We start from the raw sequence: 56919 nt of genomic DNA, 5'->3' as shown, positions 1-56919 counted from the left end.
CCGTTCGGCTGGTCGACGTCGGTCGCCACGGGGCGCAGGTCCTGGCCCTCCGGTCCGCAGCGGAAGAGCCAGTGGTCGCCGTACTCGCGTTCGCCCGGGTGCCCCTCGCGCGGCTGCGTGATGCCGTACGCCGGGTCCGTGAACCACACGCTGCCGTCGCGCGCCACGACGACGTCGTTCGGCGAGTTCAGCCGGACACCGGCCCAGGCGTCGACGATCGACGTCACGACCCCGTCGCGGTCGCGCTCGACGCGTCGACGGCCGTGCGAGCACTGCACGACGCTGCCGTCCCGGTCGGCGGTGCGGCCGTTGGTGAACTCGACGTGCTCGGCGTACACCGAGGTCTCCCCCGAGTCCGCGTGCCACTGCAGGATGCGGTCGCCGGGGATGTCCGACCACCGCAGGGTGCGGCTCGCGGGGATCCAGCAGGGCCCCTCGGCCCAGGTGCTGCCGGTGGCGATGCGCTCGAGCGCGTCGGGGTCGGGCACGAGGTCGTCCAGCAGCACGGGTTCTCCTTCGAACGGGCTGCCCAGCCTACGGTCGTCAGGCCGCGGCCGCCGCCTCGCTGCGCCGTCGCACGGCCTTCTCGATCGCGGAGATCCCGAACCCGAGCAGGATCGACGCCACGACCGCCAGGACCGTCACCAGGAAGGGTTCGTCGCGGCTCCAGCGTCCGGTGGCCGCGGCGATGCCGACGCAGTACGCCGCCCACACGACGTCGGCGAGCACGCAGCTCACCAGGAAGCGTCGGACGTCGAGCCCGCTGTCCGCGCCGACCAGGTTCGTCGTGAGCCGCCCCATCGGGATGAACCGTCCGAGGACCGCGATGCGCCCGGGAGCGGCGCGGTACCGGCCGTCGATGGCGTCGCGGGCCTTCCGGACCTTCGGCCGCGAGAACCACGACCGCGAGCCGAGGTCGACCGTGCGTGCCAGGTGGAACAGGCCGAGGTCGCCGAGCACCATGCCGATCGAGGCCGCGACGACGAGGAAGAGGACCGCCAGGATCCCGCCGTCACCGCCCACCAGGAGCGTCCCGATCGCGACGACCAGTGCCTGGCTGGGCAGGAAGACCGCGACGCTGCCGACGGCGAGCACGAGACCGACGACGAGGAACGCCCACGGGGTGCCGACGAGCTGGACCACCAGGTCCTGTGCTGCGTCCACGACTCCGCCTCTCACGGGCGTCGGGAGGACGCGCCGGCCTCCATCCTCGCAGGTCGGCGGCGCTCCGCTCGCGGGCGGTCGACGATGGCCCGCATCGTCGAGGCTGCCTCGCATCAAGCGCTCCGACGGCTGCCCACCGCGACGGCGCCGGCGACGACCGCGGCACCCACCTGGCCGAGGGCCCGGTCGGCGGTGCTCGTCACCGCTGCGAGACGGGCGACAGCACGAGCTCGTCGATGCGCACGTGCGCCGGCACCCCGAGCACGAAGGCGACCGTCCGCCCGACGTCCTCCGGCTGGAGCATGCGCTGCCGGGCAGCCGCGTCGGGGACCTCGGGCCGCTGGTCGAGGAAGTCCGTCGCCACGTCGCCCGGGCACAGGTGCGTGGCACGCACGCCGTGCTCGGCCTCCTGCTGGTTCAGCGTGCGGACGACCGACGCGAGCGCGGACTTGCTCGCCGAGTACGCGACACCCGCCCCCGGCTGGAAGGACCACCCGGCGTACGACGACACGACCACGACCACGCCGCCGGCCGCGCGGAGTGCCGGCAGCGCGGCGTCCACCACCGTGACGACGGCGGTGAGGTTCGTGTCCACGATCGCGCGGAAGTCGGTCATCGACTGGTCGTCCCAGCGGCGTCGCGGGGCGTTGCTCCCGGCCGCCAGCACGAGCCCGTCGAGCCGACCGTGCCGCTCGAGCACGGTGTCCCGCGCAGCTGCGACGGCGTCGGGGTCGTCCGCGTCGAGGGGCAGGACGTCCGCGGTCCCCCCGGCGTCCCGGACGGTGCGCGCGACCTGCTCGAGCCGGTCGGCACGGCGCCCGCTCAGCACCACGGTCCAGCCGTCCCGCGCCGCCGCCTCGGCACTCGCAGCCCCCATGCCGCTGCCACCGCCGGTGACCCAGAGCACCCGCTGATCCGTCATGCCGGAATGGTATGCCTGTTGCAGGCACCGACGACGGGAGCAACGATGCACCTCGACCTGACCGACCGCGTGGTGGTCGTGACCGGAGCAGCACGCGGGATCGGCCGTACCCTGGCCGACCGGTTCGTCGCCGAGGGGTGCCGTGTCGTCGCCCTCGACCTGGCGTTCGAACCCGACTTCCCGCTCGACCACGTGGCGTGCGACGTCGCCGACCCGCAGTCGGTCCACGACGCCGTGGACGAGGTCGTCCGGCGGCACGGCACGATCGACGTGCTCGTGAACAACGCCGGCATCAACGTCGAGGGCACCGTCGCCGAGCTGCAGTGGGACGCCTGGCGCCGCTGCATGGACGTCAACCTCGGCGGCACCTTCCTGATGAGCCAGGCCGTGGCGCCGGTGATGCAGGCGGCCGGCCGCGGTCGAATCATCAACGCCGCCTCGTTCGCCGCCGTCGTGCCGAGCGTCGGCAGCGCTGCGTACGCGGCGTCGAAGGCAGCGGTCGTCTCGTTCACCAGGGTGCTCGCGTCGGAGCTCGGCCCGTGGGGGATCACCGTGAACGCCTACGCCCCGGGCATGGTGCCGACGGCGATGAACGGCTTCGCGACGATGCCGACCGAGGCGCAGGACCGCCTGCTCGACACGTTGTCGCTGCGCCGGTGGGAGACCGCCGACGACGTCGCCGACCTGCTCGTCTTCGTGGCGAGCGACGCCTCCGGCTACATCACCGGCACCCTGCTCGACGTCTCCGGCGGCAAGCTGGCGACGCAGATCCCGTCGCGCGCGCACGGCCGCTGAGGGCTCGGGTCGTCGCGTCGACCGGGCGCGGCCCACCTGTCCGGTCGCACAGGTTCTCCACATGGCGCTCTTCGTAAGCTGTGAGGGCCCAGTGAGCCGGACTCCAGCCCGACCCGAGGAGGTGCCCGATGGTCCCCATCCTCATCGTGTTCGCGATCGTCGCCCTGATCGTCCCCGCCCTGACCCCCGTCCTCGGCCGCCGCGTGTTCTACGTCGCCGCCGTCGCGCCCGCCGCGGCCGCGGTGCTCACGATCGCGCAGACCGACGCGGCCCTGCACGACGGCGTCGTCGAACGCCACCGGTGGGTGCCGCAACTCGACCTCGAGATCGCCCTGCGGATGGACGCCCTGTCGTGGGTGCTCGCGCTCGTGGTGTCGGTCGTCGGGGCCCTCGTGCTCGTCTACTGTGCGTCGTACTTCGGTCGCGACGAGCCCGGGACCGGCCGGTTCGCCGGGGTCCTCACCGCGTTCGCCGGATCGATGTACGGCCTGGTCGTCGCCGACGACGTCATCGTCCTGTTCGTCCTGTGGGAGGCCACGACGGTCTTCTCGTACCTGCTCATCGGGCACGACGCCGACAAGCGGGCGAGCCGCGCGGCCGCGATGCAGGCGCTCGTGGTCACGACGGCCGGCGGTCTGGCGATGCTCGCCGGCCTCGTCATGCTCTCGGTCGCGGCGGGCACGACGTCCCTGTCCGGCATCATCGCCGCGCCCCCGACCGGCGCGATGGTGTCGGTGTCGGTGGTCCTCGTGCTGCTCGGCGCGCTCACGAAGTCGGCGATCGTGCCCTTCCACTTCTGGCTCCCGGCCGCGATGGCCGCGCCGACCCCGGTCAGCGCGTACCTGCACGCCGCCGCGATGGTGAAGGCCGGCATCTACCTGGTGGCCCGGCTCGCCCCGGCGTTCGCGCTGCTCGGCGGCTGGCGCGAGACCATCACCGTGCTCGGGGTGCTCGGCATGCTCGTCGGCGGCTACCGCGCACTCCGGCAGACCGACCTCAAGCTCCTGCTCGCCTACGGCACCGTGGCCCAGCTCGGCTTCCTCGTGCTCGCCGCCGGGTGGGGCGCCCCCGCGGTCGCGCTCGGCGGCGTCGCGCTGCTCGTGGCGCACGCGGCGTTCAAGTCGACGCTCTTCCTGGTCGTCGGCGCGATCGACCACACCACCGGCACCCGTGACCTCGCGCGCCTGAGCGGGCTCGGCCGGAAGCGGCCGTGGCTCGCCGTCGTCGCCGTGCTCGCCCTGGTCTCGATGGCCGGGATCCCGCCGACGATCGGCTTCGTCGCGAAGGAGGCCGTGCTCACCGGCTTCGTCGAGTCCCTGCACGGCCCCGACGCCGGGTGGGCGTGGTTCGCGCTCGTCGGCGTCACCGTCGGCTCGGTGCTCACCGTGGCGTACTCGCTCCGTTTCTTCTGGGGCGCGTTCGCCCGCAAGGACGGCGTCGCCGAGACCGAGCCGCACGCCCTGCACGGCCTCGGGATCGTGCCGTCGGTCCTTGCCCTCACCGGGCTCGCACTCGGCCTGCTCACCCCGGTGGTCGCGCACGGCATCGAGCCCGCCGCGACCGCCGCCGCGCTGCCCGGTGAGGCCGTCCCCCACCTGGCGCTCTGGCACGGTCTCGAACCGGCATTCGGCCTGTCCGCCGTGACACTGGTCGGCGGCACCGCCCTGTTCCTGCTGCGCCGTCGGGTCGAGGCGCTCCAGCACCGGCTGGCGGGCTCGCCGAGCGCGGCCGGCACCTACCGGCGGCTCATGCGCGGACTCGACCGGGTCGCGACGGGCATCACCGCCGGGCTGCAGCGGGGGTCCCTGCCGTACTACCTCACCGTGATCCTGTCGGTGTTCGTCGCCGGGGCGCTCGTCAACCTGGTGGTCGGCGGCCCGTGGGCGTTCCACGTGCGGTTCGCCGACTCGTGGGGCCAGGTCCCCGTCGTGCTCGTGATGGCCTTCGCCGCGATCGCCGTCCTCACCGCGAAGACCCGGTTCGCGGCCGCCGTCCTGGTCGGCGTGACCGGCTACGGCATGTCCGTGCTCTTCGTCCTGCACGGCGCGGTCGACCTCGCGCTCACGCAGCTCGTCGTCGAGACCGTCACGCTCATCGCCTTCGTCCTGGTGCTCCGGCGCCTGCCCCCGCGGATCGCGACGACCAACCCGTCGCGCTTCCGCGTCGCCCGGGCGCTGTTCGCCGGGCTCGCCGGGCTGACCCTGGCGGTCGTCGTCGTCGTCGCGGCCTCGGCCCGCACGGCCGACCCGATCTGGCCCGACCTGCCGGCGCTCACGAGCTCGTTCGGCCACGGCCTGAACGTCGTCAACGTCGCCCTGGTCGACCTGCGCGGCTGGGACACCCTCGGCGAGCTGACCGTCGTGGTCGCCGCGGCCACCGGCGTCGCGAGCCTGATCTTCGTGAACTCGCGCGAAGACACCCTGCCCCGGCTGCGCGACCTGCCCGAGAAGCTGACCGCCGACGGCCGCCGCGCCGACGGCGAGCCCCGGGCCTGGCTGCCGACGAGCGCCGCGATCCCGACCGGCCGCTCCGCCCTGCTCGACGTGGTGGTCCGCCTGCTGTTCCACGGCCTCATCGTGCTGTCGGTGTACCTGCTGTTCGCCGGGCACAACGCGGCCGGCGGCGGCTTCGCCGGCGGTCTCGTCGCGGGCATCGCCCTGGCGGCCCGCTACCTGGCCGGCGGCCCCGCCGAGCTCGGTGCCGCGGCCCCGGTGCGCGCCGGTCGCCTCCTCGGCCTCGGGGTCGCGACGGCCGCCGTCACCGCGATCGTGCCGCTGTTCTTCGGTCGAGAAGCCCTGTACTCCGAGTTCTTCGAGGCCACCGTCCCCGTGCTCGGCCACGTCGAGTTCGTCACCGCGACGTTCTTCGACATCGGCGTCTACCTGGTCGTCGTCGGCCTGGTCCTCGACGTGCTGCGCAGCCTCGGCGCCGAGGTCGACCGGCAACGCCTCGAGGACGCCTCGACGTCGGTCCGCGACACCACCGAGGAGTCCCCGCAGGACAACCTGCAGGCCCCCACCCCCGAAGGGAGCGCGACGTGACCGTCACCCTCGTCCTCGTCATCGCGATGGCCGTGCTCTTCTCGTGCGGCGTGTACCTGCTGCTCGAACGGTCGCTGACCCGGATGCTGCTCGGCTTCCTGCTGCTCGGCAACGCGCTCAACCTGCTGCTGCTCGTGATGTCCGGCGCCGCGGGCGACCCGCCGGTGGGCAAGTCCGCCGACGGCATCACCGACCCGCTCCCCCAGGCGTTCGCGCTGACGGCGATCGTGATCACCTTCGCCGTGAGCGCGTTCCTGCTGGCCCTGATCCACCGGTCGTGGCAGCTGTCGCGCGCCGACGAGGTCGAGGTCGACGAGGCCGACGTCGCGATCGGCCGTGACCGCGACGAACCGGCCGACGAGGACCCGGAGACCACCACCGACGCCGAACAGGAGACGACCCGATGACCTGGCTCGCCCCGCTCCTCGTCCTCGTCCCGTTGCTCGGCGCCGCGGTCGCACTCGGACTCCTGCGCCACCAGAAGCTGCAGCGCGCGATCACCGTCGTGGTGCTCGTCGTCGCCCTGGCCGTCGCCGCGACGCTCATGGTGCTCGTCGACCGGCACGGCACCATCGTCGTGCAGGTCGGCGGCTGGGACGCCCCGTACGGCATCTCGCTCGTGGTCGACCGGCTGAGCGCCCTGCTGCTGACGGTCAGCGCGAGCGTGCTGCTGCTCGTCCTGCTGTTCTCGATCGGGCAGGGCCTGGCCGCGGACGACGAGGACGCCCCGGTCACGATCTTCTACCCGACGTACCTCGTGCTCGCCGCGGGCGTGCTCGACTCGTTCATCGCCGGCGACCTGTTCAACCTCTACGTCGCGTTCGAGATGCTGCTCGTGGCGAGCTACGTGCTCATCACCCTCGGTGGCAGCGAGCAGCGCGTCCGGGCCGGCACGACGTACATCGTGACGAGCCTCATCGCGTCGGCGATCTTCCTGGCCGCCATCGGCCTGGTCTACGGGGCGACCGGCACCGTCAACATCGCGCAGATCAGCGAGCGGGTCGCCGACCTGCCCGAGCACGTGCAGTTGCTCCTGCACACGATGCTGCTCATCGGGTTCGGGATCAAGGCGGCGGTGTTCCCGCTCGCCTTCTGGCTGCCCGACTCGTACCCGACGGCACCGGCGCCGGTCACCGCGGTCTTCGCGGGCCTGCTCACGAAGGTCGGCATCTACGCGATCATCCGCCTCGAGACGGTGATCTTCCCCGGCCCGCAGCTCAACGACGTGCTGCTCGTGGTGGCGGTGCTCACGATGGTGGTCGGGGTGCTCGGCGCCGTGTCGCAGACCGACGTGAAACGGCTGCTGTCGTTCACCCTGATCAGCCACATCGGCTTCATGGTGATGGGCGTCGGCCTCGGCACCGTGGCGGGCACCGCCGCCGCCGTGTTCTACACCGTGCACCACATCGTCGTGCAGACCACGCTGTTCCTGGTCTCCGGGCTGATGGAACGCGTCGGCGGGACCACCTCGACCCGGTCGCTCGGCGGGTTGCTGAAGGCGGCGCCCCTGCTCGCGGCGCTCTACCTCGTCCCGGCGTTCAACCTCGGCGGCATCCCGCCGTTCTCCGGGTTCATCGGCAAACTCGGGCTGTTCCGCGCGGCCGCTCAGGACGGCTCGCCGATGGCGTACGTCACGATCGCGGCGGGCGTGCTGACGTCCCTGCTCACCCTGTACGCGCTGATGCGCGTGTGGGACGCCGCCTTCTGGCGGCCGAAGCCCGCGGCCGAGGCCGCGGCCCCACACGTCACCACCGCCGAACCGCACGCCGCCCTGCGGTCGCCGGAACCCGCCCCCCTGACCGTCTCCGAGGAGACGGGCGAGGCCTTCCACCCGGGAGGCTCGGTGACGGTCACCGACGCACCCCACGCGAGCAGCGCCTCCAGTCCGACCACCGGGTCGACCGAGACGGTCGGCGAGGCGCCGACGAAGGTCCGACTGCCCCGCATGCTCGTCGGCGTGACGACCGTCGCCGTGCTCGGGTCCGTCGCCCTGACCGTCGTCGCGGGCCCGCTCTACGGCTACGCGACCCGCGCAGCGGAGTCGCTCGAGTCGCCGGACCGCTACGTGCAGGCCGTGCTCGGAGGTGACCGATGACCGACGTCCGTCGCATCTCGAACGCCCGCCGCATCGCGGTGGCGTGGCGCTACGACGTGCCGCTCGTGGCCGGGCTCACCGTGCTGTGGGCGCTGCTGTGGGGGTCGTGGACGCCGCTCACGCTGCTCTGCGGTCTGGTCGTGGCGCTCCTCGCCACACAGGCGCTGCCGCTGCCGCCGGTGCCGCTGTCGACGCGGTTCTCGATCGTGCACGCGCTGCGGTTCCTCGTGGTGTGGACCGGGCTCGTCGTCGTCGCGTCGTTCCGGGTGGCCTGGGTGGCCGTCCGACCGCGCGGGGTCCGTCGCAGCTCCATCGTGCTCGTGCAGCTGCACACCACCGCGGAGATGACGTTCACGCTGGCGACCCTCGCGATCGCCCTGGTGCCGGGCTCGTACGTCGCCGACGTCGACCTGCGCCGTCGGCGCCTGCTGCTGCACGTCATCGACACCGACCGCGACGAGCAGGTCGAGGCCGCCCGCGCGGAGGCGCTCGGCATCGAGACGCTCGTCATCCGCGCGCTCGGGTCGAAGCAGGACGTGTCCGAACTGTCCGGGCCCCGACCGGAGGTCACCCGATGAGCGCCGCCGTCGTCGTCATGGGGATCGGCATCGCGCTCGTCCTCGCCCTGCTCGGAGCGGCACTCGCCCTCGCCGTGTACCGGATCGTGCGCGGGCCGACGATCCTGGACCGGATGATCGGCTCGGACATGGTCCTGACGACCGTGCTCGTGGTGATCGCGGCCGCGATGGTGGTCCGCCGTGACCTGACCGGCATCCCGGTGCTCGTCGTCATCGCGGCGACGAGCGTCTTCGCGACCATCGCCGTCGCCCGGGCCGTCACCCCGTCGTCCGACCCGTCCGACGAAGGGCGCACCGTCACCACCCCCGAGCGCGCCGAGGAACCCGCGGCGGAACAGGAGCAGTCGTGACCGAGATCATCGAGGCGTACCTCGACGGTGCCGGCGTGCGGGCGTGGATCGCCCTCGGGCTGCTGCTCGTCGGCGCGGTGCTGTCGCTCGGCGCCGGGATCGGCATCGTGCGCTTCCCCGACCCGCTCGTCCGGCTGCACGCGATGGCGAAGCCGCAGGTGCTCGGCCTGGCGCTGTCGCTCGCGGCGATCGTGGTCGCGGTCGGGACCTGGACGGCGTTCTGGCTCGTGCTGCCGATCATGGTGTTCCAGCTGTTCCTGGTGCCGGTGTCGACGCACATGATCGCCCGCGCCGGGCTCCGGTCGAACGACTACCGGCACGAGGACCTGCTGGTCGACGACACCGAGTGACAGCTCAGGCCGCGCTGCGCCGCGGCAGGAGCAGGTTCGCCACCGCCGCCAGCACGACGACCGCCGCAGCGATCGCCGGCACGGCCATCGCCGTCGTGGCGCCGTGCTGCTCGGCGAGGTCGCCGGTCACGGCCGAGGCGATCGACTGCCCGACGATGACGGCCGACCCGAGGATCGTCATGGTCGTCGCCGAGCGGCCGACCGGGGAGCGGTCCGAGCCGAGACTGTACTGCGCGACGAGCGTCGGGCCGATGCCGACGCCCATGACCGCGAGCACGATGCCGGCGGCGACGACCGAGTCGGCCTGCGAGAACGCGAGCGCGCCGCCGAGCAGCACGACGCCGAACACGAGCCAGCGCCAGCCGAGGCCGAACGCCTGCGGGAACGCCGCCGAACCGAGCGCGAGCCCCGCCGAGCCGATGCCCATCAGGCCGTAGAGGAGCCCGGCCTGCGAGGCCTGCCCGTGGACCTCCATGAAGGCGGTCAAGGCGGTCAGCGTCGACCCGAAGAACAGCCCGACGCCGAGGATCCCGACGACGACCACGACGAGCCGGGGCCGCAGGAGCTGGCGTGCCGGTGCCTGGGCCGTCTGCTGCTCGCGCCCGAGCACCAGGCGCCCGGTCGGGTGCAGCGCGAAGGCCGTCACGAACACGAAGGTCAGGACCGACGCCCCGGCGACCGCGACCCAGGGGGCGATCGCACTGGCGAGGATGCCGACCAGGAACGGGCCGATGATGAAGACGGTCTCGTCGGCGGCCGACTCGTACGCCATCGTGCCGCTGAGGGTCTTCTCGTGCCGCTCGGGCCGCATGCGCTGCCGGATGATCGCGACGAGCCGGGTGCGGGACATCGGCGCGACCTGCGGCGCGGATGCGCCGATGCAGAACGCCGTCGCGAGCACGGCGAGGTCCGGCGCGCTGCCGCTGACGACGAAGGGGAACGCCCCGAGGAGCGCCGCGTTCACCAGGCCGACGGGGACGAGCACCGCCCGCTGGCCGAACCGGTCGGCCGCGGCGCCGACCAGCGGCCCGAAGACCGCGGCACCGATGCCGACGGAGGCGGAGTTCACCCCGCCGAGCGCCACCGAGTCACGGGCGGCGACGACGAGCGTCAGGACGCCGACGACCATCATGGCGAACGGCAGCCGGGCGATGAACGCCACCGGGAAGTACCACCGGCCGGCGAGGGAGACGAGTGAGGGGGCGGCGGCGGGGGCCGCGTCGGGGCGTGTCTGGAGCATCGGGTCGTGCCTTCTCGGCCCGTCCCGGTTCGGCGGAGGCGGACCCATCGGGTGCCGCCGTTGTCCGCCGGGGTGCCGGCGTCCGGTAGGTACACACTGCGTGTTCTGAACTGCGCCCATCGTACCAACCGGACCGGTCACGGCCCGTCCGCTGCGCCACCGGTCAGGAGACCTCGCCGGCGCGCGCGCCCGCCCACAGGTCGACGTCGGCGATGCCGACGGTGTGCTCGTCGATGGTGCGGCGCTCCTCGTCGGTGAAGGTGGTGTTCGACAGCGCGGCGACGTTGTCCTCGAGCTGGGACACCTTCGACGCCCCGATCACGAGCGAGGTCACGCGCTCGTCGCGGAGCGCCCAGGCCAGGGCGAGCTGCGCGAGGGACTGCCCGCGGGCGGCCGCGACGTCGTTCAGGGCACGGAGGTGCTCGACGACCTCGGGCGTGATGCTCGACGCGTCGAGGGACTTGCCCGCTGCCGCGCGGGAGTCGTCGGGTACGCCGTCCAGGTACTTGCCGGTGAGCAGCCCCTGCGCCAGCGCGGTGAAGCCGATGACGCCGAAGCCGAGCTCGCCGGCGGCGTCGAGCAGCCCCTCGGTCTCGATCCAGCGGTTGAGCATCGAGTACGAGGGCTGGTGGATGAGCAGCGGCGTGCCGAGGTCGCGCAGGATCTCGACGGCCTGGCGGCTGCGCTCGGCGTCGTACGACGAGATCCCGACGTACAGCGCCTTGCCCTGCTGCACGGCGGTGTGCAGGGCGCCCATGGTCTCCTCGAGCGGGGTCGACGCGTCGAGTCGGTGCGAGTAGAAGACGTCGACGTAGTCCAGGCCGGTGCGCTGCAGCGACTGGTCGAGCGAGGCGAGCACGTACTTGCGCGACCCACCGCCCTGGCCGTACGGGCCGGGCCACATGTCCCAGCCGGCCTTCGTCGAGACGATCATCTCGTCGCGGTAGGGCCGGAAGTCCTCACGCATCAGTCGGCCGAAGTTGACCTCGGCGGCGCCGTAGGGCGGGCCGTAGTTGTTCGCGAGGTCGTGGTGGGTGATGCCGAGGTCGAACGCCCGGCGGCTGATGGCGCGCTGGGTCTCGAAGGGCACGTCGTCCCCGAAGTTGTGCCAGTACCCGAGGGAGAGCAGCGGCAGGTCGAGGCCCGAGCGGCCGGTGCGGCGGTACGTCATCGAGTCGTAGCGGTCGTCGCTGGCGATGTAGGTCATGGTCCGAGCCTGCCACCAGCGCGCCCGACGAACGCCGTGGCCGGACACGGGTGCATCATCGAGGCACCGGTACGCGAGGGAGCAGACCATGGCAGGGACGACGATCGACCCGACGTTCTCGGACGACGAGCGGGCGGCGATGCGGGAGCACGCCGCCGAGGTGAAGCGTTCCAGGAGCACGAAGGGCACCAGGGCCGAGAAGGCCGCGGCGGCGGCGCAGGCCGTGCGGGACGCCATCGCCGGGATGCCCGAGCCGGACCGCGCGTTGGCCGAGCGGATCAGCCGCATCGCGCTCGAGACCGCTCCCGGACTCACGTCGAAGCTCTGGTACGGGATGCCGGCGTGGGCGGAGGACGGCAAGGTGGTGTTCTTCTTCCAGGGTGCCGCGAAGTTCGGCGCCCGGTACGCGACGCTTGGGTTCCAGGACCCGGCCGCGCTCGACGACGGCTCGATATGGCCGACCGCGTACGCGATCACGCCGGCGTTCTCCGACGACGACGCGACGAGGGTCGCGGCCCTGATCCGGCGCGCGGTCGGCTGACGGCGGGGAGGGCCGTCACCGGGCGCCGGTACCGTGGCTGCATGACCGACCCTCGTGCGACCGCGTGCTGACGGCGCTCGGCCCGGCGCCGGTCATCGCCGTCGTCTTCCTGCTGCTCTACGTGTCCTGCCGGCGGCACGATCCGCGGATGCTCCGGAACGGGGTGTTCCTGACGGCTGCGGCGTTCTTCGCCCTGGTCACCGTCGTGTCCGCGCTCACGCTCGTGGTGCCCGGCTTCGGGTTCGTCGTCGCGTTCGGGCTGCTGCTCGTGCCCCTGGCCGTCGTGGCCCTCGGCGTCGCACTCATCGCCAACGGCGTCCAGATGCTCCGCGCCGAGGGGCGGAGCCTCGGCAACATGCTCTCGCTCGTCGCCGGGGTGCTCGTCTTCGTGCTGCCCGCGATCGCCGTCGCCCTGTTCGTCAGCACCCGCAGCGGTGCGTCCTCGCCCTGGAACGCGATCGGTGTCGCGCTCGCGGTGCTCATGGTGTTCGTGTGCGGGTACTTCGCGGTCGCCCTGGTGGCGTTCGCGGTCTACTCCGTGGTCTACGGCCGGATGCGGCACGGCCTGACCCCCGACGCGATCGTCGTGCTCGGCTCCGGGCTGGTCCGGGGCGAGGTGCCGCCCCTGCTCCGCAGCCGGCTGGACCGCGGGCTCGGCATCTACCGCGCCGAGCGGGCGGCGGGCCGGCGGCCGGTGCTCATCCCCTCCGGCGGGCAGGGCGACGACGAGCCCCGCCCCGAGGGCGCGGCCATGGCCGAGTACCTGCTCGCGAACGGCGCCGGCGAACAGGACGTGCTGCCCGAGACCGCGTCGCGGAACACCCGCGAGAACCTGGCGTACTCGCGGGCCGTGCAGACCGGGGCGGGCCGTGACGGGCAGGTCGTCGTGGTGACGAACGACTACCACGTGCTCCGCGCCGCGACCCTGGCCCGGCGGCTCGACCTGCCGGCGCAGGTCGTCGGCGCACGCACGGCCGCCTACTACGTGCCGAGTGCGTTCCTGCGCGAGTTCGTCGCCGTGGTCGTCGCGCACCGGTGGCTCAACGTGCTGGCGTGCGCGCCGTTCGTGCTGTTCACGGCGTTCCTACTCTGGGAGTCGTTCCAGCAGCGGTAGCCGGCCGTAGGATCTCGACCATGGTCGAGATCCAGCAGCCGCGTCCGACCGACCTGCTGCCGATCGGCGAGATCGTCCGGCGCACCGGCGTCGCCGCGTCGGCCCTGCACTTCTACGAGCGCAAGGGCCTGATCCGGCCCGAGCGCACGGACGGCGGCACCCGCATGTACCCGCGGCACGTCGAGCGCCGCATCGCGATCATCCAGGTGGCCAAGCGGCTCGGCATCCCGCTCAGCGAGGTCGCGGAGCAGTTCGCGGCCCTGCCCGACGACCGGATGCCCTCGCTGCGGGACTGGAACCGGCTGAACGAGCGGTGGCGCGCACGGCTGCGGGCCCGGCAGCTCGAGCTCGAGCGGTTGCAGCAGGAGATGACGCAGTGCATCGGGTGCGGGTGCGTCTCGCTCGGGGCCTGCTCGGTGGTGAACCCCGGCGACGCGCTCGGTGACGAGGGGCACGGGGCGCGGCGACTGCTGCCGATCGAGGACGACGCGGCCGACGCCGTCGCCTAGCCGGAGCCGTCGCGGAGTCCGTCGTCGATCCGCTGCAGCAGCTCGAGCGCCTCGGCCGCACCCCGCTCGTCACCGCCGAGCGCCGTCCGCAGCTTGCCGGACCAGTGCCGGTAGAGCCGGTCGACGCTCTGCTGGGCCAGGGCCGTCGAGTGCAGCTGCACGGTCCTGGCGTCGGTCGGGTCCTGGCGCCGCTCGACCATGCCCTTCGCCACGAGCGACCGGAGCGCGGCGCTCAGGTTGCTGCGCTGCAGGGCCGTGGCCTCGGCGGTGGCGCTCGGCGAGGTGCCCGGGTTGCGGTTGACCCAGCGCATCACGAGCGCCTCGGTGCCGGTCAGCGGCACGATGTCGAGGGTCTCCGAGCCGTGCGGGTCGATGTCACGCGCGATCCGGAGCAGGACGTCCGCGAACTCGGCGAGGACGTGGTCGGACACGGCGGAGTGCATGTCCGTACTGTACCGATCGCGAGCAATGAGTTATGGTTTCATAACAATGACCACGGACACCGGAACCATCCGCGCGACGATCGCGACACCCACGACCGAGCGGCAGGGCATCACGACCGCGCTGCTCCTGGTGCTCGGCCTGCTCAGTGCCGTCGCCCCCTTCGCCACCGACCTGTACCTGCCCGCGTTCCCGCAGATGACCACCGAGCTCGGGGCGAGCGCCACCGCCGTGCAGCTCACCCTCACCGCGTTCCTGGTGGGCGTGACCGCTGGACAGCTCGTGTTCGGCCCGCTGTCCGACCGGTTCGGCCGCGTGCCGCCGCTCATCGCAGGCGCTGCACTGTGCGTGCTCGCGAGCCTCGCCGCGGTGCTCGCACCGAACATCGGCGTGCTCATCGCCGCCCGCCTGCTGCAGGGCCTCGGCGGTGCGGCCGGCATGGTGATCAGCCGTGCGGTCATCTCCGACCTGGCGACCGGGCGGTCCGCAGCCCGCGCGTTCTCGCTCATGATGATCGTCGGCGGCGTCGCTCCGGTCGTCGCCCCGCTGCTCGGCGGCCTGCTCACCGGTCCGATCGGCTGGCGCGGCCTGCTGTCGATCGTGCTCGGCCTGTCGATCGTCATGCTCGTCGCGGTCCTCGCGGTGGTCCGCGAGACCCACCTGCGGGAACACCGCGACGCCCTGCGCGAGGAACGCCGCGGCTCGGGCTCGGCCCTGCGTGCCCTGCGCTCCCGCACGTTCCTCGGCTACACCGCCGTGTTCGGCTTCGCGTTCGCCGTGATGATGGCCTACATCTCCGCATCGCCGTTCCTGTACCAGGACATGATCGGTTTCGGCACGGTCGGCTACGGCCTGGCCTTCGGGCTGAACGCCCTGGCGCTGATGGGCGTCAGCATCCTGTCCGCCAAGCTCACCGCGACCCGCTCGGTCACCGGCGTGCTGTCGCTCGGCATCGTGCTGGTGCTCGCGTCGACGGTCGCGTTCGCCCTGCTCGTCGCGGCTGGGGCACCGGTCATCTGGCTCGCGCTGCCGCTGTTCACCGCGGTCGGCTCGCTCGGGCTGGTGCTCGGCAACGCCACGGCGCTCGCCCTCGGCGCCGTACCGTCGGCTGCCGGCAGCGCCTCGGCCGTGCTGGGCGCCCTGCAGTTCGGGCTCGCGGCGCTCGTGTCCCCGTTGGTCAGCATCGGCGGCTCGGACACCGCGGCGCCGCTGGCGATCGTGATGTTCGCCGCGGCCGTCGTGGCCGTCGTGGCACTGCTCGCCGCGCGGGGCCGGACCAGCGCGGCCCGCTGATCCGGAACGACGCAGGACGACGTCGGCGGCGGACCCGGAACGACGCAGGACGACGCTGGCGGCGGACCCGGAACGACACTGTCGACGTCGCACGACATCGACAGTGTCGTTCCGCGTCAGCCCGGCCCGCGTCAGCCCGGCCCGCGTCAGCCCGGCCCGCGTCAGCCCGGCCCGCGTCAGCCCGGCCCGCCTGCGGCCCGACGGCAGCGCAGCCCGGTGTCAGCCCCGCCCCGGCCGCAGGAACGGGATCCTCGGCATGAGCCAGTCCACCCACACCACCCGCACCCCCGGCGCCACGGCGAGCGCCCACAGGATCGAGGCCGCGGCGTCGGTCGGGTAGTGCACGGCGTCGATGGACACCGCGAAGAACACGACGACGATCCCGACCACCCCGAGGGTGAGCACCAGGCGGTGCCACCGGGTCTCGCGGAGCAGCCAGATCAAGGCGAGCACGAACGCGGTGATGTAGACGGTGTGGCCGCTCGGGTAGCCGGGGTCTGGTTGCACCGGGAACGGGTGCGGCAGCACCGAGACGTCCGGGCGGGCGCGGTGCACGATCTCCTTCACGACGGCGGAGGGCACCCACGTGATCGCGATCGTGCCGCCGAAGGCCAGGGCCGGGCGCAGGTCGCGGGTGCGCCACCAGATCACCGCGACGACGACGACCGTGATGCCGATCGCGGGTGCCGGGCTGATGACGTGGTAGACCGCGTCGCTGAAGCCGCCGACGAACCCGGTGTGCAGTGCGTTGAGGGCCTTCGACAGCCCGAGGTCGACCGTGCCGAGCGCGAACCCGACGAGGGTGATGACGACGACGGCGATGACCGCGATGGCGACCGAGACGAGCGGGTAGGGCGAGCGCTCGAGGATCCCGGGCAGCGCGGGCTCCGGTCGGCGGGAGCGGAGGAGCGGCGCGTCGTCGGTCATCCGGCCATCGTCCCAGTACCGACTGCGACCCGTTCCGTCGGGCCGTGTGAAAGCACTCAGCGCAGGTGCTCCCGAGTAGACAGGGGCCATGCCAACTGTTGCCGAGAACATCGTCGCCACCCTCCGCGCCAATGACGTCACGCGCGTCTACGGCCTGCCGGGGGACTCCCTGAACGGGTTCACGGACGCCCTGCGCAAGGACGGCACGATCCGGTGGGAGCACGTCCGCCACGAGGAGGCCGCCGCCTTCGCCGCTTCCGGCGAGGCCGGCCTGACCGAGGAGCTCGCGGTCTGCGCGGGCAGCTGCGGCCCGGGCAACCTGCACCTGGTCAACGGCCTCTACGACGCGAACCGCTCCCGCGTGCCGGTGCTGGCGATCGCGGCGCACATCCCGACGGCGGAGATCGGTACCGGCTACTTCCAGGAGACCCACCCGCAGGAGCTGTTCCGCGAGTGCTCGGTCTACGTCGAGTACGTGGCGGACCCGGTGCAGATGCCCCGCCTGCTCGAGATCGCGATGCGCGAGGCGGTCGAGAAGCGCGGCGTCGCGGTGCTCGTGATTCCGGGCGACGTGCTGCTCGCCGAGGCGAAGAGCGACCGGGTCACCCGGGTCGAGCGCACCGAGCCGCGCATCGTGCCGAGCGACGCCGAGCTGCAGCGCGCCGCCGACCTGCTCAACGGCGCCGACAAGATCACGATCCTGGCCGGAGCCGGGGTCGCCGGTGCACACGACGAGGTCGTCGCACTGGCCGAGCGCCTGCAGGCCCCGATCGTGCACGCGATGCGCGGCAAGGAGTACATCGAGTACGACAACCCGTACGACGTCGGCATGACCGGGCTGCTCGGCTTCTCGTCCGGGTACCGCGCCATGGAGGACGCTGACGTCGTGCTCATGCTCGGCACCGACTTCCCGTACCCGCAGTTCTTCCCCGAGCACGCGAAGCACGTGCAGGTCGACATCCGCGGTTCGCAGCTCGGCCGGCGGCACCCGGTCGACATCGGCCTGGTGGGGACCGTCAAGGACACCGCCCTCGCGCTCATCCCGCTGCTGACCGGCTCGCACCCGGCCAAGCACCTGGAGGACTCGCTCGCGCACTACCGGAAGACCCGCGAGAAGCTCGACGACCTCGCCGTCCCCGCCGGCAGGAAGAAGCCGCTGCACCCGCAGTACGTCACCCGGGTGCTCGACGAGCTCGCCGCGGAGGACGCCGTCTTCATCCCCGACGTCGGCTCCCCCGTCGTGTGGGCGTCGCGCTACCTGACGATGAACGGCAGCCGCCGACTCATCGGCTCGTTCTGGCACGGCTCGATGGCGAACGCCGTCTCGCAGGCGATCGGCGCGCAGACGGCGTTCCCGGACCGGCAGGTCATCGCGATGGCCGGTGACGGCGGGCTGACGATGCTCCTCGGCGAGCTCGTCACCATCGTGCAGAACAAGCTGCCGGTGAAGATCGTCGTGTTCGACAACTCGTCGCTCAACTTCGTCGAGCTCGAGATGAAGGCCGCCGGTTTCGTGAACTACGGCACCGAGCTGCAGAACCCGGACTTCGCCGCCGTCGCCGAGGCGATCGGCATCAAGGGCTTCCGGGTCGACGTGTCCGACGACCTCGAGGACGCGATGGCCGCCGCGCTCGCGCACGACGGCCCCGCGCTCGTGTCCGTCCGCGCGAACCGTCAGGAGCTCTCGATGCCCCCGGCCGTCACGCTCGAGCAGGCGAAGGGCTTCACGCTCTACGCCATCCGCACGGTGCTGTCGGGTCGCGGCGACGAGCTGCTGGACCTCGCGTCGACGAACGCGCGCCAGCTGCTGTAGACGCGACCGGACGACGGCCGGGAGGCCCGTGGCGACACCGCCACGGGCCTCCCCCCACCGGCACGGCCGGTACGCCGCTGGCGCGTCGTCCCGGAACCGGCGGCGTGGGCCCAGGCCGTCACGGCGTCACCACCCGAGCGGCTGGCCGTCCTCCAGGAACACGCCGGTCGGACCCTCGGGGCCGGCGCTCGCGGCGGCCGCGATCGTGGCCGCGCTCACCTCGACGGGGCGACCGTGCGGGTTCGGCATGCCACCGAACTCGGTGGCCGTGTAGCCGGGCTCGACCGCGACGAAGTGCACCTCGGGCGCGATCTTCGAGTACTGCACCGTGAGCATCGAGACGGCTGCCTTCGAGGCGCCGTAGACGACCGCCGGCACGGTGAACGCGGGCTTCGACGGGTCGTGGGTGGCGGTGAACGAGCCGAGCGCACTCGACAGGTTCACCACGATCGGGTTCCCGGAGCGGCGCAGCAGCGGCAGCGCGGCCTCGGTCGCGCGGATCGTGCCGACGGCGTTCGTGTCGAACACGTCGAGCGCCTGGGGGCCGTCCTGCCCCCACACGGCGATGCCGGCGTTGTTCACGAGCACGTCGAGGCCGCCGTTCGCGTCGACGTGGGCGAAGGCTGCGGCGACCGAGTCGTCGTCGCGGACGTCGAGCTGCACGGACCGGGCGCCGATCTCGGCGGCGACCGCCGCTCCCTGCTCCGCGTCGCGGGCACCGATCCAGACCGTGTGGCCGGCCTCGACGAGCTGGCGGGCGGTTTCCTTGCCGAGGCCGCGGGTGGCCCCGGTGATGAGTGTCGTTGTCATGGCCCCAGCGTCGCCCTCGTGCCGTCGGGCAGGGAGTCGCCCGGTTGTCGTAGGACTGGCGGGGCCAGGACTCGCGGGCCGCCGCGCGCGCAGACTGGGGACATGGCGGACACGGACTTCGGGCACACCCTGCGGCGGCTGCGCGACCACGTCACCCCGGCAGCGGCGGGCGTCGTCGTCGGGCCGCGTCGGCGAGCGGCGGGCCTGCGGCGAGAGGAACTCGCGGGCCTGGCGGGGATCTCCGCCGACTACCTGACCCGGCTCGAGCAGGGCCGGGCGACCTCGCCGTCGGCGCAGGTCGTCGAGGCGCTCGTCCGGGCGCTCCGCGTCGCCGACGCCGACCGCGAGCTGCTCTACCGGCTCGCCGGCCACGCCGTCCCCGGCGCCGACGTCGTGCCGACTCGGATCCCGCCGAGCGTGCAGCGGCTGCTCGACCGGCTGGCGGACACCCCCGTCGCGGTCCTCGACGCCGCCGGCAACCTGCTCGTCGCGAACGCTCCCTACGAGGCCCTCATGGGGCCGATCGCCGCGCTCCGCGGCCACGAGCGGAACACCACCTGGAGACACCTGGTCGGCTCCGGCAGCCGCGCCGTGCACACGCCCGACGAGCAGGCCGCCTTCGAGGAGACCCTGGTCGCCGGCCTCCGGATGACCGCGGCCCGCTACCCGCTCGACCGGCAGCTGCAGCAGCTCGTGCGCGACCTGCGCGCGGCCAGCCCCCGGTTCGTCGACCTGTGGGACTCGGGCGCGACCGCCCTGGGCGGGACCGCCCGCCGGAAGGTGATCGACCACCCGGACGTCGGGCTGATCACGCTGGACTGCGACACCCTGGTCGTCGGGCCGGAGGACCTGAGGATCCTCGCCTACACGGCCGAGCCGGGGACGGCCGACGCGGAGCGACTTGCCCTCGCGGTGGTGGTGGGGGCGCAGGCGTTGGTGGGGTGAGGGCGGGTGGCTTGGGTCGTGCGGTCGCGCGCGATGCCGGGGACGACCGGCTGAACCGAGACGTCGTCGGCTGCCGTCAGTCCAAGGCCTTCGAACCGACGAGGAACGCTCCGACCATCAACAGGAGGCCGACGCAGATGAGGAGCACCTCGATCGGTTCGTCGCGGTGCTTTTGACCCTGCGGACGACCCCGCGCTCGGAGTGTGGACCGAATGACGGCGACTCCGGAAGACACGGCAGCGCCGAACACGAGCGCGGCGAACAGCAACTGCCAGAGCTCTTGTCTCACCACCATCGAGGGTCACATTCGGCGTGCCTCATTCCGCCCACCATCCAGTTGCTGTAGAAACACACGTCCGCGCGAGCGTGTTCGCGAGCCGTCCCTCGCCTTGACTCCAATGCTATCAATGCTTGTTCGGTTCGCTCTCCTCCCTGGTGCGCTCCTATTGCCGCTTGCTGGACCAGGAGTAGTAGCAGAACGAACAAATCAACGCCACACCGATAGCCAGCACAGCCGACAGAAGTCGCCGAACCCGAGAGCTGAAAAGAGCACGACACAAAGAATCTCAGGGCAAAGACAGAGGGCATACGCCTAATCTCGTAACTTGAACATCACTGCATTCAACCCGGATGATGGAACTTGGTGATGAGTCCTGCTGCAATGAAGTACAAGCCAGGAATGCCAAAGATCAGAAGCGCAAGAAGGACGGAGCCCACGGTTTCGGGATTCAAGATAGCCAACAGAACACCTACTGCGATGAAGATCAGACCCAAAATTATGGCGCCAACCGGCTTTTTCGCCTCGAAGAATCGCAACGTGGCTCTTTCCCTTGAGTGAATGAACTGAGAGGGGTTGCTCGGAGATTACCAACGACGGCGTCGTCGATCAGGCCCCCAGCGAGGTTACAAGGCCCTGCCCCGACAGCCGCTCCGACCAAGCCTGTGCACTCTGGTTGCACGCAGGACCGATGTCGACATCAAGAAGCAAGGCCGGATCCCCGATGGTGGCGGATGGCGGGCCCATGGCCGCGGATCAGTACAGGACCGCGCAGCTGGCGTGAATCGGGACCGCGCAGCCCGGCGGGGTGCGCGCGGTTCTCGCGGGTTCCGGTTCCTGCACCACGCGGTCGATGATCACTCCCGGTTGGCGTATTCAGAGATCCACGACGACGAGCTCGGCGTCACCGCGGCCAGGTTCTGGGACCGAGCGAGAATGTTCTTCACGGCCGCTGGCATCCAGGTCGAGGCGGTGATGACGGACAACGGCGCCTGCTACCGCTCCCGCGCCTTCGCTGCCGCGCTCGGCGAGGCGAAGCACCGCTTCACACGTCCCTACCGACCCCAGACCAACGGGAAGGTCGAACGATTCAACCAGACCCTCGCGGCGGAGTGGGCCTACGCCCGCCACTACGACAGCGACGCAGCCAGGACCGCGACCTACGCGGACTGGCTGCATCACTACAATCACCACCGACCACACACCGGCCTCGGCGGCCAAACCCCATCAGACCGCGTCCACAACCTCACGGGGAACTACGGCTAGGCAGCCAGGGCCGCCTGCTCGGACTGGCGCGAGCATGTCCGTATCGGACGGACTCACGCGCACCTTCATCCGACCAACACGATCCCCGCGAATACGCTAGCAACTCCGAGGATCCCACCGACCGCACCAACAAACATCATAGGCATTTTGCGTCGAAAAATGATACCAGTTCGGCGATAATCTAAGAGGAACACCGTGCCTGACACTCCTAGAAGCGCGAAACCTATGATCCAGCCCGCTACCACGATGCCCATGGCAACCTCTTTTTTCTATTTGTCTTTACGGGCTTTTGTGATGAAGAATCCGATGATTCCAACCACGACAATAACGATGATCGCCATTGCAATAGGATTGATGCCGTCTCCGCTGTACATTTTTACCTCTCTAGAACTTAGCCAGCAATCTGAACACTGCCACCATACTCCGCCGAACAGAAGCCCGATGAGTAACTCGAACCGAATGATGCAGAAACAGCTCCACTTTCGGAGACACTAGCGCTTCCGATCCCGGCGGAGCAGGAAACGCTGGATCCGTGGCCAGTTCCGACGTTCCCACTGGTCGCGCCGCCGGAAGCGGACACCCCGGGAGTGCCGAACCCGAAACCACCGGTCAGGGCGACATTGCCCTGCGGATCAAACTCCACTCCGAGCGAGAGGCAGACGTAGTAGCAGCCCGTCACTCCTCCCGTGAAAGCAAATCTGCCAGTTGGATCCAAGGAGTTGATGGGATCCGCTCCAGCGTATGTGTAACGGTTGGCGTTGCTGGGACTGAGGGGGGCGTCAAGGGTGTCGCGTTCGATCCACGTGCCAGTGGCGGCGGACTGCCAGCGGTAGCCGAACTTAGTGAGTCCGGTGTCGGTGTTACTGGCGCGGATGCCTGCCTTGTACCCGTAGGGGTTCTGCTGCCACTCCGCGCTGCTGCCGCCGTCGGCGTTGACCTGCTCCTTGCCGTACACGTCGTACGTCACCTTGTACGCCACTGCGCCGCTGTCCGCGATTGAGGCAAGCGGGTTCCCGATGCCGTCGAAGACGTACATGCTCGTCGTGCCGTCCGTGGTCCGCAAATCCAGGGGCTGGCCGGTGGTCGGGTCGCTGATCACCGCGGCCGCACCGGTACCGACGAGCTCGCGGCTGGCGATCACGGGGACACCGTTGGAATCGGATCTGCCATAGGTGTACCCGTACTCCGCTCCCCCGTCGGTCGCCTGGTAAAGCAACTTGTTCATGTCCGCGCCGGCGTACTCGTACGTGGTTTTCTTGCCGTCCTTCATCGAGGACGTCATCTGCTGCGCACCGTTGTACGTGTACGTCGCACCGGGCGAAGCGGTCATGTTGCCAGTCTTGTCGTACGCGTACCCGCTAGTGGTGATCTGACCGAGCGCGTTGTAGCTCAGCTGCTGGTCACTGATTGTCGCTTCCGTCGTTGCATTGGTCGCGGTGGCTCGGGTGCGGTTGCCGGCCTTGTCGTAGGTGAAAGCCCAGTTGATGGGGGTGTCACCGCCGGACTGGGTGATCTTCGTCAGTCGGCCGGAGGTGTACCCGTACTTCGTAGCCTGCCCGGAACCGTCGCGAGACCACTGCAGCTTGCTACGGTCCTTGGACTTGTCGCTGTCGTCGCAGGTGCCGTTAGAGGGTGCCTCGAACTGGTAGCAATACTTCGTGTTCATCTCGAGCGCGGCGTCCCTCCCGGTCCACGCCTTGATGTGGGTGATCTTGCCGGAGGAGTCGTACTCGACCTGCTGGTGTCCCGTCCACGTCGTCGGCTGCACGCCGGGGGTCGCGTTGCTCGGGGCGCCGAGCCACGTGTCCGTGCGTCGGCCGTGGTCGTCGGTCAGGTAGACCTGCTTCGCCGTACCCGCATTGGTCGGGTACGTCGTCACGGTGAGCACGTTCGACGGGTCGTACTCGTGCGTCACCGTCCCCTGCGCATCGGTGACCGTGGCGGTGTTGCCGGCGAGGTCGTAGCCGTAGGAGACCGTTCCGCCACCGGCGGTGTTCACCGTGGAGGTGAGGCGATTCCGCTGATCGTACGTGTTTGTGACGGTGCCGGTGCCGGAAGTCTCGGTGAGGAGGTTGCCGTTGCCGTCATACGACCTGCTCACCGTGGCGGTGCCGTCACTGAATGCGATCGAAGTGGTCCGGTCGTTGTTGTCGTACCCGTAGCTCGTCGTGTTGCCGCGACCGTCGGTTTCAGTCCGCACTCGTCCAAACCCGTCGTACGTGTACTCCTTTGCGCCGACGATGTCAGCATTGCTCGAAGGGTTGTTGGGTGCGGTGACCTTCATGAGCTGCTTGTTGTCGTACTCGTACTTCGTCGGGTTCCTGTCGTTGCCAGGGGCCGTCGCGGTCTTTACGGTTCCATCGGAGTTGTAGTCGAGCTCGGCCTTTGCCGCGTCCGCGGTACCCCCGGTGCTCGTGGAAGTCTGGTTGCCGATGCCGCTGTACCCGTACGACGTCGTGTCGCCGGCGGAATCGGTTGTCGAGGACGGCAGGTACTTGTTTGCGGCTCCCGGTGCGTCGTAGGTCGCCGTCGAGGACGATCCGGAGCTACTCGTGCTCTTCGTCAACGACTGGCTTTCGTTCTTGCCGTAGTCGTTCGTCGAGGTGGACACGGTGTCACCGGTTCCAGTCGTCGCAGTCGAGACACCGTTGTTCGCCGGGTTGTACTTGCGGCCCCGCTCCCGGTCTGCCGGGTCGACGGCCTTCCTCACCAGGTCGTTGCCCTCGAGGGTGTACGTGGTGTGCTTCGCGTCAGCGACCGAGGCCGACTGGTCGGAGCGCGGGTCTGCGACCAGCGTGGTGGTGTCGTCCTTGAACGAGAACCGGGTCACAGCCGTGCCCGGAGAACCGGCGGTGGTGTTGCGCTGCTCGACCTTGGTGACGCGGTCGGACGAGTCGTACGTGAACGCCGTCACTCCCCCGGTCGGCGCGGTGATCGACGTCAGGTCACCGCTGGTGTACCCGAATGTGGTCTTCTTGCCGGTCGCGTCCGTGTAGGTGGTGATGTCGCCGTTGCTGTTCTTCGTCCACGACACCGAGCGCGAGCTCGAGCCGCTGGTCTGCGAGAAGGTCTGCACGCCGTTCGCGTAGGACGAGTTCGCCGTCTTCGCGCCGGTGACACCAGCGGTGGAGACGAGGGTCTTCAGCGTGTAGCCGGCCTCATTGGCGTTGAAGCTGATCTGGTTGTCGTTGCGGTCGACGATCGAGGTCGGCTGGCCAGCGAGGTTGAAGTGCGTGGTCGAGTTCGTTGTCCACCCCTTCAGCGTGTACTCGTGGGTCGAGCCACTATCGACGCGGGTCAGGGTCTGCTGCAGACCCGCCGGACTGATGAACGCGCCCTGCGCTCCCGAGGGACGGAACTGCCATGCCGTACCGACGGCGTCGGTGTAGATGACTCCCCGCGCGTTCGCCGTCAGGTCACCTGCGCCCGCGAGGGCGTACTGCCACCGGTTCGCGTCCATCGTGTTCGTGTTCGCCACGCTGGTGCTGCGCGAGTTGTAGGCCGCGCCGATCGTGGTGTTCTGCGTCACGCCCGGCAGGCTCAGCGCCGTCGTCGTGACCAGCAGGTTGCCCGTCCCGACATCGACCGAGGCGTTCGTCTGGTCCGTGATCGGGAACGGCAGCGTCGTTGCCGATGTGCGCTGACCAGTCCGGTTCGTGTTGCCGGGGCCACCGGGGAGCGAGTTGTACGCGCCCTGCAGGTCGACGAGGTAGTTCATCGCCGCCTTGCCCATGTTCTTGATCCGGATCTTGCCGTTCGCGCCGACGGGGGCGACAACCGTGTTCGTCACCTTGGACGTGCGGTCGCTGCTGATCGCAGACGACTCCGGTTCGGCCGTGCCGTCGGCCCACATCTTCGCGTACGAGTCCGCGCCACTCTCGTTCACGGCCGTGAACGTCACCGCAGCAGCGGAGAGGCCCCCCTCGACGGTCGGCGCACCCTGGACGCCACCAACCTGGACGCTGAACGACGCGCCGGAGGCAATGCTTCCGCTGTTGCGGGTGTCGATCAGGCGTCCGTTCAGAGGAGTGAAGCCACCGCCGGGGTTGGATTTCAGGAAGTAGCCCTGGATGTCCACGACGAGGTCGATCTTGCCGCCCTCGGCGGCGGTGTCGATGCTGAACTTGCCGTCGCTGTTGAGCGCGACCTGCGCGTTCATCGCGGTCGACAGGCCTTCGGTCGAGTTGTAGTTGAGGACACCGGTGCTCCGCGTCTCACCCGTCGGCGTGGGACGCACGTACCCGGCCTTGGCCTCGCGGTTGATGACGATGATGTTCACCGCGACCGCCGCGGCGCCCGTCGGGATGCCGTTCGAGCCGGTTGCCTGGATGGTGCGCTGCGAGCCGGCCGGGATCTGCCCCTGTGCGGCGCCGATGCCACCCCGAGAGTCGAGCACACGGGCCGGAGACATCGCCACGAACCCACCGGCGGAGACCCCGTTCTTCGTCGACGTGTAGTAGCCGGTGACGTCGATGATGACCTTCGACTGCGCCGTCTCGGTCCGTACCTGGATCGTGCCGTCGTCCGCCACCGCGAGCAGACCCGTGTTCGACGTGTTTCCGCCGACACCGGAGTTGTAGATCATCAGCAGTGTCGTGGTGTCCGAGGAATCAGCTCGCATCTGCAGCTGTCCCGAGCCGTTCGGATCGGCGACGGTGACCATCATCGTGACCGCGCCGATGCCGGAGGACGGCAGACCGTCGACTCCAGCGACCTGCACGGTGCGGAAGGTGCCCGCCGACGTCGGACCCCCGAGCACCCGCGCGTTCGACGGCATCGGAACGTACTGGCCGCCCGTCCCCGTCACCACAGCCTGCGCTGGCAGCGGCTGCGACACCACCACGAGCAGGGACCCCAGCAGCGCGACCAACGTCACCACCGCCAGCACGACCCCTCGAAAACGACCGGAAAGCGACATTGCGAACACGCGGAACGTACCCCTCTGCAAGCCGCTCCAGCAGCAGCCCCCATGGCTGGACTGTGCGGCCGCTCCGGACGTTACGGAGCGTCGCTCACACTCGCACCCCCCACATCTGGGGGGCGATTCCGCGAGGCCTGAGCCGCTATCCCCGCGCGGGCCATGCTTCGTACGGTGAGAGCCCTTTTCGACGCGCTCGAACGAGAGGCGCATAGCCACCCCGCTCGACACGGTCGACGAGGCACCGCCGCCTACGGCATCTCGGACGGCGCCGAGTTCCGCCGACACGTCGTGGTGCAGCTGCGGACGAGCCGGACCCGGTACCCCGACGACCCGCAGGTCACCGACCTCGTCGAGGAGCTCCGCACCGGCAACGCAGATATCGGGTCGAAGTTCCGTGCTCACTCACGCTCGTTGTCGGGCGCCGCGCCAGCCGTTCGGCATCGACACAGCCGTTCAAGGCAGTGGTCACTGTTCATCTCGCCACGCGTCGAAGGCACGTTGTACTTCACGCTTCAGCTGCCCGTTCGGAGAATGCTCCTCCAAGCTCGACACACTGAACGTGAGAGGGATCAGGTACATCTTCTCTCGACCATGCGCCTTCAGATAGAGCCTGGCTCCCCCCTCCAGGCGAAGTACGCGCGAACGAGGGACATGACGATGACCGAAGAACCCGCTGATGATCAGTTCTTCTTCACCGAAGACAACAGCGAGCATCTGGACTCGCAGCGTCAGGGCGATCGCCAGCACGAGCGGCAGGGCCGCCCACGGCGATGAGGCGAAGCAAAGCCAGACAGCGATACCTCCGAAGACCACAGCGAGCGCTATGAGAACAACGCGCGTGTAGGTCGGGAACTGGACGGTTTCCGTGCTCATTTCTTCCAACGATGCATCACGGTTGCTCTTCCGTCGATGCATCACGGTTGCGAGAACCACACACACAAAGAACATCGGTGCTGCCACCCAGGGCACCCATTCAAGAGCTCCGGCCCCCATGTCCACACTCCTTCAACTGACCGCGGCACGTTGAGGGACCTCAAGGCCTCCGCGAACGCCGATCAACGTTCCCGCCCTGGTACCTGCGCCGTGAGCTGCGTCGAGCGCTCCAAGTCACGACGTCGCCGATCCTAGGATCCCAGCTCCGGCGATCGCACTCCCCGAGGCGCCGCCAGCCGGTGCGACCCGTCGGTGCGACCTCCACCGAGACCCGAGCGGCGGTGATTGCGTCACGGTCCCCCGTCCCGACGCGCTCCTCACTCCGCACTCATGACGGCGTCGTCCTCGAGCCACTTCCGCAGGACGTGCAAGGTCTGCGCGGACACCGCCTCGTCGACGAGGCGATCTGCGTGGAAGCCCCGGTTGACGACCACCTCGCCCGAGCGGAGCTCGATCGCCGCAGGTGCCTCGACACGGGCGACCGCACTGCGGTGGACCTTCCGGGTCGCGATCAGTCCGACGCTGGAGATCGAGTCCGCGCGCAGTTCGTACCGGAGACGTGCAGCCCGCCACGAGGCGGTGCCGCACGGAACGGCAGCGAGGAGACCGATCCCGATCCGGAGGCCGTCGAGCGGCGGGACGGCTGCGACGACGAGCATCGCGACACAGCAGATCGCGGCGACGACCGAGAGCAGCACCCGCAGCTGCACGGGAGCGTCGATCCTGTGCACGTCTCCTCCGCCCTGACCGCCAGACGGCGAGGACGAGCGTCCGGAGACGGTTGATCGGTCACACCGGGGTCGGGGCGCCGATCGCATCCTCCACGTCGAAGACCACGACCCGCGCACTGGCCCCGCCGATGAACTCCGCGACCGGCCGGTGCTCCGGGTGCGGCAGGTAGGCGTCGAGGGCCGCGTGGTCCAGGAAGCGGACGACGAGCATCCAGTGGAAGCCGCCCTCCTTGCCCTCGGTGCTCACGCTGGGCCCGGCCTGCACCGAGTCGACGCCGTCGATGCGCGTCAGGTGGTCTCGGGCGAGCGCCGAGGCCTCGGACGAGCGGTCCTCGCCGTCCCACTCGACCAGCACGACGTGCGTCACTGCGGACACGTGATCTCCTCGGACAGACGATGAACGGACGAAGGAACCGGCGACGGACGGTCGGCCGGACGAGCGCCCGGCCGACCGACCAGATCAGAAGGCGGGGGTGCCGCCGGCGATCGTGATGGTGGAGCCGGACTGGTAGCTCGACTCCGGGCTGACCAGGTGCACGTAGGCGGCACCGAGCTCGGCGGGCTGGCCGGGGCGGCCGAACGGCGAACCCTCGCCGAAGTGCGCGACGGTCTGGGCGTCGTCCGAGCCGGGCTGCAGCGGGGTCCACACGGGGCCGGGGGCGACCGAGTTCACGCGGATGCCCTTGGGGGCGAGCTGCTGGGCGACGGCCTCGGTGAAGAGCTTGATCGCGCCCTTCGAGACGGCGTAGTCGATCTTGTCGGCGGACGGGGTCGACGCCTGGATCGAGCCGGTGGTGACGATGGTCGAGCCGGGCTCCAGGTGCGGCACGGCAGCCTTGGTCAGCCAGAACAGCGAGTAGATGTTCGTCTTGAAGGTGGAGTCGAACATCGAGGTGTCGAGCGTCAGGATGTCGTCGTTGCTGTCCATGCGGCCGGCGACCATGACGAGCGTGTCGAGACCGCCGAGCTCGTCGACGCCCTTCTGCACGAGGTCCTTGCAGTACTGCTCGTCGGCGATGTCACCGGGGAACAGCACGGCGCGACGACCCTCGGACTCGAGCAGGTCTCGGACCTGCTCGGCGTCCTCCTGCTCGTCGGGCAGGTAGGACAGCACCAGGTCGGCGCCCTCGCGCGACAGCGCGATCGCGGCGGCACGGCCGATGCCGGAGTCGGCGCCGGTCACGATGCCGCGGAAGCCCTTCAGCCGGCCGAGGCCGACGTAGCTCTCCTCGCCATGGTCGGGCTTCGGGTCCATCTTCCAGGCGGCTCCGGGGAGCGACTGCTCCTGCTCCGGGTACGGAGGGGCCGGGTAGAGGGTGTTCGGATCGCGCTTGTCGTACTGGCTCATGCCGCCCACTGTCGTCGTCGTTCGTGAACGCGTGTTCAGCGTCGCGCTTCGGCGCGCTGCTGGACGACAGTGAGCACGAGGAACAGGAGTCCGACGGCGGTGACGATGATCCCGGCGACGGGGACCTCGCCGCCGGTGGCCATCGGCGTGACGAGGAACACGAGGCCGAACGCGGTCATCGCAGCGGACAGCCACCACCCGGCCTTGACACTGACGAACCAGCGCGGCCGGCCGGCGGCGTCGGCTGCGGCGGTGCGCTCGTCCTCGCGCTGGCGCCAGGCACTGCCGGGCCCTCGGTGGCGGAGCACGGTCACCCAGAACAGGAGCATGCCGCCACCGAGGACGACGAAGAGCACCGTCAGGCCCAGTGCCGGACCGACCCGGCCCTCGAGCCAGAACGGGATGGTGACGAGCAGGCCGAGCACGGCACCGCCGACCGCGACCCACGGGGCGACGGAGCGCCCGTACGTCTGGTACCCACGAGCGACGGCTCGGTCGGCGCGCAGGAACCGCTGCTCCCGCTCGGACCGCTCGGCCTGTGGTTTGCGCATCACACGGGCCTCGATGACGATCACGACGATCGAGACGAGCAGGACGGCACCGACGACGACGAGGGCGATCATGACCCGGACCGTACCCACGAGGACTCCTCATCCACTGGCACACCGGGGTACGGTGCAGGGCGTGACGGAGGCGCACTGGGTCGAGTTCGACGACGAGCCGAAGCGACGGGTCTTCCGTGCACGCTTCCGCCGTGCGGTTCCGCTCGTCCTGGTCATCGGCACGGCGAGCGCGTTCCTCTCGAGGGGCGGCGAGACCCCCTTCCAGACGTGGGGGTGGATCGCCGTGCCGATCTGGTTCGCCGGGACCGGTCTGTTCCTCGCGGCGCTGTGGGGCCTCGTGCTGCTGCAGACGCGTCCCTTCGCGATCGACGTCGGGCGACAGCGGGTCCGGATGCGCGGGCGGACCCTCGCGTTCTCCGACGTGGACGTGGCGGAGCTCGACCCGTTCACGAACAACGAGCCGGACATGCTCTCGCTGCGGTTCGGCAGGCGTCGCGGCCGCAAGGTCTCCCTGCTCGTCCGCGAGGGCCGAGAACCCGCCATCACCGGTGAGCGCCGCGATGCGCTGCTCGCCCTCATCGCCGGTTCGTCCATCACCCGGCCGTCGAGTCCCTACGATCCGAAGGGCACGTTCGCCCGCTTCAACTTCCCCGGCACCCTGGACAAGGCGGGGGCCGCCAGCGTCGTCGACGACCCGCCCCAGGTGGACCAGCCAGGGCCCTGAACGCACGTGGTGCCGGACGGGAGGCGCGGTGCGGGCCCGCCCCGCGCCTCCTGTCCGTCACCTGGTTCAGACGCCGGCCGTGGTGCGGATCCAGGACGAGGCCTGCGACAGCAGGGCGTAGTTGGAGCCGGCCTTGGTGTTCGCGCCGGGGTCGGCGCTGTCGCCCGTCGAGCAGACCGCGACGACCTTGCCGTTGACGAGCAGCGGGCCGCCGGAATCGCCGTGGTTCGAGGCCCCGGTCACGCCGGTGAGGTGCTGGGCACGGCCGCTGTACGCGTCGGTGCTCGCGCCGGTGAGCGAGACGGTCGCCTGGTACAGGCCGTCGGACTGCGTCGCGTTCGCGCGGAGGCCGTAGCCCTGGATGGTCCCGGTCCCGCTCGACTTGGCGGTCGCGGTGAGGTCGAGCGGTGCGTAGGTGGAGAGCGCGTACGTGGTGCGCAGGTGCACGAGCGCGATGTCACCGGCGGGCGAGGCGCTCACGCGGTCCACGGCGACGGCCGTGCCCCGGTTGGTCGTGGAGTTGGAGTGGTAGACGTTCATCGCGCCGATGCCGTCGATGCAGTGCCGGGCCGTGAGGATCCACGAGGCGTTGATCTGCTCGCCGGTGCAGTTGCTGACGTAGCCGGAGGGGATGGACCCGCCGGAGGCCTCGAGCTGCACGGCCCACGAGGTGGTCGGGGCCTTCTCGCCGCCGACGACCTTCGTGCTCGCGGGCAGGGCCGATGCGGGTGCGGCGGTGAGCACGCCGGCGGTGACGACGGCGAGCGCCGCGAACGCGGCGACGATGGGCTTCTGCATGACGACTCCTCTGTCGGGGTGGAGCGGGACCTGACCCGTTGCGGTGTGCAACTGGACAGCATCATCGCCCCCCGTTCGAGGGGCACACCAGTCCGCACTTCGACCGACGCCGCGGGGTGCAGGGCGACCTAGGATGACGGCATGAGGATCCGTCCGGTCGCCGTGCTCGCCGTCGTCGCGGCAGCCGCGCTGCTCGCCGGGTGCACCGACTCGGACGGCCTGGTCAGCCAGTACCGGGCCGGCGACACGAAGAACTACGTGTCCGGCAACGGTGCGGTGAGCGAGTTCCCGGCGGCGCACCGCGGCGACCCCGTCGTGTTCACCACCCGCGACCTGCAGGGGCACACCGTCACCGCGGAGCAGTTCCGCGGCAAGGCCCTCGTGCTCAACTTCTGGTTCGCCGGCTGCGTGCCCTGCCGGGTCGAGGCGGCCGACCTCAACGACGTCAGCACGCGGCAGCGCGACCACGCGGCGTTCCTCGGCGTGAACGTCCGCGACTCGGCCGGCACCGCCGAGTCGTTCGTCCGCCGGCACGACGTCGCCTACGACACCGTGCTCGACGTCGACGGTGCGCCCGTGCAGCTGGCCTTCTCGGGCTCGGCGGCGCCGAACGCCACCCCGTCGACGATCGTGCTCGACCGACGCGGACGGGTCAGCGCCCGGATCCTCGGGCCGGTGGACGCGAGCGTGCTCGAGACCCTGGTGCGCGACGCCGACCGGTGAGTCCGGCAGGCTCGGCGGTCACCGGGTCCAGAGCGTGATCTCGGCCCCGGAGACGTGTTCGCGGTGCGCCGGGGTGAAGCCGGTGGCCCGGAGTGCGTCCCGCAGCTCCGGGTCGCCCGCGTCCGGCACGACGAGCCACACCCGCTGCTCGGACCGCAGCCGGTCGCGCAGCGCCGCGGTGCCGACGAGCCGGTCGGAGTAGCTGCCCGTCGTCCGGTAGGACCCGCGGTACGCGACGTCGTCGAGCCCGGCGAAGGCGTCCGGGTACGCGGCGAGCGCCACGCGCGGCCGGAGCGACACCGTGCCGCGGTCGGCGAGCAGGAACCCGTCCCCCGGCCGTGCCTCGTGCTGCAGCGTCCGCGCCATGCCGCGCAGGTCGGTGCCCGCGGGCTTGCCGAGCGGGGTGCGCATCGTCACGAGCGCCGGCGACGCGGCGAGCACCATCGCGGCCAGGAGCACCCACGTGACGGTGCGCCGGACCCCGGCAACGGCCAGCCCGACGACGACCGCCGCGGCGGGGGTGCTCGTGCTGAGGTACCGCGGTGTGTAGGCCGGCGTCACGAGCAGGCTGCCGAGGACGAGCACCGCTCCGGGCAGCAGCAGCCAGAGCGCCAGCACCAGGACGGTCCGGCGGTGTGCGGCCCACGGTCGTCGTGCTCGCCGCACCCCGACGACCACGACGATCGTGGTCAGCAGGGCCGCGAGCCACCAGGCCTGCGCGGCGAACGGTTCGACCAGGACGGTCCAGGCGTTCACGGGCTGGTGCGCGAGCCACCCGACCTGCGAGCCCTGCGACGCCGCGGTGACGAGGACCGGTGCCGCGATCACGACGGCGGCCGCGACGGCGACGGCGAGCGCCACCAGCCGCCGACGGTCGACGCGCCCGTGCAGCAGCGCCAGCGCGACGAACGCCGGCACGAGCAGCAGCGCGTACACGAACGTGGCCGCCGCGAGCCCGGTCAGCACCGCGAAGACGGTCCAGCGCCCGGCGCCGCGGTCACGTCCGGCGCGGAGCGCCCACACCGCCGCCCAGGTGACGAGCGCGGTGGTCAGGGCGTACGAGCGGGCCTCGGTGCCGTTGAACGACGTCCGCGGCAGCACGACGAAGACGACCGCGGCGACGACGGCTGCCCGCGGCTGCCCGAGCTCGCGCACGAGCACGACGACCCCGGCGGTGGCGACCCCCACCGCGATCGCCGAGGGCGCCCGGACGGCGACCTCGGACTCGCCGAAGACGGCGATCCACCCGTGCACGAGCAGCGCGTACACGACGTGCACGGCGTCCTTCTCCTGCACGAAGGCCAGCATGTCGGCGACCGGCAGGCGGGCGAGCCGGAGCGTCGCGGCCTCGTCGTTCCAGTACGAGGGGACGCCACTGCCGACGGCGGTCGCGAGCGTCGCGAGGAGCCCGATGAACCACGCGCTGCCGAACACGCGGCGCAGGGCCCCGGCGGCGTGCGGGACGGCGCCGCTCCCCCGTCCCTCCACGCGCACCACTGTAGGGCGTGGGCGGTGTGGCACACTCGCCGGCACGGGGAGCGACGAGGACCACGGGTCCGGCCGTGACACGCACGAGGGCCCCGCGACCGGGGTCGCGGGGCCCTCGCTGGTGCGTGGTGGTTACTTGACGACCACCGCGACGACCGGGCTGGAGCTCTCGGTGAGCTCGCTCGTGCCGGCGAAGACGGCGTGCAGCTTGTGCGTGCCCTTCTTCAGCGGCATCGTCGTGGTGACCTTGCCGTTCTTCACGGTGACGGTCGCCAGGCGCTTCGTGCCCTGGTAGATCCGGGCGGTGCCGTTGACCGTGAAGCCGGTCGCCTTGACCTGGACGGTCGCCTTCGTGCCGCTGTACTTGATCGCGGTGCGCGACGGGGCCTTCGTGACGGTGACCGAGGTGGCCTTCGCCGTCTTCGAGTCGGTGCCCGAGAAGGTCGAGTCGGCGTTGACGAACGATGCCGTGATCGCGTGCTTCCCGACCGCGAGCGTGCTCGGCAGGACCAGGCTGGCCTTCCCGCCCTGCAGTTCGGCGGTACCGAGGACCTTGCTGCCGTCCGAGAACGTCACCGTGCCCTGCTGGGTGCCGATGCCGCCGGAGACCGTCGCGGTGACCGTGACCGGCTTCGCCGTGCGGAAGGTCTGCTCGGATGCCGAGACGGCGAGGGTGGTGGCGGTCGCCGGGAGCTCGGCGTGCAGGTCGAACGCGTCGACCGTGGAGCCGATGGGCGCCGGGTCGGCCGAGGCGGTCGGCTGGAGCGTGACGCCGCAGTCCGGCACGTTGCCGTGCACGACGGCGGAGTTCAGCGTGCTGCAGTCACCGGCGCGGATGTTCTCGACGTTCAGCTTCTCGTCGGTGACGGACACCTTGACGAACGTGCGGACGTGCTCCTGGTTCTCGACCGAGTTGGCGAAGTGGCGCTTGCCGGTCGGGTCGAGCGGGTCGGCACCGTAACCGCCCTGGGTGGCGTCCGGGGTGGTGAGGTCGTAGTACTTCGAGCCGGAGGCCGAGTTCGCCGTGATGTAGATCACGCCACCGGGGCCGGAGAAGACGTCAGGAGCGGCGGGCTGCTCGTTCTTGTTGGCCTTCTTGCCGTTCTTGATCGCGTAGCTGCGCGAGTACGAGTGGTCGTGGCCCTGCAGGACGATGTCGACACCCATGTCCGAGAACGCACGGGTGAAGTCGAACCGGCGCTGCTGGTTGTCCTTGTCGTTCGCGTGGTCGGCCGGCGAGTAGATCGAGTGGTGGTAGACCAGCGCGGTCCACTTGGCGTCCTCGCCGTGGCGCTCGATGACGTCGCGGACGTAGTTCACGTGCGCTGCGTCCGAGCCGCCGGAGTAGGCGTTCGAGTTGATGTCGATGAACAGGACGCCCTTGTACATGTACCAGTAGTCGCCGCCGGAGTTCGCGGTCGAGTTGCCACCGGGGTAGAAGTCGGGGACCTTGAGCGAGTTCGGCACCTGGTTGTGCTGCTCGTAGGCCTTGCCGCCGACGTCGTGGTTGCCGATGGTCGAGGCCCACGGGTAGCGCTTCAGGACGTCGCTGCTGTCCGCGAAGGCGCCCCACTCGTACTCGTTGTTCGCGTGCTCGATCTGGTCGCCGCCGGAGACCAGGAGCTCGGCGTCCGGCTCGGTGCTCGTGGCGTAGTCGAGCGTGTTCGCCCAGCCCGCGCCGTCGTCGTCGACGTAGCCCGACGAACCGATCTGCGGGTCACCGAAGAACAGGAAGTCGAAGTCGCCGGAGAAGCTCTTCGTGGTGAACGTGTACGACGCCGACCACGCCGAACCGTCGGCGGCACCCACGTGGTACGTGTACGAGGTGTTCGGCTCGAGGTCCGAGATCGTCGCGTGCGCGTTGATGTAGCCGGACTCGGCGGCGATGCCGGGCAGGTTCTTCGTGTTCGAGTCGGTGGTGCTCGTGTCGACCGCGGTGTTCGCGGCCTTCGACGCGGCGATGGTCTGCTTCGCGTCGGTGAAGACGCCGCCGGTCATGTCGGCGGTCTTCTGGATCTCGAGCGACTGCGCGACGTTCGTGGGGAAGTACCACGAGGCGATGCGCTGGCTCTCGGTCGCGCCGACGCCGAGCAGGATGTGGATGGGGCCGCCCGTCGAGATGTTCGAGGTGGGCGAGGTCGGCGCCGCCGAGGCGGCCCCGGTGCCGATCACCGAGGCGCCCGCGATGAGCGCGGCCCCGATGACCGCTCCGCCGATGCGGAGCGTGGTGGTTCTGCGCCGCGAAGGGGCGCCGGACAGGAGACTCATGGTGGTCCGTTTCTCGAAACGTGGGGTTGGTGCAGCACACGCGACTCTGCATGGCCTGCTGAACGCCTTGGTGAACGCTGAGTGTCGATTCGCCCCGGATCGGCTCACGTCACCGCAGCGCCGCGGGGGTCAGCCGGCAGCGAGCCGCTCGACGAACCAGATCATCCCCATCACGAACACCCCGGCGGTGACGGCCCCCGTCACCCAGAGCGAGACGCGGTGGGCCTTCCGGCGCAGCAGCGACAGCGGCGGGAACACGATCACGATGATCGCGAGCTGCACCGCCTCGATGCCGATGTTGAACACGAGCAGCGACACGAGCAGCTGCCACGAGAACGCCTCGTGGATGCCGAGGGCACCGGCGAACCCGAGCCCGTGGATGAGCCCGAAGCCGAACACCACGGCCAACCGCGTCCACCCGGCGCGGTCGAGCGAGAAGTGCCCGTGCTCGCCGACGACGAGTTCGTCGGCGCGCGACCGGCGTCGCCAGAGCCGCCACAGGTACCAGCCGGCGACCGCCGCGATGGACAGCGCGATGAGCGGCTCGACGACGATCGCCGGCGGGCTCACCACGCCGAGCGCGGCCAGGATGAACGTGATCGAGTGCGCGATGGTGAAGGCCGACGCGGTGAACACGACCTCGCGCAGGCGCCGGGAGCCGGCGATGAGCGCGACGAGGAACAGGATGTGGTCGATCCCGGACAGCAGGTGCTCGGCGCCGAGGCGGAAGAACTCCCAGAAGCGCTCCCCCGCCGACTGCTCGGTCGAGAACGACGGCTGCGACGCGTCGAGCGTCGCCGACCCCTGCTTCGCGTCGACGTCGTAGGTGACGATGGTCTTCGTGTCCCGCACGAAGGACTCGTCGTCGGGGAACAGCGTCGAGGTGACGACGTGCCCGGACTCGGTGTGCCCTGCCGCGGGACAGGTGAAGTCGGCGGTGACCTCGGCGTAGGGCACCTCGTCCTGCATGTCGACGGTGATCGTCGGGTCGAGCTCGCCGGTGCAGGGCCGACCGCCGGACGTCACCGAGAAGCGGTCGAACACGTACGACCCGAGGGCGTCGGCGTGCTCCTCGGCGGCGGACACCATCCCGGGGAAGTCCCCGTCGTCCCAGGCCTGCTGCCCCTGCGTGTGGAAGGGGTCGTCGTGCTCGCTCGTCGCGACGGAGACGAGCACCAGGTCGTACTCCAGGCCGAGCTCGGCGTGCACGACCTCGGGCCCGGACGAGGTCACGTGGGCGTACACGACCGAGCTGAAGCCGTGCGCGCCGGCCGGGCCGGCGGGCGCCAGCACGCCGAACACGACGGCCGCGAAGAGCACGACGGCGGCCACGATCCGGGCGGGCAGGGCAGGGAGGAGCGGGGCACGGAGGAGCGGGGCACGGAGGAGCGGGGTGGGGGTACGGGTCACCGGGCAGACGATGCGGCGCGCGCACGACCGGCAGGTGAACAGCCGGTGACCAGGAGTGGGACGGCACCCGGACAGGTGCCCCGCCCGGCCCGTCGGGCACCCCGGCCGTGTCAGCATGGTCGCGTCCGCCCCGGCCCCGTGCCCCACCGCCGGCGTCCCACCCGCCCCAGGAGATCCCCGTGACCCGCCCCGCAGCCCGGACGACGGGCGCCCTGACCGCCGTCGCGATCGCCGGCGCGGTCGCCGCCCTGCTCGCCGGCTGCGCGACCGCGCCGCACGACGGCACCGATGCCGGCCCGGCACCGCGGGCCACGGCCGGCACCCTCGGCACGGGGTTCTCCGACCCGGACCACCCGCCGGCCCCCGAGGCGACGATCACCCCGGCGCCCGGGTCGTGGTCGGGCGTGCACCCGCCCGCCGACTACCGGGTGGTGCTGCTGTCCGACCGCGGCGACACCCGCGACAGCGCGGCGGCACGGACGCTCGTCGACGCGGTCGACTCGTGGGCGGCGGCGGAGGACGTCACCGTGACCGAGGTCGAGGCGGCCACGCCGGACGACCGCATCGCCGCCGTGACCCGCGCGGTGCACGAGGGCGCCGACCTCGTCGTCAGCGTCGGGAACGACATGGTCGACCCCGTCGCGGCCGTCTCACCGACGGCGCTGCACCAGCCGTTCCTGGTGCTCGGAGCGGAGATCGCCGAGCCGACGTCGAACGTGACGGCCGCGGACTGGACCGGCGGGGGCTTCCGCGGTGAGGGCCTCGGCCCCTCGAGCCACTACGATCCGTCGACCTTCACCGACGAGCGCGCCGGTCGGGCGCTCCGGGCGGGCGTCGCCGCCGCGCTGCACGACCTCAGCGGCACCGTCGTCTGGGTCGACTGAGCCGCGTCACCACCGGGCGCCCTCGACGGGGTCGGCCGCGAGCACCAGCGCCCGCACCTGCGCCGCGGCACCGAGCGCGACGGCGTCCGACCCGAGCGTCGACTGCGCGAGCCGGATCGTCGCGCCGCTCACCGGCGGTTCGGCGGCGATCGCGGCGGTGATCGCGGGTTCGAGCAGGTCCCACGAGCGGGCGATGCCGCCGCCGATCACGACGGTGGTGACGTCGAGGATCCCCGCGGTGAGCAGCGCCGCGCGGGCGAGTCCCCGTCCGGCGGTGACGAAGATCGCCGCGGCGTCCGGGTCGCCGAGCCGGGCGGCTGCGGCGACCTCGCGGGCCGAGACCCGTCGGCCGGAGCGCTCGGCGTAGCGGTCCGCGATGCCCCGGGCACCCGCGATGGTCTCGAGGTGGCCGACCTGCCCACAGGTGCAGCGGGCGTCGCCGAACCCGGGCACGTGTCCGATCTCGCCGGCGGCGCCGTGCGGGCCCGCGAACAGTCGACCGCCGAGCACGAGGGCCCCGCCGACGCCGGTGCCGAGGGTCATCCCGAGCACGTCGCGCGCCCCCGTCACGGCGCCGGTCGCGACCTCGCCGAGCAGGAATGCGTTGACGTCGTTGTCCAGGGTCGCCGGGACGCCGAGGGCCGCGGTCACCGCGTCGGTCACGCCGTACCCCGCCCAGCCCGTGAACGAATCGCCCGTCACGAGCACGGTGCCGGTGGCCTGGTCGACGACGCCGGCCGCGCCCACCCCGACCCCCGCCAAGGAGGCCCGGTGCCGGTCGAGCAGGTCCGTCACCGCCGCGAGCGCGGCCGTCACGATCGCCGCCCCACCGGCGTGGGCGGGTGTCGGCAGGTCGACGCGGTCGACCACCCGCAGGTCCGTCGTCGTGAGGACGACCTTCGTGTTCGTGCCGCCGACGTCGACACCGGCGAGCATGTCGCTCACGCGTCCACCGCCGCGAGGGTCGCCAGGCGCTCGGCGCGGCGCTGCCGTTGCCGGACCGGGTCCGGCACGGGCACCGCGGCGAGCAGCCGCCGGGTGTAGTCGGTCGTCGGGTGCAGCAGCGTCGTGCTGGTCGGGCCCTGCTCCTCGACGACGCCCTGGCGCATCACGACGACGCGCTCGGCGTGGTGCTGCACGACGGCCAGGTCGTGCGAGACGAACAGGCAGGCGAAGCCGAGGTCGTCCTGCAGTTCGCGCAGGACCTCGAGCACGGTCTCCTGCACGCTGACGTCGAGCGCCGAGGTCGGTTCGTCGGCGACGAGCAGCCGCGGCTCGAGCACGAGGGCCCGGGCGAGCGACACCCGCTGGCGTTGTCCGCCGGAGAGCTCCCGGGGCGCGCGGGAGGCCAGCGCGCGCGGCAGTCGCACCGCGTCGAGCACCTCGTCGACACGACGACGGCGGTCGGCCGACGACGTGCCGCGACGGTGCACGGCGAGGGGCTCCGCGATGCACTCGGCCACGGACATCCGGGCGTCGAGGGACGCCACCGGGTCCTGCAGCACGACGCCGATGCCGGACCGCAGTGCGCGGCGGTCGCGGCCCTTCGCGGTCCGCAGGTCCTGCCCGAAGAGCGACACCGCGCCGGACGTCGGCTTGACGAGCCCGAGCGCCACCCGGGCAGCGGTCGACTTGCCGGATCCGGATTCGCCGACCAGGCCGACGGTCTCACCGGCGTGCACCGCGATGTCGATGCCGGCGAGCGCGTGGACGGCGCGCGCCCCGCGCCCGAACGTCACCGAGACGTCCCGCAGGTCGACCACCGGGGCCGCGCCGGGCCTCCCGTCCGCTCCGGTCGGCGCGTCGGTGACGGGAGCCGGCGGACGGTCCCCGGCCACGTCGAGCCGCGGCACCGCGGCGAGGAGCCGCTTGGTGTAGTCGTGCTGGGGACGGAGCAACACGTCCTCGACGCCGCCGGTCTCGACGATCTCGCCCTGCAGCATGACCGCGACCCGGTCCGCGAAGTCCGCGACCACGCCCATGTTGTGGGTGACGAGCAGGACGCCCGTGCCGGTGTCGACGGCGAGCTTCCGGAGCAGCTCGAGGATCTCGGCCTGCACGGTCACGTCGAGGGCGGTCGTCGGCTCGTCCGCGATGAGCAGCTCCGGCCCGTTCGCGATCGCCATCGCGATGACGACCCGCTGCCGCTGTCCGCCGGACAGCTGGAACGGGAACGCCCGCGCGCGCTGCGCCGGGTCGGGGATGCCGACCCGGCGGAGCAGGTCGACCGCCTCGGCCGCGGCCTGGGCGGCGGTCACCGTGCGGTGGTTCCGGATGACCTCGGCGATCTGTGCGCCGATGCGGGTGAGCGGGTCGAGGGCCGTCGCGGGTTCCTGGAACACCATCGACACCGTCGACCCACGCAGCGCGCGCAGTGCCGGCTCGGCCGTGCCGACGACCTGCCGGCCGGCGACCTCGACGCTGCCGGTGGCGGTCGCGTTGCCGGAGAGCAGGCCCATCGCGGCGAGCGCGACGGTGGACTTGCCGGAGCCGGACTCGCCCACCAGGGCGAGCGTCTCGCCCGGGGCGACCTGCAGGGACACGCCCCGCACGGCGTCGACGGTGCCGGACTCGGTGCGGAAGGTGACGCCGAGGTCGGTCGTCCGCAGGATCGGTTCGGTGGTCATCAGCGGCCCCTCACGTCGAAGGCGTCCCGGAGTCCGTCGCCCACGGCGTTGAACGCGCAGACGACCAGGATCACGGCCAGACCCGGCGGCACGATGAGCCACCAGTGTCCGGAGTAGGCGGCGGTGAGCCCCGCCGAGAGCATGCCGCCCCAGTCCGTCGCGGGTGGCTGCACGCCGAGCCCGAGGTACGAGACGTAGGCGACGAGCAGGATCGCGTCGGCCACCTGGAACGTGGCGGCGACGACGATGGTCGACACCGAGTTCGGCAGCAGGTGCTTGCCGATGGCGCGGGCGTGCGAACCGCCGATCGCGCGCAGGGTGAGCACGTAGTCGCGGTTCTTCAGCGTCAGGGTCTCGGCGCGGATCAGGCGGGACGGCACGAGCCACGACACCAGGCCGAGGATGACGATGAGGCCGCCGACCCCCGGGTTCGCGATCGCCGAGATGACGAGCAGGATGAACAGCGCCGGGATCGCGATGCCGGCGTCGACGACGCGCATCATCAGGGCGTCGACCCAGCCGCCGACGTAGCCGGCGACGGAGCCCCAGAGCGTGCCGATCACCGTGGCCAGCACCCCGGCGGCGATGCCGACCATCAGCGACACCTTGCCGCCGTACATCAGTCGGCCGAGGACGTCGTGGCCGACGGCGTCGGTGCCGAGCCAGTGCGCGGCGCTCGGGCCCTGGTCGGCCTGCTCGAGCAGCGTGTGGGTCTGGTCGGTCGGGTACACGAACGGGCCGACGAAGCAGAACAGCACGATGACGACGATGACGGCGAGACCGATCACGGCGAGGGTGTTGCCGCGGAACCGGCGGGCGGCCAGTCGGAACCCGGTGGCCGCGACGGTGACGGGGGCGCCCGGGGCTTCCGGTGCCAGTTGTACGGCGCTCATGCGCGGTCTGCCTTCACTCGGGGATCGATGAGGGACTGCACGACGTCGGCGAGCAGGGTGCCGATGACGGTCGCGACGGAGATGACGAGCACGCAGCCGAGCAGGGTCGGGTAGTCCGATGACTGTGCGGCGTTCCAGAACAGCAACCCCATGCCGGGGTAGTTGAAGAGCTGCTCGGTGACGAGCGCGCCGCCGAACAGCACCGGCAGGTAGTAACCGAGCATCGCGACGACCGGCGTCAGCGAGTTCCGGAACACGTGCCGCCGCAGGATCGTCGCCGTCGAGGCGCCGCCGGCCCGCGCGGTGCGCACGTAGTCCTCTTGCAGGTTCTCGAGCGTCGCGGACCGCATGTAGCGGCTGAACACCGCGATCATCGCGAGCGCGCCGGTCACCACGGGCAGGACGAGCCCGGCCGGGTCCTGGAACACCTCGGCCAGGGTGGTGCCGCTCGGGGCCTGCGACGGCAGCCACGGCAGCTGCTGGCTGAAGACGATGATGAGCACGAGGCCGAGGAAGAACGCCGGCGTCGAGTAGAAGACGAACGCCAGGGCGGTCGCGGCGTAGTCGACCGGGCCGTTGCGGCGGGCCGCCTGCAGCATGCCGACCGGGATCGCGATGACGAGGCCGAGCACCGCCGAGATGCCGGTGAGCACGAGGGTCTTCGGCAGGCGCTCGGCGATGAGCTGCGAGACCGGCTCGTTGAGCGTGTACGAGGTACCGAGGTCGCCGGTGACCAGGCGCCCGAGGAACCGCAGGTACTGCACGGGCAGCGCCTGGTCGAGCCCCTGGGCCTGGTTGAACTGGGCGATCTGCGCGGGGGTCGCGGAGACGCCGAGCACGCCGCGGGCGGGGCCGCCGGGCAGCGCGTGCAGCAGGCAGAACACGACGATCGTGACGATGAGGATCACCGCGAGCGCCTGCAGGACGCGCCTGGTGAGGGAGAGAGCTGTGGTCATGCGGCTTCCGATGGTCGGTTCTTGCGTGATCCCGGGAGGCGCGGTGCGGGGCGGACCCGCACCGCGCCTCCTGGGATGGTCACGTTCCTACTTGTTCCACTTCCACTGGGCGGGGTGGAAGTTCGCGAGCGAGTCCTGGTCGAACCCGGACAGGCCCTTCTTGACGACCGAGATCTGGTAGTCGGGGCTCGGCAGCCAGATCACCGGCAGGTCCTCCGCGAGCGCGGCGCTGTAGTCCTGCACGGCACTGGCGTCGGTCGAGGTGGTGGTCGCGTCGATCAGGGAGTCGACCTGCTCGTTCGAGTAGCTGCCGAAGTTCGCCGAACCGCCGGTCTGGAACAGCGACTCACCGGTCGGGTAGGCCGGGAAGTACCAGCTGCCCGCGGTGCCGAAGAACGACAGGTCCCAGTCGCAGCTCGCCTGGTCCGAGGTGCAGGTCGGGGTCTGCGACAGCACGCTCGACACCGGGGCGGTCTTGATCTCGAAGCCGATGCCGGTCTTCGCGAGCGAGGACTGGATCGCGCTCATCATGTTGTCGGTCACGGTCGAGCCGGACTGCGACAGGACGCTCATGGTGAACTTCGTGCCGTCGGCCACGCCCTCACCGCACTGGCTGTCCGAGGTGCCCGGGTCGGTGCAGACCATCGTGCCGCCCTGTTCCTGCCAGCCGTGGCTCGTCAGCAGTTCCTTGGCCTTCGACGTGCTGAACGGGTACGGGTTGTCCTTCTGCACGTCGGAGACGTAGTCGGACTCCTGCGCCTGCGGGATCGGGCCGTAGGTCGAGGTGGCGGTGCCGTTGAAGACGACCTTCGACAGCGACTCCTGGTCGATCGACATCTGCACGGCCTGGCGGGCGTACAGCTGCTTGAAGACGGCGCCCATGTCCGGGTTGTTGAAGTTGTACGGCATGTACGTGATCGCCCAGCCGGTCCACGGCTCGACCTCGTAGCCCTTCGCCGTGAACGACGACTCCTGGTCCATGTCGGTGGCGTTGATGTACCCGTAGTCGACCTCGCCCGAGCGGACGGCGTTCACCTCGGCGTCGGCCGTGGTGAAGGGCAGCAGGTTGACCGTCGTGATCGACGGCTCCTCACCACCGTCGTACTTCTTGTTCGCCGTCAGGGTGACCTTGCCGGCCGTGGTGAAGGTCTTGACGCCGTACGGGCCGGAGATGGTCTTCCACAGGTCGTCGGTGGCGTAGTCGGAGATCTTGCCGGCGGCGGTGTTGAGGTACTTCCACACCTGCTTCGCGCCGGCGGTGGTCTCGTCGGCGTCGGTGACCTTCGCGCTCGCGCCCGTCTTGTCCCAGGCGTGCTGCGGCAGCGGGATGATGTGGCTCAGCTGGTTCGCGAGCATCCAGTCCGAGTTGTAGGCCTTGTCGAACGTGATGGTGAAGTGGGTGTCGTCGACGGCCTTGAACGACGTCCAGTTGTCCGGCGCCTTGCCCTTCGAGTACGAGCCCCACTGGTCCTTGTTCGCCTTGATCAGGTTGAACCAGAACTCGACGTCGCGGCTCGTGATCGCCTCGCCGTCGGACCAGTGTCGGTCGCCGAGCGTCATCGTGACGCTCTTGCCGTCCTTTGCGAACGCGGCGTCGGTCGCGACGGAGCCTGCCTTGTTCCACGCGATCTTGCCGGTGGAGCCGTCGTACGCGACGAGCGGCTCGTACAGCGACTGCGCGATCGAGCCGTTGTTCGTGTTGAGGTGCGCCGCCGTGCCGATCGGCAGGATCCAGTTCGGCGTGAAGTTCGCGGGGAGGGCGTAGTCGATCTCGTCGGTCGACCCGGGGGACGCGGTGCCGCCCCCGGAGCAGCCGGCGAGCAGCGCACTCACGGCGATCGCGGCTCCGGTGAGGAGCGCCCAGCGGCGGGGCTTGGTCATGCGGTGTCTCCTTGTGTGGACGTTCGTTCGGGGTGGAGCACGCGTGCCGAGCGGCACGGACACAGTCAATGGCCAAAGGCGTTGGAAAAACAAACATCTCCATGTAAAAACTGCGTTTCTGCGGAATGACCGAAAGGGTGAACGGGCCGTTCCGCCGGTTAGGCTCCGGGTGTTCGGTCGGCTCGGCCGGCGTTCCACCCGGATTGGAGAAAGTCGTGCCGGACCTCAGCGCACGCGTCCTCGAACTCGTCGCCTCGGGCCAGGCGGCGAGCCGGACGGAGATCGCGAAGCTCCTCGGCGCCGCGCCCTCGACGGTGTCCCACGTGGTCGCCCACCTGCTGTCGCACGGCGTCCTGGCGGAGGAGGGCACCGACGTCTCGACGGGCGGCCGACCGCGCAAGGTGCTCCGGATCGGCGGGGCCGACGAGTACGCGGTGGCCGCGGACGTCGGCGGCGGGCACGTCCGGATCGGCATCGTCCTGCCCGGCGGCGCGCTCGAGTCCGTCGCGAACGTGCCCTTCGCGCTCTCCGACGGGCCGACCGCCGGCCTGCAGCGCCTCGCCGCGCTGCTCGAGCGCCTCGCCGACGAGCGCGGCCGTGCCGGACTGCGCGGCGTCGGCCTGAGCCTGCCCGGCCCCGTCGACGTCGAGGCGGGGGTCGTCGACCTGCCGAGCCGGATGCCCGGCTGGAACGGCTTCCCCGTCGCCGCCTGGTTGTCCGACCGGTTCGGCCTGCCCGCGGTCGTCGACAACGACGCGAACTGCATGGCCGCCGGCGAGCAGACCGTGCAGGACCCGGCACGTCGGCAGACGATCACGATCAAGGCCGGGTCGGCGATCGGCGCGGGCATCGTCATCGACGGGCGGCTGTACCGCGGGTCGACCGGGTCGGCCGGGGACATCACGCACGTGCGCATCGACGCCGCCGGGGACACCCCGTGCTCCTGCGGCAACACCGGGTGCCTGGAGACCGTCGCCTCCGGTGCGGCGCTCGTCCGGATCCTGTCCGGGGCCGGGGTCGACGTGTCCTCCACCGCCGACGTCGTCCGCCTCGCGTCGGACGCACACCCCGAGGCCACCCGCGCCGTCCGGCTCGCCGGGCGCTACCTGGGCGAGGTCCTCGCCGCCAACGTCAACTTCTTCAACCCGGACGCCGTCTACCTCGGCGGCATCCTGTCCACCCTGGACCCGTTCATCGCCGCGGTGCGCAGCCAGCTCTACGAGAGCTGCCACCCGCTGATGACGCAGCACCTGGCCATCGAGCCGGTGTCCCTCGGCGCCGACGCCGGACTCGTCGGCGCGGGGCAGTTCGCGTTGCAGCGCGGCCTGGCCGCCTCGCTCGAGGAGCGGTCCGCCCCCATCCCGCAGTCCACCACCAGGAACAGGAGCGTCCGTGTCTGAGACCACCGCCACCCGCCGTCCGGTCATCGCGATCGCCGGGCTCGCCATCGAGACCTCGACCTTCACGCCGACCCGCACCCTCGCCCCGGCGTTCCACCCGGACCGCGGGGACGAGGTCGTGGCGCGGTACGACTTCCTCGGTCCGCTGTCGGCACGAGCCGACTTCCGCGGGGCGCTCATCGGGCACGCGCTGCCGGGCGGGATCGTGGACCGTGCCGCGTACGAGTCGCTCGCGGCGGAGATCGTCACGCGGCTGCAGGCGATCGGCCCGGTGGACGGTCTCTGGTACGACATCCACGGCGCGATGGTGGTCGAGGGCCTCGACGACGCCGAGGCCGACCTGCTCGGCCGGATCCGCGCGGTCGTCGGCCCCGAGGTGATCGTTTCGGCGTCGATGGACCTGCACGGCAACGTCACCGCGGAGCTCGCCCACCAGGTCGACCTCGTCACCTGCTACCGGATGGCCCCGCACGAGGACGCCCTCGAGACGAAGGAGCGCGCCGTCCGGAACCTGGTCGACGTGCTCACCGAACGCCCGGTCGGTGCGCAGCGCCCGGTGAAGGCGTGGGTCCCGATCCCGGTGCTGCTGCCCGGCGAGCAGACCTCCACCCGCATCGAGCCGGCGGCCTCGGTGTACGCGCAGGTGGCCGAGGTCGAACGGACCGACGGCGTGCTCGACGCCGCGATCTGGGTCGGCTACGCCTGGGCCGACCAGCCCCGCGACCGTGCCGTCACCGTCGTCACCGGGTGGTCAGCGCAGGCCGTCGCCGCGGGCGCCGAACGGCTCGCGAGCGCCTTCTGGGACGCCCGCGAGGACTTCGCGTTCGTCGCCCCGACCGGCACGTTCGACGAGTGCATCGCCGCCGCACTCGCGCCCGGCGCCGCCCGGCCGTTCTTCGTCTCCGACTCCGGCGACAACCCGACCGCCGGCGGCTCGGGCGACATGTCGTGGGGGCTGACGCAGGTGCTCGCGAACCCCGCCTTCGCCGAGGCCGACGGCCCGACCGTCCTGTACGCGAGCGTCCCCGGTCCGGAGGCGGTGGCGACGGCGGTGGAAGCCGGCGTGGGAGCCACGGTCACCGTGACCGCCGGTGCCGCGGTCGACGACGTCCACGCCGGCCCGGTCACGATGACCGGCCGGGTGCACGCGATCAAGCACGGCGACCGGGACGCCGAGACCGAGGTCGTGCTGCAGGTCGGCAGCGTCTTCGCGATCCTGACGACGCTGCGGAAGCCGTACCACCACGAGCACGACTTCACCGACCTCGACCTCGACCCGCGCAGCGCCGACGTGGTCGTCGTGAAGATCGGGTACCTCGAACCCGAACTGTTCGACATGGCCGCCGACTGGATGCTCGCGCTCACCCCCGGCGGCGTCGACCAGGACCTGCTCCGGCTCGGGCACCACAGGATCCAGCGGCCCCTGTTCCCCTACGATCGAGTGTTCCCGTCGGCGCCCGACCTCGGCGCCCGGATCATCCCGCCGTCGAACGAACCGCTCGGAGCCATCGCGTGACCACCGCCCCCGTCGCCCTCGAGATCGCCGTCACCTCACCCGCGGGCGCGGTCGTCGCCCGCGACGGCGGTGCCGACCGGGTCGAGCTCTGCGTCGGCCTCGAGCTCGGCGGGCTCACGCCGTCGCAGGCCCTCGTCGAGGCCACGCACGAGACCGGCATCCCCGCCCACGCGCTCGTGCGCTGCCGCCCCGGCGGCTTCGTGCACACGCCGGACGAGATCGCGCTGATGGAGCGCGAGGTCCGCGCCGTCCTGCGCTCCGGCGCCGCGGGGGTCGTGGTCGGGGCGCTCCGCGCGGACCGGACGCTCGACCGTGACGCCCTGCGCCGCTTCGTGGACGCGGCACGCTCGGTCAGCGCGACGGCCGAGGTGACGCTGCACCGCGCGGTCGACCACGCGATCGACCCGGTCACGGCCGCGGCGACGGTCGCCGACCTCGGCTTCACGCGGGTGCTGACCTCGGGCGGCGCGCCCACCGCCGCGGCGGGCGCGGTCACCATCGCCCGCATGGTCGAGGCGGCCGGACCGGTGCAGGTGATGGCCGGCGCCGGCGTCACCCCGCACGACGTCCCGGCCCTGGTGCGCACCGGCGTCGCCGCGGTGCACCTCTCCGCGAAGCGCCCAGCGGCGGACAGCGCGCACGACGGGGTGCCGATGGGCGGCGCCGACGACGGGTCCGCGCACTTCGTCACCGACGCCGAGGTCGTGGCGGCCGCGCGGCGCGCGCTCGACGCCTGAGCCCGGGCGCGCTTCAGCCGCGACGACCGGCCCGCCGGGCGAACGCGTCGAGCGCCGCCAGGACCTCGTCGTTGCGGTACAGGACCCCGTGCTGGTATTCGTTCTTCGACAGGAGGACCCCCGCTGCGACGAGCTTCTGGAGGTGCGGGTAGGCGTTCCGTGGGGCGATCCCCATCTGGGAAGCGAGCGTCGTCGCGTTCAGCACCGGCTGGCGGGCGACGACGTCGAGTGCGGCCCAGACACCGGAGTCGCGCCGAGCGTCGATGCGATCACGCCAGCCCCGGCGGATCCGCTGGATGTCCTGCACCAGTTCTTCGGCGTTCCCGATGGCGGTGAACGACGCTTCCGCCACCCGTCGGATGATCGGCTCGACGTCTCCGCGGCGGTACGCCATCAGCGCCTCGACGTACCCGTCGGTGTCGGCGAGGAGCCCAGCTGACACGGGGACCGTGACGTTCCGGGTCAGTTCGTTCGAGCGCAGCATCGCCTGCAGCAGAGCACGCCCCGTGCGCCCGTTGCCGTCGGTGAACGGGTGGATCGTCTCGAACTGCGCGTGTGCCACCGCGACCTGCGCCAACCGCGGCAGGTCGAGGCGTCGTGCGAACGTCAGCACGTCGTCGATCAACGCCGGCACCCGTGGCCAGGCCGGGGCGACGTAGTCAGCACCGACCGGGGATCGTCCGTCCGTCCCGATCCAGACAGACTCCTGTCGGAAGGCTCCGGCCTCGTGGTGGGGGTCTCCGTCCATCAGCACCTCGTGCATGGCGAGCACGGTGTCCGCGGTCAACTCATCGGACAACTCGATGGCGGTCCGCATGGCACGCGTGTTGGAGATGATCGCGGCGGCGTTGCGCTTGCCCCGGGCGCCGATCTCCGCGGTGAAGACCTGTCGGGCACTCGCCGTGAGGTGTTCGATCTGTGAGGACGCCGCTGCCTCTGACCGGAGGAGGAGCGATGAGAACGGCGCCACCTCGCCACCGAGCTCGCCATCGAACCGCACCAACGCCGTGGAGGCCTCGTCGACCAGCGTCGCCACGGCGTCACTCAGCTCGAGTGCGGCCGCGGCGATGTGCGGCGGCACCGCGGCGAGGTACTGTTCGCGCACCCTGCTGCGTCGAGCTGCCCGAGGACCATGGTCGGCGTCACGCCGCTCCCAGTCGAGTTGCTCGTACTCCAGCGCCGGCCAGGTGCCCATGGTCACGACGCTCCTTCCGATCGCAGAACAACGACGCCAGATCTTCTGACTTGTGCCACTATCTCAGAAAAATCCGTCCCGTGCTTCTGTTGTCGACCCAGCGCTGCCCGAGGGCCGCCCGTGCACGCCGCTCGGTAGCATGGCGGCGCCCGGTCACCGTCGACCGGCTCACCCCGCGAAGGAGCCCCGATGCCCCCGACCCCCCCGGATCGGCCTCGTCGGCGCCGGCGGCATCGCCCGTGCGCACCTGCCCGGTCTGCTGCGCCTCGGCCCGGTCGTCGTCCACGCCCAGGGCGGTGCCGACGAGCTCGCCGCGGCCTTCGGTCCCGACGCCGAGGCCGCCGGGTCCTCGATCACCGTCGTGGACTCGCTCGACGCGCTGTTCGACGCGGTGGACGTCGTCGACGTCGTGACCCCGACCGCGACGCACGCCGAGGTGGTCCGCGCGGCGCTGGCCGCCGGCAAGGACGTCGTGTCCGAGAAGCCGCTCGCCCGCACCGACGCCGACGCGGCCGACCTGGCCGAGCGTGCGCGCGACGCCGGCCGACAGCTCTACCCGGCCCACGTGGTGCGGTTCTTCCCCGCGTACGTGCGCCTCAAGGAAGCCGTGACCACGGGCCTCCTCGGCGACCTGGCGGTGCTGCGGTTCGTCCGCTCCGGGGCCTTCCCGCTGCACGCGCCGTGGTTCGCGGACCGGGCACTGTCCGGGGGCATCGTGATGGACCAGATGATCCACGACCTCGACATCGCCCGCTGGGTCGCCGGTGAGGTCGTCCGGGTCTCCGCGGTCGGCACGCGGAGCGGTACCGACGCCGAACCGGTCGAGGCGGCGCACGTGCTCCTCACGCACGCGTCCGGAGCGATCACCCACGTCGCCGGGGTCTGGGGGCCGCAGCACCTCGGCTTCACGACGGAGTACTCGGTGACCGGCACGGCCGGCAGCCTGTCGCACTCGTCCCGCGCCGAGCAGGACTCCGTCGCCGACCTGGCGACGCCCCAGGCGCTCGACGGCTCCCTGCCGCAGGTCGACCCCGCCGACGACCCGTACGGCGCCGAGCTGCACGAGTTCCTCGCCGCGTTCGCCGGGGGCCCGACCCCGCGGGTGAGCGTGGACGACGGCGTCGCGGCGGTCCGGCTGGCGAACGCGGCGCTCGAGTCGCTCGGGACCGGGCAGCCGGTGTCGCTCGAGGTGCCCGCGTGACCGACCTCAGGATCGCCGTGCTGTCCTTCGCGCACACCCACGCGATCGGGTACCTCACCGCCCTCGCCGCGATGCCCGGGGTCGAGGTGCGCGGTTCCGACCCGGACGGCGTCAGCACCGGCGGGTCGCTCGTCGAGCTGCGCGGCCGCGACCTGGCCGACGAGCTCGGCGTCGCCTACGTCGACACGTACCAGGAGCTCCTGGCCTGGGGGCCGGACGCCGTCGTCGTGACGAGCGAGAACGCCCGGCACCGGGAGCTCGTCGAGGCCGCCGCTGCCGCCGGCGCGCACGTGCTGTGCGAGAAGCCCCTCGCCACGACGTGGGAGGACGGCATCGCGATGCGCGACGCCGTGCGGGCGGCCCGCGTGCTGCTCATGGTCGCGTACCCGGTGCGGTTCACCTCGGCGTTCGGCAGGCTCCGGGCGGCGCACGAGTCCGGTGCCCTCGGGCAGGTGTTCTCGATCCGCGGTGCGAACAACGGCATGCTCCCGCTCACCCGGTCCTGGTTCACCGAACCGGAGCTGTCCGGCGGAGGCGCGATCGTCGATCACGTCGTGCACGTCGCGGACCTCGTCGAGGGCCTGACCGGCTCGGCTCCCGTCTCGGTGACGGCCGTCGCCAACCGCACCCTGCACGCCGCGCGCGCCCGGGCCGAGACCGCGGGACTCGTGACGGTCACCTACGAGGACGGCGTCGTCGCCGCCGTCGACTGCTCGTGGAGCACGCCGGACACCTCGGCGGTGTGGGGCGGGTTGACCCTGGACGTCGCGGGCACCGGCGGCACGATCGCGACCGACTTCTTCGGGGCCGCCGCCCGCGGCACCGCCACCGCGACCGGTCTGCCCATCGAGTCGCGGTACGGCGCCGACCCCGACACGGCGATGCTCCGCACGTTCGTCGACGCGGTCCGCTCCGGTGAGCAGCCGCAGCCGGACGTGCACGTCGGACTCCGGACACTGGCGGTCGTGCTCGCCGCCCAGGAGTCGGTGGCCACCGGCAGGACGGTGGCGGTCCGGAGCGAGCAGCCCCGCCCCGCTGCTCCGGACGGTCCGCGCACGGTCAGCCGAGCCTGACGACCCGGTCGGCCGCGGCGATCGCGACCGGGTCGTGCGCCGCGTGCACGACCACGACACCGTCGGCCGCCTCGGCGGCGAGCGCCGCCACCACGAGCGCCGCGGAGTCGGCGTCCACCCCGGCGGTCGGCTCGTCGACGAGCAGCACCCGCGCACGCTGCGCCAGGCCGAGCGCCACGAGCGTGCGCTGCCGCTGACCGCCGGAGAGCTCCTCGACCGGCCGGTCCGCCAGGTCCGCGATCGCCATCCGCTCCAGTTGTGCGTCGACGAGGGCCCGGTCGCCGCGCCCGAGTGGTCGCCACCACGCGCGGTGCCGCCACCGCCCCATCGTCACGGCCGCGCGGACGGTGAGCGGCAGGGTGGTCGGCGGCACGGACTGGGTCACGTAGGCGACGCCGTCGGCCGGGAGGCCCGTCACCCGTCCGCCGGACGGCGTCACGACCTGCGCCACCACGTCGAGCAGCGTGGACTTGCCGGAGCCGTTCGGACCCGTGAGCGCGGTCACGACCCCGGCCGCGAAGGTCGCGTCGACGCCGTCGAGGACGGTCCGGTCACCGCGGACGGCGGTCACCCGGTCGAGGTGGACGGCGGTCCGCAGGTCGTTCGGAGCGGTCGGAGGCACCTGAGCACGCTATCAGTATCGATAGTCGTTTTCATGTAGCGTCTCGGACCGTGACCTGGCTGACCGATCCGTTCTCCGTCGACTTCATGGTGCGCGCCCTCGTCGGCGGCGCCCTGGCCGCGGTCCTCTGCGCCGTGGTCGGCACCTGGGTGCTCGTCCGGGGCATGGCGTTCCTGGGCGAGGCGCTGTCGCACGGCATGCTGCCCGGCGTCGCGGTCGCCACCCTGACCGGGATCCCGGCCGTGCTCGGCGCCGCGGTCAGCGCCGGCGTCATGGTCCTCGGCGTCGGGGCACTGCGCCGCCGTGCCCGGTTGTCGTACGACACCTCGATCGGGTTGCTCTTCGTCGGCATGCTCGCCCTCGGGGTCATCATCGTGTCGTCCTCGCGCTCGTTCGCCACCGACGTCACCGCGATCCTGTTCGGCGACGTCCTGGCGGTCACCCGCGCCGACCTGGGCGGCCTCGCGGTCGCCGTGGCCGTGGCACTCGCCATGGCGGTCGGGTTCCACCGGCCGTTCACCGCCCTGGCCTTCGACCCCCGCAAGGCCGCCACGCTCGGGCTGCACCCGCGGGTGGCCGAGGTCGTGCTCATCGGCCTCGTGACCCTGGCGGTCGTCGCCTCGTACCGGGCCGTCGGCACCCTGCTCGTCGTCGGCCTGCTGCTCGCGCCCGCCGCAGCCGCACGCGCGTGGACCCGGCACGTGGCCTCGACGATGCTGCTCGGCGCCGGCATCGGCACCGCCGCCGTCCTCGTCGGCCTGCTCGCCTCGTGGCACGCCGGCACCGCCGCGGGCGCGAGCATCGCCGCGGTGGCCGTCGCGAGCGTCGTCGCTTCGCGAGCCGCAGCAGCAGCCGTGGTCGCGCTGCGACGCACCCCGACCCCGGCACCGGCGCGCGCGGCCGCGCCGGCAGCACCGCGATCCGCCGCACCGTACCGAGAGGGAGCATGACGCACTCGACCACCCGACGCGCACCCGCGCGCCTCCTGTCCACCATCGGCCTGGCCACCGGCCTGGCCCTCACCGTGACCGCCTGTTCCACGGGCACCCCGTCGGCCGACCAGACGACCGCGAGCGCCCGCCCCCACGGCTACGTCGAAGGGGCGAGCGAAGCCCAGGAGCCGCAGGTGCGCCTCCTGGCCGTGTCGGCGACCGGCGAGACGGCGCTGCACGACCTGCTGACCGAGGAGTCCACCGAGCTCGACGGGGTGGGTGCCCCCGAGCACTCCGCCACCGACGGCCGGTTCCTCGTGACGAGCGACGGCGACCGCACGACGATCGTCGACGGCGGCGCGTGGACGGTCGACCACGGCGACCACACGCACTACTACGCTGCCGAGCCCCGCGTCGTCGGCACCGTCGACGGCGGCGGCCCGGTCGAGGTGCACTCGTCCGAGACCATGACGACCCTGACGTGGCCGGACCGCGGCGAGGCCGTCGTGCTCGACCGCGCGGCCCTGGGCCAGGGCGAGGTCGACGAGACCGCGCGGGTCGACGCCACGGTCCTGCTGCCGGTGGGCGAGCAGCTCGTCGCCGCCCAGGGCGACACCGTCCGGGTGCTCGACGCGGACGGCCACCCGGTCGACACCGCAGCGGGCGGCGAGCAGGCCTGCACCGACCCGGCCGGCGGGATCCTGACCCGCGCAGGAGCCGTGGTGGGCTGCGCCGACGGCGCGGTCGTCGTCGACGACGCCGGGCAGACGTCCTTCGTGGACCGGCCGGACGACGCCGAGCGCCCGACGGCGTTCGCCGCACGCGCCGGGCGTCCGACGGTCGCCGGGTTGGCCGGGGACACCGGCTTCTGGCTGCTCGACGTGCGCGAGGGCTCGTGGCGCCACGTGCCGACCGAGCGCCCGCTGCGCGCCGTGGTCGCCGTGGACGACGAGGACGAGCACGTGGTCGGGGTCGACGTCGACGGTCGCGTGGTCGTCGTGACGCCGGACGACGGCACAGCCGCCTCGACCGAACCCCTCATCGACGCCGGTGCCACTCCGTTGCTGCAGCTCGACGCCCAGCGCGCGTACCTGGCCGACCCCGCCGACGGCACGGTGCACGAGATCGACTTCGCCGACGACGCCCGCGTCGCCCGCACCCTCGAGCTGCCGGTCGCACCTGCCGCCTTCGCGGAGGTCGGGCTGTGAGGGCGACGACGCGACTGCTGACCGCCGTGGTCGTCACCGCGACGCTCGCCGTCACGACCGCCGGGTGCACCGCCGCCGGCTCGGACCGCCCCCTCGTCGCCGTCACCACGAACATCCTGGGTGACGTCGTGTCCGAGGTGGTCGGGGACCGGGCCGACGTCATGGTCCTCATGCCGCCGGGTGCCGACCCGCACTCGTTCGAGGTCTCGGCGCAGCAGGCAGCACGCCTGCGGAGCGCCGACCTGGTGGTCGAGAACGGCCTCGGGCTCGAGGAGGGCGTCGCGCGGCACGTGCAGGCCGCGGCGGAGGACGGCGTGCCCGTGACCACCGCCGGTGACACCGTCGAGACGCTCGACTGGACCACCGAGGACGACAGCGGCACGGACCCGCACTTCTGGACCGACCCGGCACGGATGGTCGACGTCGTCGAGGCGCTCGACGCGGACCTGCGCGCGGTCGGCATCGAGCCGGGCGGCACCGACGCCTACCTGGCCGCGCTGCAGGACCTAGACGACGAGATGACGACCGCACTGGCCACGGTGCCCGAGGACCGTCGGGCCCTCGTGACGAACCACCACGTGTTCGGGTACCTGGCCGACCGGTACGGCTTCCGGGTCGTCGGCGCGGTGATCCCGAGCGGCACGACGCTCGCCTCGCCGAGCGCCGCGGACCTGCGCGACCTCGCCGACGCGATCGAGACGGCGGGGGTCCCGACGATCTTCGCCGACGCCTCGCAGCCGGCACGACTGGCCGAGGTGCTCGCCGAGGAGGTCGACGTGCACGTGACTGTCCGACCGCTCGCGACGGAGTCGCTGACCGAGGACGGCGCCGCCTCGACGTACCTCGGCATGATGCGGTCGAACACCGCGGCGATCGTCGACGGCCTGTCGATTCGTAAATGAGAATGAGAATCAATACAGTGTTGTCCATGACCTCACCGAAGAACCTGCTGGCCCCGGCCGCCCTGCTCGGCGCCGCCGCCCTGGCCCTGACCGGCTGCTCCTCGAGCCCGGCCGCCGGCGACCGCTCCCCGACCCCCGCGGCCGACGGCACGCGCATCACGCTGACCTACGACGGCGGCCTGCTCACCCTCGACGACGACCTGCGCGTGGTCGCCGACGACGCGATCGACGGCTTCACGCGCGTCAACCCCGCCGGTGACGGCCGCCACGTGCTCGTCACCGTGCCCGAGGGCTTCCGGGTCCTCGACACGCAGGCCGAGCCGGCCCTGACCGACGCGGTGTTCCCCGCCGACACCGGCGGTCACGCGGTCGTGCACGGCGACCGGACGGCGCTCTTCGCCGACGGCACCGGCGACGTCACGACCTTCGACCACACCGAGCTCGACGGGGCCGACCTGCCCGACGTCGAGACGACGAAGTCCGAGGCCGCCCACCACGGCGTCGCCATCGAACTCGAGGACGGCACGCTCCTGACGACCATCGGCACCGAGGAGAGCCGCTCCGGCGTGCGCGCCCTGGACGCCGACGGCGAGGAGATCGCCCGCTCCGAGGCGTGCCCCGACGTGCACGGCGAGGGCGCGGTCTCGGACGAGGTCGCGGTGTTCGGCTGCACCGACGGCGCCCTCGTCTACGCGGACGGAGCGTTCGAGAAGATCGACGCCCCGACCGAGTACGGCCGCACCGGCAACCTGTTCACCACCGAGGACTCCTCCGTCGCGGTCGGCGACTACAACGACGACCCCGACAGCGAGGGGTACCTGCTCGACCAGGTCGCCCTCATCGACGCGGCCTCGGGCGAGTACACCGTCGCGGACATGCCCGACGGCGTCGGCTTCACCTTCCGCGACCTCGCCCGCGGCCCCGGCGACGAGGCCGTCGTGCTCGGCTCGGACGGTGCCCTGCACACCTTCGACGAGACGACCGGCGAGCAGCTCGAGTCGTTCCCCGTGATCGCCGCGTGGGAGGGCCCGGCCGAGTGGCAGGACGCCCACCCCGCACTGAAGGTCGCCGGTGACGTCGCCTACGTCACCGACCCTGCCGAGCAGAAGGTGCACGCGGTCGACCTGACGACCGGGAAGGTCATCGCCTCGAGCGACGAGCTGCCTGGCGTGCCCAACGAGATCGCGGTGGCGTAGCACCGGAACGAGCCCGAACCGGACGGGAGGCCCGTGGCGGCGTCGCCACGGGCCTCCCGTCCGTCTTCCGCGCGCGTCAGCGCGGCGGCACTCAGCCCTGCGGCGGCGAGT

General features: G+C 71.5%; 52 protein-coding genes and 2 pseudogenes (2 of these 54 only partly in view). 27 read left to right on the top strand and 27 right to left on the bottom strand.

The features are described from left to right. The 3 genes from DEI99_RS01110 to DEI99_RS01100 all read right to left on the bottom strand — a co-directional run. Positions 1-500 carry the 5' portion of an SMP-30/gluconolactonase/LRE family protein gene (locus DEI99_RS01110; protein ID WP_111042054.1) on the bottom strand. Its footprint begins 373 nt before the window's first position, so only the first 500 of its 873 coding nucleotides appear in the window; it begins with the start codon at positions 498-500; its stop codon lies beyond the left edge, outside the window. Positions 501-543: 43 nt separating this feature from the next. After that, positions 544-1164: a DedA family protein gene (locus DEI99_RS01105; RefSeq protein WP_181434469.1), complete on the bottom strand. Its 621-nt coding sequence runs from the start codon at positions 1162-1164 to the stop codon at positions 544-546. A gap of 199 nt (positions 1165-1363) precedes the next feature. Next, positions 1364-2086 (bottom strand): SDR family oxidoreductase, encoded by a 723-nt coding sequence (locus tag DEI99_RS01100; protein WP_181434468.1) that lies wholly within the window; start codon positions 2084-2086, stop codon positions 1364-1366. A 45-nt stretch (positions 2087-2131) separates the two neighbouring features. Between DEI99_RS01100 and DEI99_RS01095 the strand changes: the two genes are divergently transcribed. From DEI99_RS01095 to DEI99_RS01065, 7 genes are all read left to right on the top strand, one after another. After that, the gene (locus DEI99_RS01095; RefSeq protein ID WP_111042029.1) at positions 2132-2881 is read left to right on the top strand and encodes an SDR family NAD(P)-dependent oxidoreductase; all 750 of its coding nucleotides are present in this window, start codon (positions 2132-2134) and stop codon (positions 2879-2881) included. 128 nt (positions 2882-3009) lie between these two features. Continuing rightward, positions 3010-5922 carry a Na+/H+ antiporter subunit A gene (locus DEI99_RS01090; protein ID WP_284180910.1) on the top strand — a complete coding sequence of 971 codons (2913 nt, stop codon included), beginning with the start codon at positions 3010-3012 and terminating at the stop codon, positions 5920-5922. Further along, positions 5919-6329 carry a Na(+)/H(+) antiporter subunit C gene (locus DEI99_RS01085; protein ID WP_071254249.1) on the top strand — a complete coding sequence of 137 codons (411 nt, stop codon included), beginning with the start codon at positions 5919-5921 and terminating at the stop codon, positions 6327-6329. Before DEI99_RS01090 ends, DEI99_RS01085 begins: the two co-directional genes overlap by 4 nt. Continuing rightward, positions 6326-8017, top strand: coding sequence for a Na+/H+ antiporter subunit D (locus DEI99_RS01080; protein WP_111042027.1), 1692 nt, complete (start codon positions 6326-6328; stop codon positions 8015-8017). Before DEI99_RS01085 ends, DEI99_RS01080 begins: the two co-directional genes overlap by 4 nt. Beyond that, entirely contained in the window at positions 8014-8595 is a 582-nt protein-coding gene (locus tag DEI99_RS01075) for a Na+/H+ antiporter subunit E (RefSeq protein WP_071254253.1), read from the top strand. The genes DEI99_RS01080 and DEI99_RS01075 overlap by 4 nt, the downstream gene beginning before the upstream one ends. Beyond that, positions 8592-8945 (top strand): MrpF/PhaF family protein, encoded by a 354-nt coding sequence (locus tag DEI99_RS01070; RefSeq protein WP_181434467.1) that lies wholly within the window; start codon positions 8592-8594, stop codon positions 8943-8945. The genes DEI99_RS01075 and DEI99_RS01070 overlap by 4 nt, the downstream gene beginning before the upstream one ends. Beyond that, on the top strand, positions 8942-9295 hold the full coding sequence (locus tag DEI99_RS01065; RefSeq protein ID WP_111042026.1) for a cation:proton antiporter: 354 nt from the start codon (positions 8942-8944) through the stop codon (positions 9293-9295). The genes DEI99_RS01070 and DEI99_RS01065 overlap by 4 nt, the downstream gene beginning before the upstream one ends. Positions 9296-9299: 4 nt before the next feature. Here DEI99_RS01065 and DEI99_RS01060 read toward each other — a convergent pair whose 3' ends face one another. Together DEI99_RS01060 and mgrA are read right to left on the bottom strand one after the other, a co-directional pair. Further along, positions 9300-10535, bottom strand: a complete 1236-nt coding sequence (locus DEI99_RS01060) for an MFS transporter (RefSeq protein WP_111042025.1) — start codon at positions 10533-10535, stop codon at positions 9300-9302. A 163-nt stretch (positions 10536-10698) separates the two neighbouring features. Continuing rightward, complete coding sequence (mgrA, locus tag DEI99_RS01055) at positions 10699-11742, bottom strand: L-glyceraldehyde 3-phosphate reductase (RefSeq protein ID WP_111042024.1); 1044 nt, start codon at positions 11740-11742, stop codon at positions 10699-10701. Between the two features lie 88 nt (positions 11743-11830). Here mgrA and DEI99_RS01050 point away from each other — a divergent pair, with 88 nt between their 5' ends. From DEI99_RS01050 to soxR, 3 genes are all read left to right on the top strand, one after another. Next, positions 11831-12283, top strand: a complete 453-nt coding sequence (locus DEI99_RS01050) for an iron chaperone (protein ID WP_111042023.1) — start codon at positions 11831-11833, stop codon at positions 12281-12283. A 64-nt stretch (positions 12284-12347) separates the two neighbouring features. Next, positions 12348-13397, top strand: coding sequence for a YdcF family protein (locus DEI99_RS01045; protein ID WP_258369440.1), 1050 nt, complete (start codon positions 12348-12350; stop codon positions 13395-13397). Positions 13398-13417: 20 nt separating this feature from the next. After that, positions 13418-13906 carry a redox-sensitive transcriptional activator SoxR gene (gene soxR, locus DEI99_RS01040; protein ID WP_111042022.1) on the top strand — a complete coding sequence of 163 codons (489 nt, stop codon included), beginning with the start codon at positions 13418-13420 and terminating at the stop codon, positions 13904-13906. Here soxR and DEI99_RS01035 read toward each other — a convergent pair. Then, positions 13903-14349 carry a MarR family winged helix-turn-helix transcriptional regulator gene (locus DEI99_RS01035; protein ID WP_258369439.1) on the bottom strand — a complete coding sequence of 149 codons (447 nt, stop codon included), beginning with the start codon at positions 14347-14349 and terminating at the stop codon, positions 13903-13905. The two genes, soxR and DEI99_RS01035, sit on opposite strands and share 4 nt — an antisense overlap. A 46-nt stretch (positions 14350-14395) precedes the next feature. Between DEI99_RS01035 and DEI99_RS01030 the strand changes: the two genes are divergently transcribed. After that, positions 14396-15640: a multidrug effflux MFS transporter gene (locus tag DEI99_RS01030; RefSeq protein ID WP_111042021.1), complete on the top strand. Its 1245-nt coding sequence runs from the start codon at positions 14396-14398 to the stop codon at positions 15638-15640. Positions 15641-15859: 219 nt separating this feature from the next. On the opposite strand, the gene DEI99_RS01025 is transcribed toward DEI99_RS01030, so the two are convergent. After that, positions 15860-16567 (bottom strand): phosphatase PAP2 family protein, encoded by a 708-nt coding sequence (locus tag DEI99_RS01025; protein ID WP_111042020.1) that lies wholly within the window; start codon positions 16565-16567, stop codon positions 15860-15862. 88 nt (positions 16568-16655) lie between these two features. Here DEI99_RS01025 and poxB point away from each other — a divergent pair, with 88 nt between their 5' ends. After that, positions 16656-18380, top strand: coding sequence for a ubiquinone-dependent pyruvate dehydrogenase (gene poxB / locus DEI99_RS01020; protein WP_111042019.1), 1725 nt, complete (start codon positions 16656-16658; stop codon positions 18378-18380). A 126-nt stretch (positions 18381-18506) separates the two neighbouring features. Here poxB and DEI99_RS01015 read toward each other — a convergent pair whose 3' ends face one another. Then, positions 18507-19190, bottom strand: coding sequence for an SDR family NAD(P)-dependent oxidoreductase (locus DEI99_RS01015; RefSeq protein WP_111042018.1), 684 nt, complete (start codon positions 19188-19190; stop codon positions 18507-18509). Between the two features lie 102 nt (positions 19191-19292). Here DEI99_RS01015 and DEI99_RS01010 point away from each other — a divergent pair, with 102 nt between their 5' ends. Then, positions 19293-20135 (top strand): helix-turn-helix transcriptional regulator, encoded by an 843-nt coding sequence (locus DEI99_RS01010; RefSeq protein ID WP_111042017.1) that lies wholly within the window; start codon positions 19293-19295, stop codon positions 20133-20135. Positions 20136-20756: 621 nt separating this feature from the next. Here the strand turns inward: DEI99_RS01010 and DEI99_RS01005 are convergent. Further along, entirely contained in the window at positions 20757-20951 is a 195-nt protein-coding gene (locus DEI99_RS01005; RefSeq protein ID WP_146247197.1) for a hypothetical protein, read from the bottom strand. Between the two features lie 154 nt (positions 20952-21105). On the opposite strand from DEI99_RS01005, the pseudogene DEI99_RS01000 reads away from it, so the two are divergent. Next, positions 21106-21678 (top strand): annotated as a pseudogene (locus DEI99_RS01000) (integrase core domain-containing protein); the annotation flags it as partial. 391 nt (positions 21679-22069) lie between these two features. On the opposite strand, the gene DEI99_RS00995 reads toward DEI99_RS01000, so the two are convergent. Next, positions 22070-26596 carry an RHS repeat-associated core domain-containing protein gene (locus DEI99_RS00995; RefSeq protein WP_284181004.1) on the bottom strand — a complete coding sequence of 1509 codons (4527 nt, stop codon included), beginning with the start codon at positions 26594-26596 and terminating at the stop codon, positions 22070-22072. A gap of 162 nt (positions 26597-26758) precedes the next feature. Here DEI99_RS00995 and DEI99_RS17230 point away from each other — a divergent pair. Then, a pseudogene (locus DEI99_RS17230) lies at positions 26759-27013 on the top strand (MmyB family transcriptional regulator); the annotation flags it as partial. 51 nt (positions 27014-27064) lie between these two features. On the opposite strand, the gene DEI99_RS00990 reads toward DEI99_RS17230, so the two are convergent. From DEI99_RS00990 to DEI99_RS00970, 5 genes are all read right to left on the bottom strand, one after another. Beyond that, complete coding sequence (locus tag DEI99_RS00990; RefSeq protein ID WP_146247198.1) at positions 27065-27592, bottom strand: hypothetical protein; 528 nt, start codon at positions 27590-27592, stop codon at positions 27065-27067. A gap of 257 nt (positions 27593-27849) precedes the next feature. Next, complete coding sequence (locus DEI99_RS00985) at positions 27850-28263, bottom strand: hypothetical protein (RefSeq protein WP_146247199.1); 414 nt, start codon at positions 28261-28263, stop codon at positions 27850-27852. Positions 28264-28321: 58 nt separating this feature from the next. Then, complete coding sequence (locus DEI99_RS00980; protein WP_111042928.1) at positions 28322-28639, bottom strand: Dabb family protein; 318 nt, start codon at positions 28637-28639, stop codon at positions 28322-28324. Positions 28640-28723: 84 nt separating this feature from the next. After that, a complete protein-coding gene (locus DEI99_RS00975) occupies positions 28724-29611 on the bottom strand; it encodes an SDR family oxidoreductase (RefSeq protein ID WP_111042936.1) in 888 nt (295 codons plus the stop codon). A 35-nt stretch (positions 29612-29646) separates the two neighbouring features. After that, positions 29647-30234: a hypothetical protein gene (locus DEI99_RS00970; protein WP_111042929.1), complete on the bottom strand. Its 588-nt coding sequence runs from the start codon at positions 30232-30234 to the stop codon at positions 29647-29649. A gap of 61 nt (positions 30235-30295) precedes the next feature. Here DEI99_RS00970 and DEI99_RS00965 point away from each other — a divergent pair, with 61 nt between their 5' ends. Then, positions 30296-30898 (top strand): hypothetical protein, encoded by a 603-nt coding sequence (locus DEI99_RS00965; protein ID WP_146247200.1) that lies wholly within the window; start codon positions 30296-30298, stop codon positions 30896-30898. Positions 30899-30964: 66 nt separating this feature from the next. On the opposite strand, the gene DEI99_RS00960 is transcribed toward DEI99_RS00965, so the two are convergent. Next, positions 30965-31696: a S1 family peptidase gene (locus tag DEI99_RS00960; RefSeq protein WP_111042931.1), complete on the bottom strand. Its 732-nt coding sequence runs from the start codon at positions 31694-31696 to the stop codon at positions 30965-30967. 141 nt (positions 31697-31837) lie between these two features. On the opposite strand from DEI99_RS00960, the gene DEI99_RS00955 reads away from it, so the two are divergent. Next, positions 31838-32419, top strand: a complete 582-nt coding sequence (locus tag DEI99_RS00955; protein ID WP_111042932.1) for a TlpA family protein disulfide reductase — start codon at positions 31838-31840, stop codon at positions 32417-32419. 18 nt (positions 32420-32437) lie between these two features. Here the strand turns inward: DEI99_RS00955 and DEI99_RS00950 are convergent, their stop codons facing one another. The 3 genes from DEI99_RS00950 to DEI99_RS00940 form a co-directional block, all read right to left on the bottom strand. After that, positions 32438-33907, bottom strand: a complete 1470-nt coding sequence (locus DEI99_RS00950) for a glycosyltransferase family 39 protein (RefSeq protein WP_146247201.1) — start codon at positions 33905-33907, stop codon at positions 32438-32440. A gap of 132 nt (positions 33908-34039) precedes the next feature. Continuing rightward, positions 34040-36175: an Ig-like domain repeat protein gene (locus DEI99_RS00945; protein WP_111042934.1), complete on the bottom strand. Its 2136-nt coding sequence runs from the start codon at positions 36173-36175 to the stop codon at positions 34040-34042. Positions 36176-36304: 129 nt separating this feature from the next. Beyond that, positions 36305-37585, bottom strand: coding sequence for a HupE/UreJ family protein (locus tag DEI99_RS00940; RefSeq protein WP_284180909.1), 1281 nt, complete (start codon positions 37583-37585; stop codon positions 36305-36307). A 179-nt stretch (positions 37586-37764) separates the two neighbouring features. Here DEI99_RS00940 and DEI99_RS00935 point away from each other — a divergent pair, with 179 nt between their 5' ends. After that, positions 37765-38469 (top strand): type 1 periplasmic-binding domain-containing protein, encoded by a 705-nt coding sequence (locus tag DEI99_RS00935; protein WP_111043074.1) that lies wholly within the window; start codon positions 37765-37767, stop codon positions 38467-38469. Positions 38470-38475: 6 nt separating this feature from the next. On the opposite strand, the gene DEI99_RS00930 is transcribed toward DEI99_RS00935, so the two are convergent. The 5 genes from DEI99_RS00930 to DEI99_RS00910 form a co-directional block, all read right to left on the bottom strand. Then, complete coding sequence (locus DEI99_RS00930; RefSeq protein WP_111043075.1) at positions 38476-39405, bottom strand: ROK family protein; 930 nt, start codon at positions 39403-39405, stop codon at positions 38476-38478. Between the two features lie 5 nt (positions 39406-39410). Then, positions 39411-41096, bottom strand: a complete 1686-nt coding sequence (locus DEI99_RS00925; RefSeq protein ID WP_111043073.1) for a dipeptide ABC transporter ATP-binding protein — start codon at positions 41094-41096, stop codon at positions 39411-39413. Then, the gene (locus DEI99_RS00920; RefSeq protein WP_111043072.1) at positions 41096-41989 is read right to left on the bottom strand and encodes an ABC transporter permease; all 894 of its coding nucleotides are present in this window, start codon (positions 41987-41989) and stop codon (positions 41096-41098) included. Before DEI99_RS00920 ends, DEI99_RS00925 begins: the two co-directional genes overlap by 1 nt. Beyond that, the gene (locus DEI99_RS00915; RefSeq protein WP_071257954.1) at positions 41986-42945 is read right to left on the bottom strand and encodes an ABC transporter permease; all 960 of its coding nucleotides are present in this window, start codon (positions 42943-42945) and stop codon (positions 41986-41988) included. Before DEI99_RS00915 ends, DEI99_RS00920 begins: the two co-directional genes overlap by 4 nt. Before the next feature lie 87 nt (positions 42946-43032). After that, positions 43033-44826 carry a peptide ABC transporter substrate-binding protein gene (locus DEI99_RS00910; protein WP_111043071.1) on the bottom strand — a complete coding sequence of 598 codons (1794 nt, stop codon included), beginning with the start codon at positions 44824-44826 and terminating at the stop codon, positions 43033-43035. A gap of 215 nt (positions 44827-45041) precedes the next feature. On the opposite strand from DEI99_RS00910, the gene DEI99_RS00905 reads away from it, so the two are divergent. The 3 genes from DEI99_RS00905 to DEI99_RS00895 are packed head-to-tail and all read left to right on the top strand — an operon-like array spanning position 45042 to position 48479. Further along, positions 45042-46226: an ROK family protein gene (locus tag DEI99_RS00905; protein WP_111043070.1), complete on the top strand. Its 1185-nt coding sequence runs from the start codon at positions 45042-45044 to the stop codon at positions 46224-46226. Beyond that, entirely contained in the window at positions 46219-47742 is a 1524-nt protein-coding gene (locus DEI99_RS00900; protein WP_111043069.1) for a M81 family metallopeptidase, read from the top strand. The genes DEI99_RS00905 and DEI99_RS00900 overlap by 8 nt, the downstream gene beginning before the upstream one ends. Further along, positions 47739-48479 carry a copper homeostasis protein CutC gene (locus DEI99_RS00895; protein ID WP_111043068.1) on the top strand — a complete coding sequence of 247 codons (741 nt, stop codon included), beginning with the start codon at positions 47739-47741 and terminating at the stop codon, positions 48477-48479. Before DEI99_RS00900 ends, DEI99_RS00895 begins: the two co-directional genes overlap by 4 nt. Before the next feature lie 13 nt (positions 48480-48492). On the opposite strand, the gene DEI99_RS00890 is transcribed toward DEI99_RS00895, so the two are convergent. Continuing rightward, the gene (locus DEI99_RS00890) at positions 48493-49674 is read right to left on the bottom strand and encodes a Fic family protein (RefSeq protein WP_111043067.1); all 1182 of its coding nucleotides are present in this window, start codon (positions 49672-49674) and stop codon (positions 48493-48495) included. 139 nt (positions 49675-49813) lie between these two features. Here DEI99_RS00890 and DEI99_RS00885 point away from each other — a divergent pair, with 139 nt between their 5' ends. Beyond that, positions 49814-50875 carry a Gfo/Idh/MocA family protein gene (locus tag DEI99_RS00885; protein WP_284180908.1) on the top strand — a complete coding sequence of 354 codons (1062 nt, stop codon included), beginning with the start codon at positions 49814-49816 and terminating at the stop codon, positions 50873-50875. Beyond that, positions 50872-51948 (top strand): Gfo/Idh/MocA family protein, encoded by a 1077-nt coding sequence (locus DEI99_RS00880; RefSeq protein WP_258369382.1) that lies wholly within the window; start codon positions 50872-50874, stop codon positions 51946-51948. The genes DEI99_RS00885 and DEI99_RS00880 overlap by 4 nt, the downstream gene beginning before the upstream one ends. Here the strand turns inward: DEI99_RS00880 and DEI99_RS00875 are convergent. Beyond that, entirely contained in the window at positions 51935-52570 is a 636-nt protein-coding gene (locus DEI99_RS00875) for an ATP-binding cassette domain-containing protein (RefSeq protein WP_258369384.1), read from the bottom strand. The genes DEI99_RS00880 and DEI99_RS00875 overlap by 14 nt on opposite strands. A gap of 50 nt (positions 52571-52620) precedes the next feature. Here DEI99_RS00875 and aztB point away from each other — a divergent pair, with 50 nt between their 5' ends. Genes aztB through DEI99_RS00855 form a run of 4 tightly spaced genes read left to right on the top strand, consistent with a single transcriptional unit; the run spans position 52621 to position 56808 of the window. Beyond that, positions 52621-53520: a zinc ABC transporter permease AztB gene (aztB, locus tag DEI99_RS00870; RefSeq protein ID WP_111041688.1), complete on the top strand. Its 900-nt coding sequence runs from the start codon at positions 52621-52623 to the stop codon at positions 53518-53520. After that, complete coding sequence (locus DEI99_RS00865) at positions 53517-54710, top strand: ABC transporter (protein WP_111041689.1); 1194 nt, start codon at positions 53517-53519, stop codon at positions 54708-54710. Before aztB ends, DEI99_RS00865 begins: the two co-directional genes overlap by 4 nt. Then, the gene (locus tag DEI99_RS00860) at positions 54707-55612 is read left to right on the top strand and encodes a metal ABC transporter solute-binding protein, Zn/Mn family (protein WP_502867010.1); all 906 of its coding nucleotides are present in this window, start codon (positions 54707-54709) and stop codon (positions 55610-55612) included. The genes DEI99_RS00865 and DEI99_RS00860 overlap by 4 nt, the downstream gene beginning before the upstream one ends. A gap of 26 nt (positions 55613-55638) precedes the next feature. Beyond that, a complete protein-coding gene (locus DEI99_RS00855) occupies positions 55639-56808 on the top strand; it encodes a hypothetical protein (protein WP_181434429.1) in 1170 nt (389 codons plus the stop codon). A gap of 91 nt (positions 56809-56899) precedes the next feature. Here DEI99_RS00855 and DEI99_RS00850 read toward each other — a convergent pair whose 3' ends face one another. After that, positions 56900-56919, bottom strand: the final stretch of a protein-coding gene (locus DEI99_RS00850; RefSeq protein WP_111041691.1) for a VOC family protein. The gene runs 337 nt beyond the window's last position; 20 of the gene's 357 nt are visible here — the last part of the coding sequence; its start codon lies beyond the right edge, outside the window — the gene reads right to left on this strand; its stop codon occupies positions 56900-56902.

Origin of the sequence: Curtobacterium sp. MCLR17_036, assembly GCF_003234445.2 — a bacterium.
Classification (GTDB): Bacteria; Actinomycetota; Actinomycetes; order Actinomycetales; family Microbacteriaceae; genus Curtobacterium.
This window is presented reverse-complemented; position numbering and strand designations above follow the sequence as displayed.

Coding starts and splice junctions, on each gene's coding strand:
- DEI99_RS01100 (WP_181434468.1), bottom strand. CDS start 2,086: ATGACGGATCAGCGGGTGCTCTGGGTCACCGGCGGTGGCAGCGGCATG.
- DEI99_RS00975 (WP_111042936.1), bottom strand. CDS start 29,611: ATGAGCCAGTACGACAAGCGCGATCCGAACACCCTCTACCCGGCCCCT.
- mgrA (WP_111042024.1), bottom strand. CDS start 11,742: ATGACCTACATCGCCAGCGACGACCGCTACGACTCGATGACGTACCGC.
- DEI99_RS01070 (WP_181434467.1), top strand. CDS start 8,592: ATGAGCGCCGCCGTCGTCGTCATGGGGATCGGCATCGCGCTCGTCCTC.
- DEI99_RS00990 (WP_146247198.1), bottom strand. CDS start 27,592: ATGGGGGCCGGAGCTCTTGAATGGGTGCCCTGGGTGGCAGCACCGATG.
- DEI99_RS00865 (WP_111041689.1), top strand. CDS start 53,517: ATGACGCACTCGACCACCCGACGCGCACCCGCGCGCCTCCTGTCCACC.
- DEI99_RS01050 (WP_111042023.1), top strand. CDS start 11,831: ATGGCAGGGACGACGATCGACCCGACGTTCTCGGACGACGAGCGGGCG.
- DEI99_RS00890 (WP_111043067.1), bottom strand. CDS start 49,674: ATGGGCACCTGGCCGGCGCTGGAGTACGAGCAACTCGACTGGGAGCGG.
- DEI99_RS00915 (WP_071257954.1), bottom strand. CDS start 42,945: ATGACCACAGCTCTCTCCCTCACCAGGCGCGTCCTGCAGGCGCTCGCG.
- poxB (WP_111042019.1), top strand. CDS start 16,656: ATGCCAACTGTTGCCGAGAACATCGTCGCCACCCTCCGCGCCAATGAC.
- DEI99_RS00910 (WP_111043071.1), bottom strand. CDS start 44,826: ATGACCAAGCCCCGCCGCTGGGCGCTCCTCACCGGAGCCGCGATCGCC.
- soxR (WP_111042022.1), top strand. CDS start 13,418: ATGGTCGAGATCCAGCAGCCGCGTCCGACCGACCTGCTGCCGATCGGC.
- DEI99_RS00945 (WP_111042934.1), bottom strand. CDS start 36,175: ATGAGTCTCCTGTCCGGCGCCCCTTCGCGGCGCAGAACCACCACGCTC.
- DEI99_RS01015 (WP_111042018.1), bottom strand. CDS start 19,190: ATGACAACGACACTCATCACCGGGGCCACCCGCGGCCTCGGCAAGGAA.
- DEI99_RS00970 (WP_111042929.1), bottom strand. CDS start 30,234: ATGATCGCCCTCGTCGTCGTCGGTGCCGTCCTGCTCGTCTCGATCGTC.
- DEI99_RS01095 (WP_111042029.1), top strand. CDS start 2,132: ATGCACCTCGACCTGACCGACCGCGTGGTGGTCGTGACCGGAGCAGCA.
- DEI99_RS00885 (WP_284180908.1), top strand. CDS start 49,814: ATGGCGGCGCCCGGTCACCGTCGACCGGCTCACCCCGCGAAGGAGCCC.
- DEI99_RS00920 (WP_111043072.1), bottom strand. CDS start 41,989: ATGAGCGCCGTACAACTGGCACCGGAAGCCCCGGGCGCCCCCGTCACC.
- DEI99_RS00955 (WP_111042932.1), top strand. CDS start 31,838: ATGAGGATCCGTCCGGTCGCCGTGCTCGCCGTCGTCGCGGCAGCCGCG.
- DEI99_RS01030 (WP_111042021.1), top strand. CDS start 14,396: ATGACCACGGACACCGGAACCATCCGCGCGACGATCGCGACACCCACG.
- DEI99_RS01025 (WP_111042020.1), bottom strand. CDS start 16,567: ATGACCGACGACGCGCCGCTCCTCCGCTCCCGCCGACCGGAGCCCGCG.
- DEI99_RS00925 (WP_111043073.1), bottom strand. CDS start 41,096: ATGACCACCGAACCGATCCTGCGGACGACCGACCTCGGCGTCACCTTC.
- DEI99_RS01010 (WP_111042017.1), top strand. CDS start 19,293: ATGGCGGACACGGACTTCGGGCACACCCTGCGGCGGCTGCGCGACCAC.
- DEI99_RS00995 (WP_284181004.1), bottom strand. CDS start 26,596: ATGTCGCTTTCCGGTCGTTTTCGAGGGGTCGTGCTGGCGGTGGTGACG.
- DEI99_RS01060 (WP_111042025.1), bottom strand. CDS start 10,535: ATGCTCCAGACACGCCCCGACGCGGCCCCCGCCGCCGCCCCCTCACTC.
- DEI99_RS01090 (WP_284180910.1), top strand. CDS start 3,010: ATGGTCCCCATCCTCATCGTGTTCGCGATCGTCGCCCTGATCGTCCCC.
- DEI99_RS00960 (WP_111042931.1), bottom strand. CDS start 31,696: ATGCAGAAGCCCATCGTCGCCGCGTTCGCGGCGCTCGCCGTCGTCACC.
- DEI99_RS00930 (WP_111043075.1), bottom strand. CDS start 39,405: ATGCTCGCCGGTGTCGACGTCGGCGGCACGAACACGAAGGTCGTCCTC.
- DEI99_RS01035 (WP_258369439.1), bottom strand. CDS start 14,349: ATGCACTCCGCCGTGTCCGACCACGTCCTCGCCGAGTTCGCGGACGTC.
- DEI99_RS00855 (WP_181434429.1), top strand. CDS start 55,639: ATGACCTCACCGAAGAACCTGCTGGCCCCGGCCGCCCTGCTCGGCGCC.
- DEI99_RS01080 (WP_111042027.1), top strand. CDS start 6,326: ATGACCTGGCTCGCCCCGCTCCTCGTCCTCGTCCCGTTGCTCGGCGCC.
- DEI99_RS01075 (WP_071254253.1), top strand. CDS start 8,014: ATGACCGACGTCCGTCGCATCTCGAACGCCCGCCGCATCGCGGTGGCG.